Raw genomic sequence first — 50,986 nt, forward strand, 5'->3', positions numbered from 1 at the left:
GGAGATCCTTTTAAAGCTTGAGCATGAACCCCCCCAAAGATGCTATAATTCAGCTTTAATTTTTTGTTTTTTCTTTTATTTTTTATTTTGTTGAGGTTGCTATGGCTTTACCACAATGCCCAAAATGCCAGTCTGAATATACTTATGAAGATGGTGACTTGTTGATCTGCCCAGAATGTGGATATGAGTGGAAAGAAGGGGAAGCAACTGAGGAAACCGTGGTGATCAAGGATGCGCATGGCAATCTGCTGGCTGATGGCGATACAGTTACGGTGATTAAGGATCTTAAAATTAAAGGGTCTTCTTCAGTGGTTAAAGTCGGGACTAAAGTCAAAAATATTCGTCTATTACCCGATGCAACTGATGGACACGATATTGACTGTAAAATTGATGGCATTGGCGCTATGAAGCTCAAATCTGAATATGTGAAAAAAGCCTGATACGTTCTAATACGAAAGAGTGCTTTCGATCTTCGGGTTTGAGGGTTTATGCTTATTTCTCAAACTCGAAGATCAATCTCTTCTGATTGCCATATCATGCCTGGATCTATGCTTTATGCCTCATCTTCATATTGAATATTCAGATAATATTCAGCAGCTCGAAACCCGACCTTTAATGTTGGCAATTCACCAGGCCTTATTTAACGCCGGTTATATTAATGACTCGAATGATTTAAAAAGCCGGGCGATTGCACAGCAGGATTTTGTGATTGGACTGGAGCCGGAGATAGATCAGGCTTATGTGCATGCCAAAGTTTCTCTCCTGACTGGTCGTAGTCTAGCCATCCGACAAGCAATTTCTAAGTTAGTACTTCAGGTCATGCAGCAGCACATTGTCTCGCAGCCTGGGCTAAACATTCAGCTCTGTGTTGAAATTCTGGAAATGGACAAAGAAACTTACACTAAAGCTATTATTTGATTTTTTTAGATTGAAGTGAGGACTAGGAAATAAAGTTTTCTTAGTTCCTCTCTTTATCTTGAATATATAAGAACTAAATAAAAAATTGAGAAGTTTCAAAGCGATTTTGAAATATAAAGAACGATAAATAAAACTAGAGCATGAAAATTTAAATAATCAGTCAAAATTCACCTGATGATTGCAGTTGATCAGAAAATTTTGCCTATGATTAAAAAAATAGTGTAATTTTAGGTATTAGGTCACACTTTTGACCTGATATATGGGGGATGGGTAAAACCAGGACCCATCCACATAATTAAAAATAATGAAAAACAAGAAAGACTGAAAAATGATGAGATGCTTGAAATCTCGGTTTTCAAGTCTGAATAAAACCTTATAGAGAGGTATTCAATGAAAATAATAGGGGAAGAATGTCTGGCTCAGGAAGTCAGGACATTTTTACAAAAATGGGATCAAGCTATTTGTTCACTTGAATTCAGCGAAATTCGTCAACTTTGCCGACCAGATGTCTGTCTGATTGATATTAGCTCCGAGCTGAAAGGGATCGAGGCTTATCAGGCTGCATGGCAACAGTATCGCCCGTATATGCGCAACAATGGTATGCGCGTTGAACGGCAGGAGGTCACCATTCAGGTCAATAATGATATGGCTTTTGTATATGGTTATGTCCGGATTGCCTATGCGGCGATGGAGCGATATTTTCCTTTACAGTGGTGTCGCTTCAGCATGGTCTTGAGCAAGCAGCAAGATCAGTGGCAATTGCATTATCAACATATTTCTGTCCCTGTTCAGGAGAAAACTGAAAAACTGCGTCCTGTGAAATTGGCAGGTTAAGGCGCAAGTTTTAAATTTCATTGAAACAAGATCATCACGTCTATTTGTCCATTCCTGAAAAGAAATCACCATAAAAAAGCCTGAATCGTTCAGGCTTTTTTATTTAGGAGAGATTAGAAACGTTTTGGAATCCGCTGGCCGTTCGGTACCGGAATTTCCGCATTTTTTAATACACCAAATAACCAGGTTTCTGCATGTTGTACAGCTGTTTTTAACTGGTCACCCAAGGCTAGACGTCCGGCAATGAAACTCGCCAGTGAACAGCCTGAGCCGTGATATTCACCTTCCAGACGCGGACAGCGGGTTTCGTTGATTAATTCACCCTGAATATATAGGCGGTTCTGGATATAGTCGGGAGTATCTTCGTGGCCACCTTTAACCAAAATCGCGTGGGCACCCATTTCGAACAGTTTCTGCGTGGCTTGATCTAAATCCTGCTCACCTGTTAGAGCGCGCAACTCGACTGTATTTGGAGTTAAAATCGTGGCTAGCGGAATCAGTTGTTTAAACGCTTTGACCAGTGTGGCTTGATTGCCGAGTGAGCCACCACTATTGGCTACCAGCACTGGATCCAGTACATACTGATAGTCCGGATGCGCAGTTAGAAATTCTGCCAGTGCTTCAATATTTTCAGTCGTTCCCAGCATGCCTGATTTAACACAACGAATCGGCAGATCCTTTACCACAGCATTGGCCTGAGCCAGCAGTAATTCCTTTGAAGTTGCTTCAAAACCAAAGACCTGTTGTGAGTTCTGGATAGTCAGGGCTGTACAGGCTATTGCAGCATGAGCACCACTTTGACCGATGGCTTCAATATCTGCTTGAAGGCCTGCTCCACCTGAAGGATCTAAACCTGAAAAGCAAAGTACGGTAGGTCGCAAAATGATGTCCTTCATTCACTAAAATTGCCTTAGTATAGGCAAATTTATTCAAACTCTCGATATTAATTTCTATCACTTGCAAGAACTGTCTGTCAGGCAAAATTTCGAATGTTTTATCTGATTAAAATACAGGATTAATTACCCTGAAAATGGGCATTCTTGGCTTGTTTTATGGCCTAATAATTGCTTTAGCGTAGAGAAATCTGGCTATACTCACGATATGAATTGATGTCGGCTGCAAACATAGGGGACAAGGTGTGATTCAGAATATTTTAATTGATTTGGATGGTACATTAACTGACCCAAAAGTGGGGATTACGACTTCTGCCCGCTATGGTCTGGAAAAGGTGGGTCATCCGATCAGTGAAGACACGAATATTGACTGGATTATCGGGCCTCCTCTAAAAGCTTCGCTAGCCAAAATTCTGAATGTAGATGCGGATGATACTCTAGCTGAACAGGCACTAATGGCATATCGCGAGCGTTTTGCAGTGACTGGCTTATATGAAAATCACGTCTTTGAAGGCGTAGCTGAAACTCTGGTGGAACTTAAACGCCGTGGTTATCGCCTGTTTCTCGCAACAGCAAAACCAACCATTTATGCCAAACAGATTCTGGAACATTTTAATCTGGCCCAGTATTTTACTGAGATTTATGGCAGTGAGCTGAATGGCGACCGGACTAATAAAGGGGAACTGATTCAGTATATCCTGGAACAACAAGGCATACAGGCTGATCAATGCATTATGGTGGGAGACCGTGAGCATGATATTTTTGGTGCCCGCCATAATGGGATTGAATCGATTGCAGTCAAATACGGCTATGGCTCAGAAATTGAATTACAGCAGGCACAGCCTAAGTATACGATTGAGAACTTTAGTCATTTATTAAACTATTTAAAATAATTTTTTTATTTTCATTAAAAAAGGCTTTGTTGCACAAAGATTTGAAATGCAAAGCGCCCCTAATTGAGCCAAATTTAAGGCGTAACTTGGGTAAGTGGTCGACCTAATTCCGTAAATCTGTTAAGGACTGCTACACGTGCATGGATCTCATTCACTTGGCTATCAAAACTCCTTGCACTGAGTTTATCTCCTAATAATTTGATGCAATGCATCTTAGTTTCAACCAAACTTCGCCGATGATAGCCTGACCATTTTTTCCATAGTGTCCTGCCTAAACGCTTAACTGTTCGAAGTAATTCATTTCGCTCTAGCGAGCTACTCTTTGTATCTTTCCATGGTTTCGCATTTTTTCTAAGTGGAATCACCGCATGCCCTTGCCGATCTGCAATGACCTGACGGCATTGCTTGGTGTCATAAGCTCCATCGGTATAAACAGAGTCAATCTGCTCATCTTGTGGAATCTGATTAAGTAAATCACCAAGCACCTGTGAATCACTGACATTATTGGTTGTAAGCTGAACTGCTCGTATTTGTAGGGTTTTAGCATCTATACCAATATGAAGTTTACGCCATTGGCGACGATATTCAGGTCCATGTTTCTTGCGCTTCCATTCGCCCTCACCTAGAAACTTCATGCCTGTAGAGTCCATGAGTAGATGCAGCCCATCGCTACTTTTTTGGTAGCTGATTACAATATCAATATGCTTTTGTCTTCTACAAAGCGTGGTGTAATCTGGAGCTATCCAATTTAATCCGCAAAGTTTAATCAGACTTTGCACAAAGCCAGTAACCATACGTAAAGACAGACGGAATAAGGATTTAATCATTAAGCAGCATTGGATGGCTGCGTCGGAGTAGGTTTGATTTCGCCCTTGTTTGCCTTTTGATGGAGCATACCATTGCGTAGCAGGATCAAACCAAATGGCAATATTTCCGCGACTCATAAGTGCTCGGTTATATGCGGGCCAATTGGTTGTGCGGTAGATTTTGTGTGTAGGCTTCTTCATTTGAAAATTATATCGCTGAAAAAGCCTTTACAGATAGGTTTGTGCAACAAAGCCATTAAAAAATAAAATGCTTCTATGTTTAGGAGCATTTTTTATATTCATTATTAATAGTAATTTTTAACTTCACCTTTTGAATAGAAATCTGTTTTATTGCGTTAACTTGATTAATTATTTGTATACTTTTGTTCTAATATTTTTCATGCTTGTATAAATATAATAATGTATTTTATGTGATCAATGTCATAGTTTAATGAACTAATTTAATTATAATTCACAAAAACATATTCACTATATTTTAATATGTAGTTATTTAAATATAATTAAAATATTAAAATTCAATATCTTAATTTTATATTAAATTTTTAATTTATTCATTTCACTATGTTTCTAATATTTGGTAACAAGTTAGAAATAACATTTTCCAAATTTTTATTCCTTGATTTTGATGCTATGTATTTCACGTTTAATTAAGCAATAAATAAATTATAAAAAAGGATGGGAATAATATGGCGAATATACAGATATTGTCGGCAGAGAATGGAGAATTAATTCAGGATATTAATACTAATATTGTGAATTTAAGCGAAAAATCAGTGATCAAGGTAAATGCCACGATTGATGAAGTGGCAAAAATTACGCGTCAAGGTAATTCGGCTGTTATCTATTTTAAAAATGGTGAAACCATTACAATCGAAAATTATTTTGATTATGCAGTGAATGATAATCGAATCGTTTTTGAGCATGAAGGCCAATTGTACTGGGCGGAATTTACTGATGAAAATGGGGTAATGCTCGATACGATTCGATATCACCCGCTTACAGGAGATCTGGCTGAGAGTGGAACCGTAGCTGCGGGTGTTTTACCTTGGTTGGGTGGGGGACTGGCTCTAGGAGCTATTGCGGCAGCGGCAGGTGGAGGCTCATCCTCAGGAAGTAGTTCGGATAATCGGGATACGAGTCCGCCGAAGTTAACCGGCGTCATTGTGAATGAAGAAGGCCAGCTTGAACTAAGTTTTGATGAAAATATAAATGGTTCAAATCCACGCGCTGAAGATTTCACAGTGGTTGTGGATGGAGAAGAAATTCCAGTCAACGATATTATTGTACAAGATGACAAGATTATCCTGATTACAGAGCCAGAGATCCGGGACGGACAAGAAGTTACGGTTGAATATCAGGATAGTACACCTGATGATAATCAGGGAATTAAGGATTTAGAAGGGAATGTATTAGAAGATCTGGATTCAGAAGATGTGGGTGGAGTGCAGAATCCGGATATTAGTGGGCCTGTACTTTTAGCTGCCGAAGTTAATGTCAATGGTAATATCGAGCTTAATTTTAATGAAGCGCTGGATGCAGACAATTTACCTCCTTTAGATAGTCTGGTCGTTACAGTAGGTACCGCACCAGATCAAACTACGGTCGATGTGATTAATATTGTTGCTGATGGAAATACCTTAACACTGATTACCAGTCCGGTGATTGCAACAGGTCAGACTGTCAGTGTGGAATATACTGATCCAACTGCTGGGAATGATGAAAATGCGATTCAAGACTTGGCAGGGAACGATGCTGCAAGCTTTAGCACAGTGGATCTACCCAATGGGGTGATCAATGATTCAGAACAACCCGTTGTAGATAAGGCAAGCCCAGTTCTTATTGATGCAGAAGTCAATGCCGATGGTAATATCGAACTTAGCTTCAATGAAGATGTATCGACCTCGAATCCTTTGCCTGCTGATTTCACAGTAGTGGTCGATGGAGCAGAAATTCCGGTAACTGACATTGTCTATGACGGCAATGAAATCATTCTGGTAACCAATCCTGTTATTACCGAAGGTCAGGAAGTGGAAGTCACTTATGCTGATAGTACTCCAGGAGACGGTCAGGGAATCCGTGATGGCAGCGGTAATGTACTAGATGGCTTTGATGCGGTAGGAGTTGGGGGAGTTGAAAATAACTCGGAACAACCAGTAGAAGATACGGAAAGTCCAGTTCTTATTGATGCTGAAGTCAATGCAGACGGTAATATTGAACTTAGCTTCAATGAAGATGTATCGACCTCGAATCCTTTGCCTGCTGATTTCACAGTGGTGGTTGATGGAGCAGAAATTCCGGTAACTGACATTGTCTATGACGGCAATGAAATCATTCTGGTAACCAATCCTGTTATTACTGAAGGTCAGGAAGTGGAAGTCACTTATGCTGATAGTACTCCAGGAGACGGTCAGGGAATCCGTGATGGCAGTGGTAATGTACTAGATGGTTTTGATGCGGTAGCAGTGGGTGGCGTTGACAATAACTCAGAGCAACCAGTAGAAGATACTGTAGCCCCTGTATTAATTGATGCTGAAGTCAATGCTGACGGTAACATCGAACTCAGTTTTAATGAAACTCTAGATGCAGACAATTTACCACCTTTAAATAGTCTAGTCGTTACAATCGGTACAGCTCCAGATCAGACTACAGTCGATGTGATCAATATTGCTGCCGATGGAAATATCCTCACGATGATTACCAATCCAGTGATTACAGCTGGGCAGACCGTTAGTGTCGAATATACTGATCCAACTACTGGAAATGATGACAATGCAATTCAGGACTTGGCAGGGAATGATGCCGCAAGCTTTACTATAGCGGATCTACCAAATGGAGTTGTAAATAATTCAGAACGTTTACTGAATCTTGCCGATGACAATGTGTCCGCAATTTTGGAAGGATCACAAGATGCAACTGTATTGGAAACATATAGTGATAGTAGTGGTATCGACGTGCTCAATGGCACTTCGGAAGTTGCCGTGGTCGATTTTACGATTGAGGGAAATACTTCTAGCGTAGTGATCGCAGTACAGCAAGAAAATCTGGTTAGCTTGGCGAATGCTTTTACTTTCGTGGTACGTAACACAACCACTAGCGAAGAATTTGAAGTCGCTTTAGCAAATACCAGTCAAGGCGGCTTGATTGCTGGTGCATTGGGACTGGAGCTGCTGGGTGGAGTAGCAGATGCTCAAGGATTGAGACTGGATATTAATGACCTGCCTGCTGGAACCTATGAAGTCTCTGTATATGGTGATTCTTCACAATTAGCAGATATCCTGACCACTATAGATCTAGCGAGTTTAGGGGATAATACGGTTAATAATCTGGTGTCAGATACCGTATTAGGTCTACTGGAAGCTACCTTGACTGACCAAAATGCTGATCCTCGTGGAATTCTGGAGCAATTGACACTTCGTGAGTTATTGGATTTAACTACAGGTTCTTCTGTACCAATTATAAATACTTTAACCACAGCAGTTGATTCAGTTTTGTCATTGGCTCTGGATAACATACTAGTTCGCCCAATATTAGGTGATGTATACAATACCTCCGTAGGGAGTTTACTTGCAGGCAATGGAGGCGGGGCATTAGGATTCCTATTAACTACCTTAGGATTGGGTACAGCATTAGATGCGCTTCTAAATGGAATTTTAGAAGGAGTAGATGGTGCAGGCCAGGCATTATTCGATAATCTGGTTGAACCATTAGTTAGCGATATTTTGCTAGATACCGTGCTTGAAGATACAGGCCTGACGACTGGTTTAAATACCTTACTCGGATCATTAAATACATTGCTAAATACTTTAGGGCTGGGTGGTGTTTTACCTGCTGTTGATGGCTTAATAGACCTTCTTGCTCAAGAAGCTTTAAGTAATCCATTAACGCTATTTGGTGGAACCACTGCTGAAGTCTACGAAGTCAATGGAGAAATCTACCGTGCAACAGGCAATATTCAGGAAACTTCAGCCGACGGCACACAAGCGGATAATTGGGCGGGTGGCGTATTAACTGAGATTAATGGGCAGCCAGTAACTTTCGATTTAAGTGATGAAGGAGGTAACTTTACCCTTATCGAAGGGACGTATGGTGAGCTCAAACTCTATGAAAATGGTAATTTCAGTTATGAATACAATAGTTCATTAGGACAGGGCCCATTACTCAGTGAGGTATTTGAATATACGGTAACGCGTAATGCGGGACAGGCCGATCAGGAAAGTGCTTCAGCAAATCTGGTGATCAATATTGATCAGGTAAACCAGATTCTTAACTATGCCGACGATCCAGCAGATAACCTGTTACAGGGTGGTGCAGGTGATGACATCCTGACAGGTGGTGCAGGAGCAGATACAGCGATCTATTATTTACTAAATAATGCTGATGCAACTGGCGGTAATGGTACAGATACCTGGACTGACTTCAATGCAGTTGAAGGTGATACCATCGATGTCTCTGCATTATTAAGTGATCAGGCAGTAGATGCGTCAAATCTGGGGAACTATATCACGCTCGAACAACGTGGAGATGATACAGTCGTGACGATCGATCGTGATGGCTCCGATACCGATACCACCTTTGCGCGCGCTGATTTGCTGATATTGCAGAATGTAGACAGTGCAACTTTACAGCTGGATGACATCATTAAATATAATCCAATCTGATCAGAAGTTTTTAAAATGGATTATTCATAAAGATTTATGATGTTATTGAGCTTCAATTAAAAAATCCCGCTTGATGCGGGATTTTTTAATTTTACATGGGCAACTAAAGTGTTAAAAACCAGATAGAAGCAGCAATGACGACAATTAAGATAACCAGAAAGATTTTTAGATTGGTTTTAGGATACGTGGTGCTTAAGCTCGCTTTCGTAATTTCCTGTCCTGCGGGATCATACAGAATCACCTTTTGTGCACTATTTTCATAACCTAATTCTAGCAGGGCACGCTGTTCAAGAGCTGTCAGACCCTCTTCAGGCATATCCATAACTTGCAGCAGCGTTGTAGAGCCCCAAAGTTTTTGAACAATTGAAGTAGATACCAGCTGTTTTAGGGTGTCTGAGGCAGCATTAAAGTCGGCAATGATGCTGCGTTCATGCGCATAGGGAACGGGAGGGACCATTGTTTGCACAATCGTGCCCTCATTGTCCATCAGTTGCATTTTATCTTTATAAATTTGCACCCATATTGCATTGGGAAGTTTGGATAACTGATCTTGCAGCATGAATTGCCTACGTATTGCTTTGATATTAAATTAAATAATCTATAAACATATCCCGTATCAAGACGGGATATGTAATGTTCCATTACTTGGCAGGAGCACCATATTCATTATTTTCTTTTTTGGTATCATTTGCCCACCAGATGATGAGTAAAATGGCTCCTATCCCTGTCAGTACAAGCAATTGCCACCATCCAGAGCGCCCAATGTCATGCAAGCGACGTGTTCCTACAGCCAGACTTGGGAGCAGAAGCGCTAAATTTAGCAGGCCATTCACCAAAGGTTTGGTGCCTAAAACTGCATCAATGACTTCACTAATAATGCCTAAAATTACACAAAACAGCATAAAGAACCAAAATTCTTTACGGCGTGCACGACCTGAAAAGTTTGCATAATTGGTTAGACATTTTACGAACCAGTCGATACTGCTGTAATTCTCTTCAGCCTGATCCAGATTGGAATATTTATTAATCTGATTGCTAATGCTTTCTCCCAGATGAATCGAGTTTCCCAAAGCCAGATAAATATCTGCTGCCTGACCAGTTGAGTTAACAATAAAATCAACCCGGTCACCGCGTGAAGGAGGGCGTTGTCCACGCCAGTCTGCACCGCTAAAACTGTAGCGGTTGTTATCATCCCCTGTGATAAAACCCGTATTATCTTGAATAGAAAAATCCAGGATGGAACCTTTCATAAGCCCTCTCTATTTATCTTCTGGCTATTATGGATTTGTATAAATATTATTCATATATGACCGATAGTAGCATAGTAAATTTAGTTTGAGATCAAGCTCTTATAAAAATATTTAGGCAATAAGTTTTCACTCTCTAAAGCTAGAAATTCTGATTAATAAGAAGTTGATTTAGCCGATAACGAATAATTTAGTTAAATTTAGATTTTCTTAATTTGTTGAATAATAAGGAATGATTCAAGGGAATAAAAACTGAAGTAAATTTAATAAAGCTAAGAATATACCAAGATTTATAAAAATAATTTAAATCAATAACTTAATTAATTTTGGTATTTTATTCAATATGAATATATTGCGAATTTTTACGTAGAGTTTGAATAAGAAACTAATCCCCAACAGACTTTGCTTAAGTTAATAAATGCTTATATATTGATCTCATAAAACAACTTAAACATTACACTGTTTTTAAGTGAATTCACCTATTTTATAAAGGCAATTTTAATTAATAAAACATTAAAGGGTGCCATGATGAAAGCTATTCCAATGAAGAAAATGATTAACTGTGTTGCGATGAGTGGTGTATTGCTATTCGCTGCTGGTCAAACAATGGCAATGAATCAGCAATCTTCAACTGCTGCTCAAGCAAATTCTAAAGCATCAAATGACAGCCGAATGAATTTAACCGAGAGTCAAGTGATTAAGGTTGTAAGTACGGTCAATAACGGTGAAATCAAACAGGCAAAAACAGCTTTGCCAAAACTTAAAACAGATGACGCACGTAAGTACGCGCAAATGATGATTAGCGAACATACAGCGAATGAGAAAAAAGGCCAGGCTCTGGCAGACCGTTTAAAATTAACTCCTCAAGCAAGCAATCTCAGTACGGCATTGCAAAGCGATAGTGACAAGATTGTTACTGACCTGAGCAAGCCATCTGCAGCCGATAAAGACTATATGATGAGTCAGGTTGAAGTACATCGTAAAGCCTTGAACACTTTGGATACACAATTGATTCCAAATGCGAAAAATGCGGAATTAAAAAGCATGTTGACGCAAACCCGTACCGCAGTAGCGACACATCTGAAAAAAGCTGAACAAATCGTTGAAAAGATGAAATAGATTAAGCATTCATCCAATAAAAAAACCGCCATTTTAGGCGGTTTTTTTGATCATAATACTTTATATATTATGTGATATTTCTTACCAGCTTAACGCGCCACCAGTTTGATAATCTGTTACGCGAGTTTCGAAGAAGTTCTTCTCTTTACGTAGATCCATCATTTCTGACATCCACTGGAATGGGTTGTTCACACCAGTAAACTGTTCAGGCAAGCCTAACTGGCTCAAGCGACGGTTACAGATAAATTTCAGGTATTCTTCCATCATGCCGGCATTCATGCCCAATACACCGCGTGGCATCGTGTCACGTGCATATTCGATTTCAAGCATGGTGCCTTCAAGGATCATCTGAATCACTTCTTGCTGGAATTCAGCAGTCCACAGATGCGGGTTCTCGATCTTGATCTGGTTGATCATGTCGATACCGAAGTTCAGGTGCATAGATTCATCACGCAGGATGTACTGGAATTGCTCAGCAACACCATTCATCTTGTTACGACGACCCATAGACAGAATTTGGGTGAAACCGCAGTAGAAGAAGATACCTTCAAGTACACAGTAGAATGCGATCAGGTTGCGAAGCAAGATCTGGTCGTTTTCTGGTGTACCGGTTTTGAAAGTAGGATCACTTAGAGATTGTGTATATTTCAAGCCCCAAGCCGCTTTACGTGCAACTGATGGGACTTCGCGGTACATGTTGAAGACTTCACCTTCGTCCATACCTAAAGACTCGATACAGTACTGGTAAGCATGCGTATGAATCGCTTCTTCAAATGACTGACGCAGGATGTACTGACGGCATTCAGGGTTGGTGATGTGACGGTAGATCGCCAATACCAGATTGTTTGCTACTAGTGAATCCGCAGTAGAGAAGAAACCAAGTGAACGCATCACGATGGTACGTTCATCTTCAGTCAAGCCATTTTCAGACTTCCATAACGCGATGTCGTGGTTCATGTTGATTTCTTGAGGCATCCAGTGGTTGGCACAACCATCCAGATATTTCTGCCAAGCCCATTCGTATTTGAATGGCACTAACTGGTTCAAGTCAGCACGGCAGTTGATCATACGTTTATCATCAACCTGTACACGCTGTGCACCCATCTCAAGTTCTTCAAGACCAGGTGCAACGTCCAGCTGGTCTAGGGAAGCAGATGCTCTTGCCAGTGAATCGGTTGAATTTGATCCTGCGCTTCGAGGGGTTGCAGCGGGTTGTGCAGCTGCCACATTCGACGATGTGTTGCTTGCATCAGATACCACCTGCGGATTAGCCGTTTTTTTCGGCTCGACGGGCGTAGGCTGCTGTTCAGGTGCAGCCGGTTTTTGCGAATCATCTTCGAAATCGTCCCAACTTAGGATAGACATATCAATTCTCTCTAGTTGCTTTATATCTTTTATTAGACATCCAGCAGTGCTGAGATGTCTTACTATACGCTCAATTTGTGTAAACAAAATTAAGTTTTGTCGATGAATGCTCTGAATTTGTTCAGAGATAAATCCCCACTACTTATTTTGTTTACGCTGTTGCTGGCGAACTTTAAACCAGAAATAAGCAATCGGTGCGTAGAAGGTAACGGCAAAGGAAAGGATCAATGCTACAAGTCCTAACATGTAATTGTGAGTCATATGGGGCATTGAGGTTTCCTTTATTGTTAAATATTAAATCCTCCCCAAACCCCTCCTTCTTGCGCTTTATTTTCAAAGCAGTGCTTGAAAATTAGCTCAGGAGGGGCTTCCATCAACCTATTTGGATTTTTGGAAGTCCCCCTTTGTAAAAGGGGGATTTAGGGAGATTTTGTATTAAGTAACTACCTGAGTAGTTGACTTAAGATTTTCTATATTTTGTTCATTTGCTTGGTTTATCGAAACCAATATTGCAACTGAGCAAGGTAATAAGCACGTGAAGCAAAAAATCTGAATTTCCTTGCGTACAATGCGAACTTTCTTTTTAAATTCTTTAAGCTTTTTCGACATGTTCTATTCCTTTACGGAATCAATCATAACGAATTAGCAAAAGTGAGTTCTTATGCTAACCGCTCATAAGAATCAACCATTGCTAATTCGCAATATAAGAGATAAATCTCGGTTGATTCCTAATCCGGCTAACTTACTGACAAGCCTCACAATCAGGATTGTCAATTGAACATGCTTGTGGCACTGGCGCTGCTTGAGTGAAACCTTCTTCCTCTACAGGTGCTTCAGGTTTTTTCTCTTCAACCACTGGCGCTGCAACTACAGGAGCAGCAACAGTTGCAGGTTTAACTGCATTCAATGCGCCCGTGTTAATGGTTGATTTCTCGGCAGAAGTTGCACCTAAGGCACGTAGATAATAAGTGGTTTTCAGACCGCGTAACCAAGCCATCTTGTAAGTGATGTCCAGTTTCTTACCGTTTGCACCAGCGATGTACAGGTTCAGAGATTGTGCTTGGTCGATCCATTTTTGACGACGAGAAGCAGCATCAACAATCCAGCGTGGCTCAACTTCAAACGCAGTCGCAAAGATCGCTTTTAATTCTTCAGGAATACGAGAAATCTTCTGAACAGAACCTTCGAAATGTTTCAGGTCATTGACCATCACCGCATCCCAAAGACCACGTTCTTTCAACGCACGTACTAGGTACGGGTTGATCACTGTGAATTCACCAGACAGGTTAGATTTCACATACAGGTTCTGGAATGTAGGCTCGATTGACTGAGACACGCCACAAATGTTCGAAATAGTTGCAGTCGGAGCAATCGCCATCACGTTCGAGTTACGCATACCGTCTTTTTGAACTTTGGCACGTAAAGTGTCCCAGTCCAGACGTTGAGTGCGATCCACTTCAAACATGCGTTCTGGACGAGTTTTCGCAACCAAGTCAAGTGAGTCGATTGGCAGAATGCCTTGGTCCCACAGTGAACCTTTGAATGTTTCATAAGTACCACGTTCAACAGCAAGGTCACTTGAAGTTGAAATTGCGTAGTAAGAAATCACTTCCATTGATTCATCAGCAAACTCAACCGCAGCATCAGAACCGTAAGCCATACCCATTTCATATAGTGCATCTTGGAAGCCCATGATACCCATACCGACTGGACGGTGTTTCAGGTTTGAGTTACGTGCTTGAGGAACCGCGTAGTAGTTGATGTCGATGACGTTATCGAGCATACGAACCGCAGTTTTTACTGTACGCGCCAGTTTTTCACGATCCAGCTTGCCGCCTTGGACGTGTTGTACCAGGTTGATCGAACCTAAGTTACATACTGCGATTTCTTCTTTGCTAGTGTTCAGGGTAATTTCTGTACACAGGTTAGAAGAGTGAACTACACCCACGTGTTGTTGTGGTGAACGCAGGTTACATACGTCTTTAAATGTGATCCAAGGGTGACCTGTTTCGAACAGCATAGACAGCATTTTGCGCCACAAATCTTTTGCACGGATTTTCTTGTGCAACATATTTGTTTCTTTGGCAATGCTTTCGTAGTAAGCATAACGCTCAGCGAATTCTGCACCAGTCAAATCGTGAAGATCAGGCGTTTCAGAAGGGGTGAACAGTGTCCATTCAGCATCTTCGAATACACGTTGCATGAACAGGTCAGGAACCCAGTTCGCAGTGTTCATGTCGTGGGTACGGCGACGGTCATCACCAGTGTTCTTACGAAGCTCAAGGAATTCTTCGATGTCCAGGTGCCAGGTTTCCAGATATGCACAGACTGCACCTTTACGTTTACCACCTTGGTTTACTGCAACAGCAGTATCGTTGGCAACTTTAAGGAATGGCACTACACCTTGAGACTTACCGTTTGTACCTTTAATGTAAGAGTTCAGGGCACGAACTGGAGTCCAGTCATTACCTAAACCGCCTGCCCATTTAGACAGCATTGCGTTATCACGCATCGCGCCATAGATGTCAAACAGGTCATCATCAATCGTAGTTAAATAGCAGCTAGACAACTGTGGACGTAACGTACCTGAGTTGAACAGGGTAGGTGTAGACGCCATGTAGTCGAAGCTAGACAATAAGTTATAGAACTCGATTGCACGATCTTCGCGGTTGTCTTCGTTCAGGGCAAGACCCATAGACACACGCATGAAGAATAATTGCGGCAATTCGAAACGCACGCCATCTGAGTGGATGAAGTAACGGTCAAATAATGTTTGCAGACCTAGGTAGGTGAACTGGTTTGAACGTTCCGGTTGAATCGCTGCAGCCAGTTTAGCCAGGTCAAAGTTTAACAATTCAGGTGAAAGAAGTTCTAACTCAATCCCTTTTTTCAGGAAAGTTTCAAGTGCATCACCTTCATTAGTATCAGTGGATAGACCCAAGAACTCTAAACCGGTAGCCACCAGGTCATCACGCAACAGACGTGCAGTCACATAAGTATAGTTAGGTTCTTGCTCAATACGGGTACGAGTCGCCATCATCATTGTGGTAGAGATGTCAGACTCTTTTACGCCGTTATAAAGGTTTTTTACGGTCTCATCGACAATCGCCTGTACGTCGATCCCTTCAAGGCCTTCAGCAGCGCGAGTTACAGTCGCAGTCAATTCGCTTAAGTCGAGCGGCTTTAACTTGCCTTCTGCATCAGTCACTTGCAGTGTAGGGTGATGGTTGGCACCTAACTGTTTGCGCGCTTCAGAACGTTGTTCACGGTAGATGACATAGGCACGTGCAACTTTCTGTTCGCCAGTACGCATCAGCGCAAGTTCAACCTGATCCTGAATTTCTTCGATATGGATCGTACCACCCGATGGTAAACGGCGTTTGAATGTATTCAGAACCATTTCTGTTAATTGTTCGATACGGTCGTGTATACGGCTCGAATCTGCACTTTGCTGACCTTCTACTGCCAAAAATGCTTTTCCAATTGCAACAGAAATTTTTTCTGCATCAAAAGCGGCAACATCACCGGTGCGTTTAATCACCTGAAGTTGACCCGGAGTGGACGTGATTACGCTCATGTTAGCATAGCTCCATTGTCATCTATTTTTATGTTTATGGACCGTTTGAACTGGGCAAAAATCGTGCCACAGTGTTCGAGGAATAAACACAAGACCTAGTGGTTATAAAATTAATTGAACACAAGATACGGGAAAATTTAGGGTAGATCAATATTGACATTTTGCTAAATATTTTTCTGAAGTTTTATCTTAATCTTTTGCAAAAAGATCCCAATTTTTATTGATTCTTGCATAAGCCTTATCCGGCAAGGCATAGCATATCAAAGCTGGCAAAAAGTGCTTATAGATAACATTGTGGATAACTAAAAAGGCCTGAATCAACTAGTCACATTTTGTTCAGATTTAGCTTTGATCGATGCAAATAAGCCGACAAACGGTAGTTAAATGCACATTCGAGTGAAATGTGCACGATAAAATATTACAAAATGCTACTTTGATGTATTGGTTTGGTGAACGCTATCTTGTTTACAATGTAAACGTGTGTATATTGCAAGCATATTAAAAACGTATCTATTGGATTTCAAAAGGATACGTCCGTAGCATACGTCCATCAAATAAAGGGGCAACACATGAGCCAAGAAGAAAAGTTACCTAAAATTCTAATTGTTGAAGATGATGAGCGTCTTGCTCGTTTAACACAAGAATACCTCATCCGTAATGGTCTTGAGGTTGGGGTAGAGCCGGATGGCAACCGTGCTATTCGTCGTATTATTGCCGAGCAACCAGACATGGTGGTTCTAGATGTCATGTTGCCAGGTGCTGATGGTTTGACCATCTGTCGTGAAGTTCGTCCACATTATCATCAACCGATTTTAATGCTGACTGCACGTACTGAAGATATGGATCAGGTCTTAGGTCTGGAAATGGGTGCAGACGACTATGTCGCTAAACCGGTTCAGCCGCGTGTCCTGCTGGCTCGTATTCGTGCTTTATTGCGTCGTACCGACAAGGTGCCTGAGGATGAAGTGGCTCAGCGCATCGAATTTGATGACCTGGTGATCGACAATGGTGGTCGTTCAGTGACCTTAAATGGTGAGCTGGTTGACTTTACCAGTGCAGAATATGACCTGTTGTGGCTGCTGGCTTCAAATGCGGGTCGCATCCTGTCACGTGAAGATATCTTTGAGCGTTTACGCGGCATCGAATATGACGGCCAAGACCGTTCAATTGATGTGCGTATCTCGCGCATTCGTCCAAAAATTGGTGACGATCCTGAAAATCCAAAACGTATTAAAACAGTACGTAGTAAAGGTTATCTATTCGTCAAAGAAACTAACGGTATCTAATCGGTGCCTTTAGCCGCCTGAATAAACAGGATAATTAATAGGTGTTTAAACACAGTATATTTTTGCGGATATACGCAGGCCTGGTCATGCTTGTGGTCCTGGTGGCAGTATTCAGCTATCTACTGGTACAGATCATCAACTACCAGCGTGCGCAGGAGTATCGTGAATCCCTGACTGATGGTATGGCATATATCATCAGTGAGGGGGTTGCGAGACAGCCTAATCTGCAGCAAAAGATGGATTGGGTTTCAGATGCGTCTGATCTGTTGGAATTGCCGATCTACTATGTCGAAGCCAGTAAAGTGGATATTACCCGGGCGGAAGGTCGACGTCTGGCTGACCGTAAGGCAGTCGTGCGTTGGGATGCCAAGACCGGGGTAGCTTATATTGTCATTGGGCTACGCGATGATCCAAGTCATTATCTTTATATTAAGGCGGATAATATTACTGAACGTCAGATGAAGGCTTTACCGGTCTTTATTCTGGATTATCTGGTGTACTACCCAGGTCAGGAAAAAGAATACCTGAAGCGAATTCAGGATTATTTCTCTTATCCAATCTCGATCGAAAATGTCCAAAGCCTGCCATTAGATTCCGAGCAGATCGGACGTTTGCGTTTAGATCACAGCATTATCCTATATCGTGATAGTGCCTCAATTCGCGGTACTACAATTTCGATCATTTCTCCTATTCCTAGCTCGACGTCTGAAGTGCTGGTGATGGGGCCAGTGCCATTATTTAACTGGATGCCATTCCAGTTAGCTGCCGGGATTACCTTGCTCAGTCTGTTTGTCTTGAGTCTGGGGATTTATGGTCTGCTGGTGCCAATGCAGCGTAAACTGCGTGAAGTGAGCTATGCCCTGAACAAGATGAAAACCGGGAACATGTCATTGCGTCTTCCGGTAGAGGGCAGTGATGAGATGGCGACGCTGGCTTCCAGCTATAACAATATGTCGGATCATATTCAGCGTCTGATTGAAGCTCAGCGTGAATTGATGCGTGCCGTATCGCATGAACTGCGTACACCCGTGGCTCGTATCCGTTTTGCTGTAGAAATGATGGCAGATGAAGATGACTATGATTATCGCTTGCAGCAGGTTGAGCAGATCGATAAGGATATTGAGGCCTTAAATACTTTGATTGATGAAATCATGACCTATGCCAAACTGGAACAGGGTATGCCTTCAATTGAATTTGAAGATATTGATCTGTTTGAAGTGTTGGAGCAGGTCGCAGTCGAAACAGATGCTCTAAAAACTGGAAAAGAAGTCGAAGTGCTGCCAATGCCAGTACCTGTAACCGTAGAAGCTGAACGACGTTACCTGCATCGTGTGGTTCAAAACTTGGTAGGTAATGCAGTACGCTACTGTGAGCAGAAAATCCTGATCAGCGGCGGACTAGATGCTAAGGGCATGGCGTATATCTGTGTAGAAGATGATGGTCCGGGGATTCCGGAAGCTGACCGCGCCCGTATCTTTGAAGCTTTTGCCCGACTGGATGATAGTCGTACCCGTGCTTCAGGGGGTTATGGTTTGGGCTTGTCTATTGTCAGCCGGATTGCTTACTGGTTTGGTGGAGAGATTCAGGTCGATCAAAGTCCGACACTGGGTGGTGCACGCTTTATCATGATTTGGCCAGCCAGCCGTTACGGTAAAAAAATCAAGCAAAAATCAATTGAAAAACTGGAAAAAGCTGAAGTTTCAGATCAGTCAGAATAAGAGTTTGGGTGAGAAAAAACGATACATAAGTATCGTTTTTTTATGGCTATTTAAAGGGGATTATTCATGGATGGTAGCATCCGGTTCAATCAGTGGCTTGCCTTCTTTCAGGCTGTTTAAGGCATCAGAATTGAAGTTGATCAGTAGCTTGTTATTTTTAACATCTACCTGATAGCTTTGGATTAGCTTCTGGTCACCAGATAAGGTTTCAAGCTTGTACTCATCGGCAATATTCATAATACCGTCCAGGTTAATGCTGGAAGAGGCATAGTCTGTCTGGAAAAGTTTATGAATATCCCCTAAGTCAAAGATTGCATTGCTGGCATCCTGATGTTTTTGGATATAGCTTTCTACATGTCGCATCAATAATTGAGCAAAGAAAAAATAATCAGGTTTATGGGTAAATCGTAGAGACATGCATGGACTCCTTATTGTTACTTTATAAATGTCATAGTGTGTTTAAAAATAGAAATATCATAATCTGAATCAAACTGTTGGACGTGTTGCAAAAATACACAATTGCTCTTTTAAGGCTTACCGAGAGCGGGTAGAAAAGGGGGCTTCTAATTGAATGACAACATTCATGTTAAACATCTTTTAAAAACACACTGATTTTTTCGAGGCATGATGCAAAGGTGAAATGTTTTTAATTGATTCTTTATAAGTTTCGTTTCATTGGGTGGGTAGCCAGCCACTGTAAAAGGAGTGAGGCTTAATTAAGCATAGCTTTAAAAGTCTATCTGGGTTTAGAAAAAAATAATGGAAATTTAAACTTTAATTTAAAAAAACGATCGGTTGAGATTCTATGAGCTTAAAGCCAGAATAAAATTAGGAATGTCTAAAAAATCATCCAAAAGACTAAGGCTTATAAACTAGCAAGTGAAATCCAAAATCAGGTACAATTGGCGGGATTAATTTTGTGTTTGGTGTATTTGAAGGCCAATACATACATTCTTTGTTAATAAATCGGCCTGCCAGGAGTTATCCCCGCATGAGTGCCATTACTCCATACGAATGGGCAATTATTGCCTTCGTGATCGGCGTTACATTTTTATGCGTCTTTATGCTCACTGTCCCATTACTCCTCGGGGGTAAATCATGGGGCCGTGCCAAGCAGGAGCAGTTTGAGTCAGGCGTAGTCAGCGCAGGTGGAGCTCGTATCCGCTTGTCTGCGAAATTCTATTTAGTTGCAATTTTCTTTGTAGTCTTCGACCTCGAAGCACTTTACCTGTATGCATGGGCATCTTCTGTTCGTGAAGTAGGTTGGATTGGTTTTGCAACTGCAGCTATCTTTATTTTGGTTTTACTTGTTGGTTTGGTTTACGAATTATCGACAGGCGCACTGAACTGGGCACCTTCAGACAGACGTAAAGCAGCAGGATACAAAGCTAAAATTGGTTCGCCAAATATGGATCTTGCAGAAATTACGCGCTTCAACTCTGTTGAAGAATTGGTTATGGATCCAACTGGTCAAATCCCAGCTCAATCATCTGGTCTTGTGAAAAAATCACAAGTTCAACCCTCTGATAAGGAGTAACTCGGGATGAAATATACATTAACCCGTGCGAATCCGAATGCTGATGAATATCCACTTCAAGAGCGTATCGTTGTAGAAGATCCGCTTCTAGAAGAAGAAGTGAATAAAAATGTGTTCATGACTCGCCTAGAGGATGTAATGCACACAGCAGTGAACTGGGGTCGTAAGAACTCAGTTTGGCCATTTAACTTTGGTACATCTTGCTGCTACGTTGAATATGCAACGACTTTGACCGGTGTACATGACTTGTCACGTTTCGGTGCCGAAGTTATCCGTGCTTCACCGCGTCAGGCAGACTTGATGATCGTAGCAGGTACATGCTTCGTGAAAATGGCTCCGGTAATTCAACGTCTGTATGAACAGATGCTTGAACCGAAATGGGTTATTTCAATGGGTGCGTGTGCGAACTCAGGTGGTATGTACGATATCTATTCAGTCGTACAAGGTGTGGATAAGATTATTCCGGTAGATGTGTACGTTCCGGGCTGCCCACCACGTCCTGAAGCATTAATCCAGGCATTAATGCTGTTACAAGACCAAATTCAATTAGAGCGTCGTCCGCTGTCTGCGGTAATCGGTGATGATCTTAAGCCAGTGTATAAGCCAAAGATGATGCCGGAACGTGACCGTAAGAAAGACCAGCGTGTGGCTGTGAAGAACTTACGCTCTATGGATGAAATTAAATAATTTAAACGACCGGTTTTTTGTTGTGCACCCGCTATGGGTGTAGTTGTCGTTTAGGTTGACTGAATTTGTATTAAATAGGAAGCCAAGCCAATGGCTGAAACTGACATTGCTATGCCAGAATCAACAGCAGTTGATTCACGCCCAGCATTTGCCATCATTGAAGAGCTCAAAACCAAGTTTGGTGAGAACTTCTTTGTGCAAACAACTTTCGAGGATTTCCCGACAGTTTGGGTTGAGCGCGCACGTGTACAAGAAGTATTGATGTTCTTGCGTACCGTGCCACGTCCATACGTGATGCTATTCGACTTGTCTGCAGTAGATGAGCGTTTACGTACGCACCGTGACGGTTTGCCTGCGTCAGAATTCACAGTGTTCTATCATTTATTATCTTTAGAGCGTAACTGTGACATTCGTATTAAAGTTGCATTAAGCGACAGCGATCTGAATATTCCGACCGCAACGAATATCTGGCCAAATGCGAACTGGTATGAGCGTGAAGCTTATGACATGTTCGGCATCAATTTCGAAGGGCATCCAATGCTCCGTCGTATCTTGTTGCCAACCTACTGGGAAGGTCATCCGCTACGTAAAGAATATTCTGCACGTGCGACTGAATATACTCCGTATATTCAAGACAAAGCCAAGCAGGACTTTGAACAGGAACATCTACGTTTCGTGCCAGAAGACTGGGGTCTGAAGCGCGGTAATGCAGATGAAGATTTCATGTTCCTGAATTTGGGTCCTAACCACCCGTCTGCGCACGGTGCGTTCCGTGTAATTTTGCAGTTGGATGGTGAAGAAGTGAAAGACTGTGTGCCAGATATCGGCTATCACCACCGTGGTGTGGAAAAGATGGCTGAACGTCAAACTTGGCATTCATTCATTCCGTATACTGACCGTGTGGACTATTTGGGTGGTTGTGCTCAAAACATGCCGTATGTGATGGGTGTGGAACAATTGGCAGGCATTACTGTGCCAGACCGCGCACAATGTATCCGTGTCATGATGTCGGAATTGTTCCGTATCAATAACCACTTGCTATACATCGGTACTGCGATTCAGGATGCCGGCGGTATGACCCCTGTATTCTATATGTTCGCTGACCGTCAGAAAGTGTATGACATCGTGGAAGCGATCACCGGTTACCGTATGCATCCAGCATGGTTCCGGATCGGTGGTACTGCACATGACTTGCCAAACGGTTGGGAAAAACTGGTTCGAGACTTGCTCGACTGGATGCCTAAGCGTTTGAACGAATACTATACTGCAGCACTGAAAAACTCTGTATTTGTGGGTCGTACCCGTAATGTGGCTCAGTACGATGCGAAATCTGCATTGGCATGGGGTGTAACAGGTACTGGTCTGCGTGCGACAGGTATCGACTTTGACGTACGTAAATACCGTCCATATAGCGGTTATGAAAATTACGACTTCGAAGTACCGGTTGAGTACGAAGGCGATGCATATGCTCGTGTGATTGTTCACTTCCGTGAAATCGAACAGTCACTGAAAATCATTAAGCAGTGTCTAGAGAATATGCCATCTGGTGCGTACAAAGCGGACCATCCGCTGGCTGTTCCACCACCAAAAGACAAAACATTACAAGATATTGAAACCTTGATTACGCACTTCTTGAGCGTTTCTTGGGGTCCTGTAATGCCTGCAGGTGAATCATCTGTGATGGCAGAAGTGGTGAAAGGTGCGTCGACTTATTATCTGACTTCAGACAAGTCAACCATGAGTTACCGTACCCGTATTCGTACACCAACTTTCACGCATTTACAGCAAATGCCTTCTGTGATTAACGGCAGTCTTGTATCTGACTTAATCATTTATTTAGCGACAATCGACGTCGTAATGGCTGACGTGGATCGCTAAGGGGTAAACGCATTATGATGATTTTGACTGATAAAAAGCCACGTGTGAATGTTGAAGGGATTTTAACTTCGGAAGAAATCCACGAAATTGAACATCACATTGGGCATTACCCGTACCCACGTGCAGCGTGTCTTGATGCGCTGAAGTGTGTACAACGCCGTAATGGCTGGGTAGACGATGCTCAAATGAATGCCATCGCGCAAATGCTCAGCATGAGCCTTGCCGATTTGGAAGGGGTTGCAACGTTCTATAACCGTATTTACCGTCAGCCAGTGGGTCGTCACGTAATTTTACTGTGTGACTCAATTGCGTGTTTCTTGATGGGTGCGGAGACTTTAGCAGAAGCATTCCAGCGTGAATTGGGTATCCAGTTCGGCCAAACCACAGCGGATGGCCGTTTTACCTTGCTTCCAATTTGCTGCCTAGGTAACTGTGACAAAGGTCCAACCCTCATGATTGATGAAGACACTCACGGTCTCGTGGAAGTGACATCAATTAAACAGTTATTGGAGAAGTATGTATGAATACCGAACCAAAACCAATTTATGGCGACGGTAACCCGGAAACGCATCCACTGACTTGGCGTCTAAGCAAACAAGCAAATGTCCGTCACGTTGATGACTACGAAGCGCTTGAAGGCTATGCAGGCTTTAAAAAAGCCCTGTCTATGACACCGAAAGAAGTGCTGGAAGTTGTAAAGGCTGCAACCGTAAAAGGTCGTGGTGGTGCAGGCTTCCCGGCAGGGATCAAATGGTCGCTGATGGCGCCAAATGACAATTCAGGTCCACGTTACCTGATTTGTAATGCCGATGAGATGGAACCAGGTACCTTCAAAGACCGTCTGTTGATGGAAGATCTTCCGCATCAGCTGATCGAAGGTATGCTGATTGCAGCTTATACCCTTGAAGCAACTCAAGGTTATATCTTCATCCGTGGTGAATACATCGAAGCGGCGAAGTACCTGAACGAAGCACTTGAGCAGGTTCGTGCCAAAGGTTACCTGGGTGACAACATCCTGGATTCTGGCTGGAGCTTCGAGTTACACGTGCATACCGGTGCGGGTCGTTATATCTGTGGTGAAGAAACTGCATTGATTAACTCGCTTGAAGGTCGCCGTGCAAACCCGCGTACCAAACCGCCATTCCCGCAGGTTGCAGGTGCTTGGGGTCGTCCTACGATTGTCAACAACGTAGAGACCTACAACAACTTGCCAGCCATCATGTTGCGTGGTCCAGAATGGTATATCGGTCTGTCTGCAGGCAAATCGAAAGATCCTGGCACAAAAATTTATGGTGCTTCAGGTAAGGTGAAATTCCCGGGTCTATGGGAACTGCCATTCGGTACAACTGCACGTGAAGTGATTGAAGAACATGCCGGTGGTATGCGTGACGGCTTGAAGCTGAAAGCATGGTTACCAGGTGGTGCATCAACTGACTTCCTGGCTGCTGAGCATATCGATCTTCCGATGGATGCGGAAAGCATCATGAAAGCAGGTTCACGTTTAGGTACCTGTCTATTGATGGTGGTTGATGAAACCCAATGTATGGTTTCAGCAACCCGTAACCTCGAAGAATTCTTTGCGCGTGAATCATGTGGCTGGTGTACACCTTGCCGTGATGGCTTACCTTGGGCGGTGAAAGCGCTTAAAGCACTTGAAGATGGTACTGGCAAGAAAGAAGATATCGATCACTTACAAGAACTGACTCGTAAGCTTTGGATTGGTAAGACTTTCTGTGCTCACGCACCAGGTGCTATGGAACCGTTAATGGGCGCACTCAAACATTTCCGTGGCGAATTTGAAGCGAAAGTCGTAAATGCTGCCGCTCAAACCCGCAACGTAGAACAAGCTTAAGGAATTCGACTATGGCTACAATTCATGTCGATGGAAAATCGTATGAAGTCAACGGCTCGGAAAACTTGCTGCAAGCATGTTTGAGTCTTGGCATCGACATCCCATACTTTTGTTGGCATCCATCCTTAGGTTCTGTCGGTTCTTGCCGTCAATGTGCTGTGACTCAATACGCGAATCCAGAAGATACGCGTGGTCGTTTGGTCATGTCATGTATGACACCGGCTGCTGACAATACCTACATCTCGATTGAAGACAAAGAAGCAAAAGATTTCCGTGCTTCTGTTGTTGAATTCTTGATGACCAATCACCCGCACGACTGTCCAGTCTGTGAAGAGGGTGGCCACTGTCACCTGCAAGATATGACTGTGATGACACAACATGACCGTCGTCGTTACCGGTTCACCAAGCGTACGCATTACAACCAAGAACTTGGTTCGTTCATTGCGCACGAGATGAACCGTTGTATCGCATGTTACCGTTGTGTTCGTTATTACAAAGACTATGCGGGCGGTACGGATTTCGGCGTATATGCAAACGCTTCTCGCGTTTATTTCGGTCGTCCGGAATCAGGTACTTTGGAATCTGAATTCTCAGGTAACCTGACTGAAGTTTGTCCGACTGGTGTATTCACCGATAAGACTCACTCAGAACGCTATAACCGTAAATGGGACATGCAGTACGCACCAAGCGTATGTCATGGCTGTTCTTCAGGTTGTAACATCTCTCCAGGTGAGCGTTATGGTGAGCTTCGTCGCGTTGAAAACCGTTTCAACGGTGAAGTTAACCAATACTTCCTGTGCGATAAAGGCCGTTTCGGTACCGGTTATGTAAACCGTAAAGACCGTCCTCGTCAGCCACAGTTCCGTACTGGTACAAATGTAGAAACAGTTTCTGTTGATACCGCACTAGATACCGTAATTGCGAAAATCCAGGGCAAAAAAGTACTGGGGATCGGTTCACCACGTGCATCGCTTGAAGCAAACTTCGCGCTACGTGAATTAGTTGGTCAAGACAACTACTCAACTGGTATGGCTCAAAAAGAGCAAAATCTGGTTGAGCTGGCTGCATCGATCATGCAAACCGAGGGTGTTTATAACCCGAACATGCGTGAAATCGAGAGCTATGATGCGGTACTGATTCTGGGTGAAGACCTGACTCAAACTGCACCACGTATGGCTTTATCTGTTCGCCAAGCTGCGAAAAATAAAGGCAAGGAAATGGCTGCAGAGCGCCGTACCCAAGAATGGCTGGCTGAACCTGTACAACGTATTGCCCAAGATGCGAAATCTCCGATTTACATTCTGGCTGCAACACAAACACGTTTGTCTGACGTTGCAGAAGGCGAAGTAGTCGCTTCTCCGAATGACATCGCACGTTTAGGCTTCGCGATTGCTGCGGGCGTAAAAGGTGAAGTTATCACTGGTCTTGATGACGATGCGAAAGCATTTGCACAAACCATTGCAGATACGTTGAAAGCTGCCAAGAAACCACTGATCATCTCTGGTACAAGTCTACAAGACGCAACCATCATGGAAGCTGCTGCACAAGTAGCACAAAACCTGGGTAATGCGGGCTTGACCTTGACTGTTCCTGAAGTGAACTCAATGGGGCTGGCAATCTTCGGTGGTCAAAGCCTTGAACAAGCATTTGCACAAGACTATGACACTGTCCTAATTGTAGAAAACGATCTATACCGTCGTTTACCAGCAGCTCAGGTTGATGCTGCGCTTGCAGGCAAACAGGTGATCGTATTAGATCACTCTGAAACTGCGACTGTGAAGAAAGCCAACATCGTATTGTCTGCTGCTTCATTTGCTGAAGGTGATGGTACTGTCGTTTCTCAAGAAGGCCGTGCACAACGTTTCTACCAAGTGTATGACCCTAACTACTACAACCCGGAACTGGCAATCAAAGAATCTTGGCGCTGGTTACACGCACTGGAAACAGGCGTACAAGGCAAAGCGATTTCTTGGACGGTACTGGATGATGTGATCGAGTCAGTAGCAAGTAACGTTCCTGCACTTGAAGGTATTCTGGATGTAGCACCAGATGCAGGCTTCCGTGTTCATGGTCTGAAAGTAGCACGTGAACCACGTCGTTACTCAGGTCGTACTTCGATGCGCGCGCCATTATCTGTACATGAGCCGAAACAGCCTACTGATAAAGACTCTGCATTAACATTCTCTATGGAAGGTTATGTCGGTGATGAGACTCCATCTTCACTGGTACCATTTGCTTGGTCTGCAGGCTGGAACTCACCACAAGCTTGGAACAAATACCAGGATGAAGTGGGCGGTCACTTAAAAGGCGGTGATTCAGGCGTTCGTTTATTCGACCGTTTACCAAAACGTCCAGCGCGTAGCTTCGTTGCACCAGCACCTGTGCTTGTAAATGCTGAAAGCTTCCGTCTGGTACCAATGCATCACATCTTTGCATCTGGCGAGTTCACCATCAAAACTCCGGCAATGGAATCACGTATTCCTGACGCAGTATTTGCAGTGGGTGAACAAGATGCTACACGCTTGAACCTGCAAGACGGTCAGAAGATCACTGTGAAAGCAGGCGAGACTTCAATCGTTCTTCCTGTACAAGTGATTGAATACTTACCAACAGGTTATATTGGCTACCCAATTGGTCTTGCACCAACGGTATCTCTTGCAGAGCCTGTTTCAGTCGCGGTAGGAGCGTAATTCATGGAACAAGAATTAATCCGTCAAACGCCGCTGTGGGCTGAAAACTGGCCAATCGCCTATTCAGTACTTCAAGCGATCGTGATCTTACTGGTTGTAGTACTGATCGCTGCGTTGATGTCTTTTATTGAACGTCGTTTACTCGGCTTGTGGCAAGACCGTTACGGTCCGAACCGTGTAGGTCCGGGCGGTATGTTCCAGATTGTTGCCGACATGCTGAAAATCATGTTCAAGGAAGACTGGACACCAAAATTTGCTGATAAATTGACTTTCCGTATGGCTCCAGCAGTTGCGATGGCAACTGCGGTGCTGTCGTTCATGGTTATTCCTGTATCACCTTACTTAGGTGTTGCAGACATGAGTATCGGTCTGTTGTTCTTCATGGCAATGGCAGGTATTGCAGTATATGCAGTACTGTTTGGTGGTTGGTCTTCTAACAACAAATACGCATTGCTTGGTGGTCTACGTTCAGCAGCGCAAACCATTTCTTATGAAGTGTTCCTGGGTATTTCCCTGATGGGTGTAGTGGCAATTGCCGGTTCATTCAACATGCGTGAAATCGTAGAAGCACAGAAAGATGTCTGGTTTATCATTCCTCAGTTCTTAGGCTTCCTGATCTTCGTGGTTGCAGGTGTTGCGGTAACTCACCGTCACCCATTTGACCAACCAGAAGCGGAACAGGAACTGGCGGAAGGTTACCACGTAGAATATGGCGGTATGAAATGGGGGATGTTCTTCGTTGCGGAATACGTAAACGTAGTACTGATCTCTGCATTGATCGTAACCCTGTTCTTCGGTGGCTGGTTAGCACCATTTGGTCTTGATTTCCTTCCACCAGCATTCTGGTTCATTATTAAAACAGCGTTCTTCGTAATGATGTTTGTATTGGCGCGTGGTTCTTTAATGCGTCCACGTTATGACCAGGTGATGAACTTTGGTTGGAAAATTTGCTTGCCATTGGCGTTGGTTAACCTTTTGGTGACTGGTGCTGTGATTCTGTTGAATCAGGCCTAAGACAGCAGGGAGAACAAAATGTTTAAATTTCTAGCTGGATTCGGGTCAATCGTTCGTACGTTGTTCATGGTATTTACCCATGCAACGCGCAAACGTGACACCATTTTATATCCGGAAGTGCCAGCCGAAGAAATCGTGCCACCACGTTTCCGTGGTCGTATCGTGTTAACGCGTGACCCAGATGGCGAAGAGCGTTGTGTGGCATGTAACCTGTGTGCGGTTGCATGTCCGGTAGGCTGTATTTCACTACAAAAAGCAGAACGTGAAGATGGTCGTTGGTATCCGGAATTTTTCCGTATCAACTTCTCTCGCTGTATTTTCTGCGGTATGTGTGAAGAAGCATGTCCTACGACTGCGATTCAAATGACACCAGATTTCGAATTGGGCGAATATGTTCGTCAAGACTTAGTCTACGAAAAAGAGCACTTGCTGATTTCTGGTCCTGGTAAATATCCTGACTATAACTTCTACCGTGTAACCGGTATGGCAGTTGCTGGTAAGGACAAAGGTCAGGCACAGCGTGAAAGTGCACCTGTTGATGTACGGAGTCTATTACCATGATGTGGCCATTTTATTTAATGGCCCTTGTGGCCATCGTCTCTACGGTTCGTGTGGTGACTAACACGAACCCGGTACATGCTTTATTAAGCCTGATCGTTTCACTCCTTGCTGTAGCAGGGCTGTTCCTGATCGTGGGTGCACCATTTGCGGGTGCGCTTGAAGTCATCGTTTATGCTGGCGCGATCATGGTGTTATTCGTGTTCGTGGTAATGATGCTGAACTTGGGCGAACAGACTGTCGCTCAGGAACGCAAATGGTTGACTTCATCAGCGTGGGCATATCCGGCATTGATGAGCTTCCTGATTGGTCTGATCCTGGTTTGGGTACTTAAATCAGATTACGTGCAGCCTTCAATGGTCATGGGCACAGAAATGGTCGGTCCTAAAGCGGTAGGTCAATCACTCTTTACGCAATACTTATTGTTGGTAGAAGTTGCCGCGATGTTATTGCTTGCATCACTTGTTGCAGCATTCCATTTGGGTAAACGTGAACCAGGTGCAGAAGAGGAACAACAATAATGGGCAACATCCCTTTAGAGCATGGTTTGATCGTTGCATCCATTCTTTTTGCACTGGGTTTTTACGGTGTAATGGTGCGACGCAACCTGCTATTCATTTTAATGAGCCTTGAAATCATGATGAATGCTGCTGCTTTAGCATTCGTCCTGGCGGGCAGTGCATGGGCACAGCCTGATGGTCAAATCATGTTTATCCTGATTCTGACCCTTGCTGCGGCAGAGGCATGTATCGGTCTTGCGATCGTCCTTCAGTTCTATCATCGCTTCCATCATCTGGATGTGGATGCTGCTAGTGAGATGCGCGGATGAGTTATTTATATCTAACAATTTTATTCCCGCTCATTGGCTTCGTCCTTTTAGCGGCAGGGCGTCATAAGCTTCCTGAAACAGTTGCAGCCATTATTGGTGTAGGGGCTGTGGGGTTATCGGCATTGTTCGCACTCATTGCGGGTATGGACTTTGTCAACAATGGTTCTACCGCAGTAGTACAACCTCTTTGGATCTGGTTCAATGTTGGTGGTTTTGCACCGGGCATTAGCCTGCACCTGGACGGGTTGTCTCTGTTGATGCTGGGCATGGTGACAGGCGTAGGTTTCCTGATCCACATCTTTGCATCATGGTACATGCGCGGTGAACAAGACTTCGCACGTTTCTTCTCTTACTTCAACCTGTTCGTTGCAAGCATGTTATTGCTGGTACTGGGTGACAACCTAGCGTTGTTATTCCTGGGTTGGGAAGGTGTAGGTCTGTGTTCTTATCTGCTGATTGGTTATTACTACCAAAACCCTGCAAACGGTGTGGCAGCGATCAAGGCATTTACCGTTACCCGTATTGGTGACGTATTCCTGCTGATTGCCATGTTCTTGCTGTTCCAGCAATTCGGTACATTGAATACTCAGTACATCGTAGAAAATGCTGCGACTGTGATGACTCAAAGCTCATCATTGACTATCTGGACTGCGTTAATGCTGTTCCTGGGGGCTGCTGGTAAATCTGCACAGATCCCGTTACAAACATGGTTGGCAGATGCGATGGCAGGTCCGACTCCTGTATCTGCATTGATCCACGCTGCGACAATGGTAACTGCGGGTGTTTACCTGTGCTGCCGTCTGTTCACAGTATTTGAACTTGCGCCCGAAGTAATGATGTTCATCTCGATTACTGGTGCGGTGACATTGCTGGTGGCTGGTTTTGCTGCATTGGTACAAACAGACATCAAACGTATTCTGGCTTACTCAACTATGAGTCAGTTGGGCTACATGTTTATGGCTGTAGGTGCTGAAGCATACCAGGCGGGTCTGTTCCATATGCTGACTCACGCATTCTTCAAGGCATTATTATTCTTGTCTTCTGGTGCAGTGATTCTGGCTTACCACCACGAACAAAATATCTTCAAGATGGGCGGTCTGTTCTACAAGAACAAATTCCTGTTTGCATGTTTCGCCATTGGTGGCGGTGCATTGGCTGCAATTCCATTCATCACTGTGGGCTTCTTCTCAAAAGATGCAATCCTAGGTGCGGTATGGGTACAAGGCCAATCAATCGCAGTTTACAGCACACTTTACTGGGTGGGTGTAATCGGTGCGTTCCTGACTTCGATTTATACATTCCGTCTGATCTGGGTTGTATTCTTCGGTAAAGAAAACACACCTTACCACGCAATCAAAGGTGTAACTTACTGGGGCCCATTGGCAATTCTTGCAGTACTTTCAACTTTCGTGGGTGCGGCATTGAAAGCGCCTGTGGAAAGCATTTTAAATGCGGCTAAACTTCCTGCATTTGAAATTCCGGAAGCACTTGAACATGGCATGCATACTGCAGAATACACAGCAGTAGGTATTGCACTAGTAGGTCTTGCAATTGGCGTGGTGCTGTTTGCTTTTGCTTACAACGCTGTGAAATCTTTTGCGAAAACTTCTCTGGGTGCGGGCCTTGCCAACATCTGCCGTAATGCACTTGGTTTTGACAAGCTGTATGACATCGTTTTTGTGAAGCCTTATTTGTTCTTCGCGAAACTGTTCGGCCGTGATCCGATTGATGGCTTCTGGCTGGTGCTGCCTGCACTGGTTAAAGGTGGTCATAGCTTTACTAGTTCGCGTCAAACAGGTTCACTGCGTGAATATGCATCTAGTATGGGGCTCGGTGTCGTTGTCCTACTGATGATCTTGCTCGTGATTCAGGTAGTGGGGAAATAAAATGGAAGCTCCAAACAATATTATTTTGCCGGCTCTGATCCTCATTCCGTTCATTGCAGGTTTTATTTGCTGGTTGGTCGATAAACTCGACCAACACCTTCCGCGTTATATCGCGCTGATTGGTATGTTAGTGACGCTGGTCTTGACCATCGTCCTTTGGCAGTCGGGTACTTATAACTATGAACTTGGCGGTGCGGCTCCTACGTGGGCAGCCGAGTTCAAATTGCCTTGGATTCAAACCCTGGGCATTAACATTCACCTTGCAGTGGATGGTTTGTCTTTACTGATGGTTGGCTTGACTGCACTCCTTGGTGTGCTGGCAGTAGGCTGTTCATGGGGTGAGATTCAGAAAAACGTGGGTTTCTTCCACCTGAACCTTTTATGGTCTCTGGGTGGTGTAATCGGTGTATTCCTGGCGATTGACCTGTTCCTGTTCTTCTTCTTCTGGGAGATGATGCTGGTGCCGATCTACTTCCTGATCGCACTTTGGGGTCATAAAGGGGCAGAAGGCAAGTCCCGTGTATACGCTGCAACCAAGTTCTTCATTTACACACAGGTAGCTGGTTTAGTCATGCTGATTGGTATCCTTGGTCTGGTGACTGTAGGCTACACCATGACTGGTCAAATCCGTTTCGACTACAACTACCTGATGGGTGTAGCGAACATGCTGGATACACAAGCACCAGCAGTTGCTTATGCATTCATGATCTGTCTATTTATCGGTTTTGCGGTAAAACTTCCAGTTTTCCCATTACACGGCTGGTTACCAGATGCGCATGCGCAAGCACCGACAGCGGGTTCTGTTGACCTTGCAGGTATCTTGATTAAGACAGCTGCTTATGGTCTGATCCGTTTCGTGATTCCATTCTTCCCGGCGGCTTCTGCACAGTTTGCAGACATCGCGATCATTTTCGGTTTAATCGGTATCTTCTACGGTGCTTGGTGTGCTTTCCAGCAAACCGATATGAAACGTTTATTGGCGTATACATCTATTTCACACATGGGCTTCGTTTTACTTGCGATTTATGCAGGTAACATCCTGACTTTCCAAGGTCTGATGATCATGATGCTGGCTCACGGCCTGTCATCTGCAGCGCTGTTCATTATGTGTGGTCAGGTGTACGAACGTGTTCATACACGTGATATGCGTTTAATGGGTGGTATTCGTGGTCAGTTCCCATACCTTGCATTCTTCCTGATGTTCTTCATCGCGGCGCTTGTCGGTATTCCAGGTCTAGGTAACTTCATTGGTGAGTTCCTGATCCTGATGGGTTCATTCGGTAAATTCCCTGCATTCACAATCCTCGCTGCAATCAGCCTGGTATTTGCGGGTCTGTACGGTTTGATTCTGATCCATAAAGCGTTGTTTGGTGTTCCAAACGAAGAGCAAAAACAGCACTATACAAATCCGTTAAAAGATTTAAATGCACGTGAAGTGGTAATTTTGCTGATCTGTGCATTTGGTCTAGCATGGCTTGGTCTATACCCACAAAGCTTCCTTGACGTTTCTAACTCAAGCATGGCGTGGTTAGCGAATAGCTACATTCCTGTGTCTGAAGCAGCTGATGCTGTGCAGCAAGCTGCCGTTTCAGCTGAAAATGTGGAGATCCAATAAGCCATGAACTTCACAATGTCTTTTTCTGAGCTTATGCCTCTAGCGCCTGTGATGATCGTGTCATTGACTGCGATCATTGTGATGTTGCTTACTGCAATTAAGCGTAACCATAACTTAGTTGCGACTACGACAGTCATTGGTTTAAACCTGGCGGCGTTGTACATTCTGTTCGTTCTGTTAGCGGGTCAATTTGCACCTGCTAATGTAATGAACCTGTTCCTCGTAGATCCGTTTACGATGCTGTATCAGTTTGTGATTATTGTGGCTGCACTGGCGTGTAGTACCTTGTCACATGCTTATATTGAAACCTATAAAGATAACCGTGAAGAACTGTATATCCTGATGTTGACCTCCGTTGCCGGTGCGATGCTGATGGTGGCAAGTTCTCACTATGCATCTTTCTTCATTAGCCTTGAGCTCATGTCGATCCCTGTATACGGCTTATTGGCGTATACACATCAGCGTTCTCAATCGCTTGAAGCAGGTGTGAAATATCTGGTGCTTTCAGCAACTGCATCTGCAATGTTGTTGATGGGTATGGCATATGTTTATGCATATACAGGTTCTCTAAACTTTGTCGCTGAACCAGGCAAACTGTTAACTGCATTCAGTCAACCTGCTGTAGTAATTGGTCTGGCACTGATCGTATTCGCTGTGGGTTTTAAACTGTCACTGGCTCCATTCCACAAATGGACACCAGACGTATACGCAGGTGCTCCAGCACCAGTTGCAACTTTCCTTGCAACTGTGTCTAAAGTGGCAATGCTGGGTCTGTTCGTACGTTATGTATTGTCTTCTGGCTTAATCCTGTCAGATAGCTTCGTAACTATCATCAGCGTGATTGCAGTACTTTCCATCATTGTAGGTAACTTGCTTGCAGTGAAACAGGTGAACTTGAAACGTATCTTGGCATACTCTTCAATTGCTCACTTCGGTTATGTACTGGTTGCGATCGTATCTGCACGTAATACTGACTTTTTACAGGTTCAAGGTTTCGCGACTTTTGAAAGTGTAAACGTCTATATCATCACGTATGTATTGACTACGATTGGTGCTTTCGGTGTGGTAACGCTGATGTCTAGTCCGTATAACAATACAGATGAAGCAGGTAGCCTGGCGGAGTACCGCGGTCTGTTCTGGCGCCGTCCAGTATTGACTGCTGTATTAACTGTGATGATGCTGTCTCTAGCAGGTATTCCATTAACAGCGGGCTTCATCGGTAAGTTCCTGGTAGTGAAAACTGCGGTAGCAGGTGAGTCTTGGTTCCTTGCTGCGATGGTCATCTTGGGTTCAGGTATTGGTCTGTACTACTACCTGCGTGTGATGGTTGTCATGTATATGACTCCACCAGAAACACCACGTCTTGATGCTGTAAATCACTGGGGACAAAAAGTCGGCGGTATCATGGTATTGCTTGTCGCATTACTGGTACTGGTGATCGGTGTTTATCCGGATCCAATCATTGCGCTGTCTCGCTATGCGTTCTTCGCAATGTCGCCTGAATTACAACAGTTTATTTTCACTTTGGTTCAAAGTGGTTTTAACTAATTCAGCGCAAGTTTGAAGTTATTACAAAAAAGCCTCCACGATTGGGGGCTTTTTTAGTTAAACAAATCCGGAAAAGTCTTTATAATAGCGGAAATTTATCTTTAACCTTCTAGGTGTTCTCCCGTGGCAATCCATGAAATCCGTCATCCATTAATTCGACATAAACTCGGTTTACTGCGTCGTGCTGACATTAGTACCAAGAACTTCCGTGAGCTAGCTCAGGAAGTGACTATGCTTTTGACTTATGAAGCGACCAAGGATCTTCCTGTCGTTGAGCATGAGATTGACGGCTGGAACGGACCGGTAACTGTAGACCGTATTGCAGGTAAGAAAATTACTGTGGTGCCAATTCTACGTGCGGGCATTGGTATGCTGGATGGTTTCCTGAATCTGATTCCAAGTGCCAAAGTCTCTGTACTGGGTCTGGAACGTGATGAAGAAACCCTACAGGCACGTACTTACTATAAAAAACTGGTTCCAGACGTACAAAACCGTCTTGCCATGATCATTGATCCAATGCTGGCGACTGGTTCTTCTCTGGTAGCTGCGATTGACGTATTGAAAGCTAGCGGCTGTAAAGATATTCGTGTGATGGTATTGGTCGCAGCACCTGAAGGCATTAAACGTGTTGAAGAAGCTCATCCAGATGTGGTGATTTTCACTGCGGCGATTGATCATGGCTTGAATGAAAATGGTTACATCGTTCCGGGTCTGGGAGATGCGGGTGACAAGATTTTTGGTTCAGTTCAAAAAGACTAATATTTTTGAAAATGAACAGAAAAGGGGCTTTTACAGCCTCTTTTTTATATACTGAATACTGACAGATACAGAGTAGGGGACGTTTATGACTTCCGAGCAATACCAAGGAAAAGTAAAACAGTACAATCCAGAAAAAGGATTTGGTTTTATTTCTTCACCTGAAGGTGAGGTATTTTTTCATATCTCGGATTTCCCTGCCGATTCAGGTGAACCGAAGCGCAATGACCGGGTAAAATTCAATGTGGTTCAGAATGGGGATCGCTATAAAGCCATCAAGATTGAGCGTGTAGAAGATAAATCGAAGAAAGCCAAAAAAGCCAAAGCGGTAGCAGTCAATACTTCGATTACATCAGCACTATTGTCGAATTTAAAGCGTTAATTTTTGCTTGGAAAAAGATACAAAAGGAGGCTCTAGAGCCTCTTTTTTATTTGAGTTATAAGTTTATGTAAGTTGTAGGAATCTTGTGTAATCAGAACCTTATAGAGTGTTGTGAAAACAATAAAATACCCACCAAAGTTCAACAATATCCTTTAATCCCTTCCATATAAACTACGCATCTGTTGAATGATCTAGGGATACATATCATGTTTACAGATGGAAGAATTAAAACCTATGATGCTGTACGTGGGACTGGGAGTATTGAACTGGCAAATAATGCGCAGGAGCTTAATTTTCAGTTAGATCAATTACCTTCACCTGAAATAGCACCTCAAGTCGGAGAACGACTTAAATTTAGAATCATTGAAGAGCAAAATGCGATTCAACTGGACAATATGGTACGTCTAGATATCCAGCATCAGGAAGAGTTCCTTTCTGAAGTGGTCGCATTGCCATCTCTAGCTTCTACTACGATAGTTAATCCGGCACGCAATACTATTTTCTTTAGTCCCACACTCTGGTTGATTCTGGTAATAGCGATTGGATTTATGATTTTTGGAGAAATTTAAGTTAGGTTCTCCTTTACTAAGATATTTGTCTCATCATTCAAATAAAAAAGCATCTTACGGTGCTTTTTTATTTTTAGGATTTTCATCAGTCTTTGAATACAATAATTAAAAATATCAAACAATAGAGTGAATTATGTTTTTAGAGGGGAAGATCAAGACCTATAACGAAGAACGAGGTTTTGGTTTTATTGAGATAGCGGGTGAGTCAAAAGATTTATTCTTCCACATTAAAGACTTCCCTAATAAGAACGTGCCACCAAAAGTTGGGGAAAGTTTAAAGTTTCTCAAAGTACAGGATGCAGGCAAGTTTAAAGCAGACAATATTGTGCGTTTGGATCTCAAGACGGAAACCCCTCGACATACGCCTCAGTCAAGAGCATTAGAAAATAAGCCTCGTACTACTCAACGAAAACAATCTCAAGAGAAGAAAAGTAGCTTTAGCACTTATATTGGGCTTCTGGTTATGATTGGCTTAGCGTATGCGGTCTATAACAAATATCAGGATTGGCAAAGCAGCAGAATACAGCCAGTAGAAGTGCAACGTATAGTTGAAGAACCACAAGTACAGCAGAATTTTAGCTGTGATGGACGACAGCATTGTAGTCAAATGGGTTCATATGAAGAAGCTTTATACTTTTTAAGAAATTGTCCGAGTACCAAAATGGATGGTGATAGCGATGGTATTCCATGTGAAAGCCAATTTGGACATCGCTAAATAAAAAAGCGCCCTTAGGCGCTTTTTTATTTTAACAAAATTTTATGCTTCACAGAATTTCATAAAAGCTTTAAGACCGGGGCCTTGATATTTCTGGCGGTGTACCAGCATAAATAAAGGACGGGTGAGTGACCAGAATGGCGTATTCAGAATGACCAGTTGACCTTTTTCCTGTAAAGGTTCAATTGCCAGCTTGGAAATACAGGACATCCCTAAACCACCTGCCACAATCTTCAGAATTGCTTCATTATGACCTAGCGTCAGACGGATATTGGCATCAGGCACATCTTTTAGAATGGCATTATCAAAGACTTCACGAGTCCCTGAACCTTCTTCACGTAAAATCCATTCAACCGATTTAAAATCTTCAGCAGTAAGCGGACGGTTTAGCTGAGCCAGAGGATGATCCGGCGCACAGCATACTGCCAGTTCATCATCGCGCCAATGAATACATTGCAGTTGTGGTAAATGGCAAGAACCTTCAATCAGGGCCAAATCTAGCTGGAACTGATTTACGGCTTCGATCATTTGACGGGTATTGCCGACCTGCAGTTGCAAGTGAGCCTGTGGCTGGATTTTCAGGAAATCCGCCATCAGATCTGGCATCAGATAGTCGGAAATGGTCAGCGTCGCACCGAGACGAAGATCAATGCTTTGCAGTTCACCTTTGGCTGCCTGCTCGAAAGCTTCACAGCGGCCAAGGATTTCAAGAGCTTGCGGGAGAAGAAAACGACCTAAGTCATTGAGCTGTAAACGCTTACCAAGACGGTCGAATAAAGGCGCGCCAAGACCATCTTCTAAATCTGCTAAAGCCATACTCGCCGCACTTTGGGTGAGTTTGACTGCATCACTGGCTTTGGTGACGGTGCCTTCTTGAGCAACTGCTACAAAAACAGCCAACTGGCGTAAAGTCATGCGCATGAATAGAGCCTTAACATTTAAAAAATATTAATAAATTATACTGTCATGCTACCATGAGCATAGTCTTTGATGCCACGTTTGAATCATGTCTATTGAAAAATTTAGCTTAGAAAAGGTTTTATCTGTACACCGTTGGACCAATACGCTGTTTAGTTTCACCATGACCAGACCTGCGCATTTCAAGTTTACGGCAGGACAGTTTGCGCGTATTGGCTTGAAAGTGGGGGATGAACTGGTCGTTCGGGCATATTCAGTCGTGTCATCACCTTTTGATGAGACGCTGGAATTTTTTTCGATTGTGGTTCCGGAAGGGAAATTTACTTCGAATTTACAACATCTTAAAGTAGGTGATGAACTCTACTTAGAGAAAATTCCCTATGGCTATCTGACTCTGGCGCGTTATCAATTGCCATTGCCACAAGATTTATGGCTGCTTGGCACTGGTACAGGTCTGGCACCATTTTTATCTATGCTGCAAGACTTTGAGACCTGGAATAAATATAAACATATTAACCTGGTTTATAGCGTCCGTACGCAAGACGAACTGGCTTATGTCGACCGTATTCAGGAAATTGCCGAGAGCTTTGGCGAAGGTCATACAGGTTTTAAATTTATTCCAATTATTACCCGTGATCCTGAAGCAGCACTTCACCATCGTTTACCGATCTTGATTGAAAATGGGGAACTTGAACGGGCAGCAGGACTCCAGCTTAATCCTGAAACCAGTCATGTGATGCTCTGTGGTAACCCGGAAATGGTCGAAGATACCAAAGAAGCGCTAAAAGCACGTGGTCTGACCATGAACCGCCGTGGTGAAGGAAATATTGCGGTAGAGAATTATTGGTAATTCCTTCAGAGTTCCTCCCTTTCTAAAAGGAAGGTTAGGAGGGATTGAAGTTAGATTATTTGTCAGTTCTTGAATCCTCCCCAACCCCTCCTTTGCAAAGGAGGGGCTTTTACCTCTCCCTTGCGCAGCAGTGCTGCTCATCGCTTAAAAGGAAAGGGAGTTACATTCTTCTTTAAGTTAGAAATGGATTAAAACTGAAAATATTTTCAAGTTAAAAAGAATCCCCACCAAACCCCTCCTTTATTAAAGGGAGGAGTTTTAGGCACAAAAAAAACTTCCATATGGAGGTTTTTACTATTTAGGAATTAATGTACAAACATATCCATAAAGTCACGAATTTCCTGAATGGCAGTATCTGTATCGGTCGTTAACCAGGTTGGCTCAAAGAAACCGGCATAATGCTCGATCCGATCCGCAGGCACAACTAGACGTACCGGGCAATCTTCTTCCAGTAGGCGCCATGGAATAATCGGAACGTCATTATCTAGCCAGGCCGCAACATTCCGTACATCAATGACCATGGCATTAATGCAGTCCGGAAAAGGCATTACCGACATTTCTTCAGTACGGCGGCGGAAATATTCCAGATCCTGCCAGCGTAGCATAAAGCTCGGTTTGCTAAATTCAATGATTCCAATCAGATGCTGATCACGAGTGTAGTGCAAAGCGCATTGATGTGTGATGTCAGTGTCAAGATCAAGCGATACACTCTGTTGACGATACGCCATAAAACTCGGGTGCATGAAAAATAAGGTGGATAATTATAACGTATTTTGCGCAAAGTAGCAGGTATATTGAAAAACGGTATTTTTACAGCATGTTTTAGCCCACTTAATATGTGTTTAAAATTAAATAAAATCAAAGTAGTGTATTGTTTGTTTTATAGACAATTCAATTCCTGATAAATCAGCTAAAAACCACCAGTATCAACTGTCTGGGAAGAGAGTTTCTAACCATAAGAGCATAGTATATTCAGGCCAGAAAATACCTCTTTTTGAAACTAATACCAAGTTCATCAGACTCATACATATAACTTACATCCATTCACTATCTCACCATCTTTTGTCACAGAAGCTGTGATAACTGCTTGTTATGATAAAAATCTACTTATGAATAAGAAAGAGTGAGAATGGTCATGGTTGATGATTTTAATAAAAAACCACCTTTGCATGATCAGGCAGCAATTACGCAGAAGAAGCGCATTCCTGTCTATATCCTGATTTTGGTCGGAATCTTTTTACTGGCAGTCCTGTTCTATATGTTTGCAGATGTGAAGCCAGATGCGCCTGCGACCCAGCCTAATACACCAGTACCAGCGACTGAAGCCCCTGCCAATAATGCTAGTCCGGCGACTACTCCAGGCGGTGAAAGCAATGAAGCAATGGCTACCGCAGATGATGCGATGACAGAAGCAACAGCCACTGTAGGCGAAATGTCACAAGATACAGCAGAAGCTACTGCAACTGATGCTCAACAGGCCACCCAATAACTGGAATTGTTAAAAAAAGCTCTGGTTAATGACTAGGGCTTTTTTGCAATAGGTGGTGATGTTTTTCAAAGTTCTGTATCTCCAGGCAAGCTAAGTACAGGAAGTTCAAGCTTTATAAGCAATCGGAAAGAGCTGAAGATTTCAAAAATAAGCTCGTGAATTCAGATAAATAGCGTAATAACAAAGAGGGCAGAAAACATGAATGATTATATGAGAGGCCCACGTGGTGGCTATGATGCCATGTACTACTGGGATCAGTTTCATCCAATTCTTAGTGCAATTGCCATATTAGTCCTAGGTTGGATTATTGCATTACTCGTCTCGGCAGGTGTTAAAAAAATCTTGCAAAAACTAGGGACCAATACACACTTAAATGCAGCGACAGGACATCGCTCTAATGTCGAGAGTATTATCGCTCGTGTTGTGTTCTGGATTATTCTGATCATTGCAGTCATCGGTGCGCTTAACGTACTGAATCTGACCGCAGTGAGCGGACCGTTCAGTAATATGATCCAGCAGTTCCTGCTCTTTATTCCACAATTGCTGGCGGCTGTTGCTGTAGCCTTTATTGGATGGATTGTGGCGAATCTGGTCAAAGTCGGCTTGCAAAAAATGCTTGACCGTACCCAGCTGGATGAAAAGCTGAGTGCCGAAGTTGGTGTAAGTCCGATTAGCCAAAATATCAGTGAAATTGTTTACTGGCTGATTTTACTGCTGTTCTTGCCAATCGTCTTGTCGATTCTAGGTTTACACGGTTTGTTACTGCCTGTGCAGAACATGCTGACGGATGTCGTAAGTTATCTACCTAATATCTTCATTGCTGCAGTTATTGTATTTGTCGGATACATTCTGGCAAAAATCGTTCGCGGTATAGTTGAAGGTTTGCTCAACAGCTTGAATATTCAACATCAAGCTGAGAAAGTCGGCATTTTCAAAAACTCGAATGTCGCTCAACTGATTGGTTCATTCATCTTCGCAGTCGTAATTATTACGTCATTAATCATTGCATTTGAAGCACTGGGTATTGAAGCAATTTCTCAACCAGCAACTGCAATGCTGTATGAGATCATGAATGCCATTCCAAATATCATTGCAGCTGCACTGATTCTGATCCTGGCTTATGTGGTGTCTAGACTGGTAGCACGTCTGGTGACTGAAGTCGTTGCCGGAACAGGCGTAGATGAGGTTCCAGCTAAACTGGATCTGCAACGCTTCCTAGGCAAAACCAAACTATCAAGTCTGGTGGGTTATCTGATTGTACTGTTCACCATGCTATTTGCAGTTTCCGAAGCTGCGGACCGTTTAGGCTTTGAACAGGTGAGTGGCCTGATCGCGATGTTCATCTACTTCGGTGCAAACATCCTGCTAGGTGCTGTGATCCTGGTGATTGGCTTCTGGCTGGCCAATGTAGTTGCCAATATTGTGCAACGTGGTGAATACAACAGTTCACGCTGGTTAGCGAACCTAGTTCGTGTACTGATCATGGGTCTGGTCATTGCGATGGGTCTACGTGCCATGGGCATTGCTGACTCGATCGTGAATCTGGCCTTCGGTTTAACTCTGGGTGCTGTTGCTGTGGCATTTGCCTTGGCCTTTGGTCTCGGTGGCCGTCAACCAGCAGAACGTGTACTGACTGATTTGATCGATAAAGCTAAACGAGAAGCTAAAGAGCCGAATCCTTTGAAAAATGAAACTAATATCATGACTTCAGGCTTAGGTGCTGATGTCAGTGGTACTACAGGTGCAGGCAGTTCAACTACAGGAGAAAATATTGTGCCGAAGCAAGATCAATCACAAGATGACAATACGCCAATGCGTACCAATTTATCCAATAGTACGCCAGCGACCTTGACTACTGCACCACAGGATGATGAAGCGTCAGGGGTAGACCAGGTAACACCAGATGTCGATCAGGCTGTACCGGATTCGCTTCAAGTTGATCCAACTCATCCACCAGCGAATAATCCATTTGGTTCTACAGGTGAAGAAGAACCGGATGTCGATAGTCATCCAAAAAAAGATGACCCGAATTAACCTGTTCTATTTAAACAAAATCGGCCACGCTTGAGTGGTCGATTTTTTTAATTATGAGGAAATCTGAATGAATGCCAAGAAACCGAATAATCTGTTAGCACCCTTAGTGATAGCAGGCATTACCATTGGCTTTTTCACGGCTGCCTATCGATTTGTCTTTGTGAAAAGCAAACAGGATGAGCAGGCTGAAAAAGAGCTGGATAAGAAAATACCTGATCCAGACGAATTTAACTAAGTCGAAATACTGCCTAGTCACTATACATAGAATTTCTTTTTTTAAAAATATAGAATATTCAAGTGAATACTAAAATAATTTTGGTATTTTTCTTGCATTAAAAATATAAAGAAAAAGGAGATCAATAAGATGTGGAAAACATTGCAGCATAAATTCATGGCACCTATGGCAGATCAAGTACCATTACATCTGCAGGAAGCGGCTCAGAAAATGCAACTGACGATTGACCGTTTAGAAAATACGGCCAATCTCAACCTGTTTAAAACGGATTATCTGGAATAAGCGAAGTATTTTCTCTTCCCAAATCATCTCTATATTAAACATATTCCGATGCGGCATGCGCTGATGACCATGCCCATTGGAAGTTAAAACCTCCCAAATGACCAGTCACATCCAGTATCTCGCCCACAAAATACAAGCCTTTCTGCTTTTTGCTTTCCATGGTTTTAGATGAAACTTCGGTTGTATCCACACCGCCCAAAGTTACCTCGGCTGTCCGGTAACCTTCAGTTCCAGAAGGCTTCAATTCAAAGCCACTTAAACGTTTAGCAATCTGTTCCAACTTGTCATCACTAATATTGCCAATAGAAGTTTCAGCGACTTCAGGCCAGATCAGATTCTGTAATTCTAGTACTACGCTCTTTGGTAAATGTTCGGTCAACAGTGTGCGTAGCAATACTTTAGGCTGAGTCTGTTTTTTAGATTTAAAGAAATCAAACAGGTCGATACTTGGCAGAAAGTCGACCTTAAAACTTTGGCCAACATCCCAGTAATTTGATAGTTGTAGGGAGCTAGGGCCGCTCAGACCACGATGGGTAAACAGTAAAGCTTCAGTAAAACTGTTTAGGTCATTAGACAGCGTGGCTTCGACTGCATTACCGCTCAGACGAGTGGTGACTTCCTTGAAACTATCCGAGAAAGTAAAGGGTACCAGACCGGCACGGGTTGGATAGACATGATGTCCAAACTGCTTGGCAATCTCATAGCCGATGCCTGAACCGCCTAGAGTCGGAATCGACAAGCCACCTGAAGCAACCACAACCGATTCTACTTCAAAATATCCTAAAGAAGTGGCTACCTGAAATCCCTGATCATCCACAGCATTAACGGCTTTCACTTCGCAGTTGGTTTTGATCTCAACCAGACCGGTCTTGTCGCATTCGGACAGCACCATCGCCAGAATTTCTTTGGCACCATTTAAGGTAAATAGCTGTCCATGTTTACGTTCTTCATACTCGATGCCATATTCGCAGACCAAGCCAATAAAATCCCAATTGGTATAGCGGGTCAGTGCTGAAATCACAAAATGCGGATTGTGCGAGATGAAATTTTCAGGTTCGACATAGAGGTTGGTGAAATTACATTTGCCACCACCGGACATCAGGATTTTCTTACCCACCTTATTGGCTTTTTCAACGACTACGACTTTACGACCACGTTGCGCTGCCATATAGGCCGTCATTAAACCTGATGCACCTGCACCTATGACCAAAACATCGTATTGCTGAACAGACATGACACACTCAAGGGAGAAGAAAGGGGAGCATTATAGACAATTTTATTTCAGCTTTCTCTATTCCTGAAGGGGCTGTCCGAATTACAGTGTGTTAGCGAATATTTATCATAAATAATTTGAAGCAGCTGGCGGATTCATGCATAGTTTTGTCATGCTTAAAAAATAATCACAATGAAAGGAATAATTTATGACGGATACGGCAGCATACAAACAATATAATCTGATCAGCTATATTCTTCATCTACTGGGTTTTTTCCTGGGAATAACCCCATTAATCGCCATCATCATGAATTATATCAAACGTAATGAAATGCGGGGCACCTGGCTAGAAAGTCATGTGGACTGGCAGATCAAAACTTTCTGGTTCAGCTTGCTGGGTTATATTCTGGGTGGTTTGCTCACTGTAATTCTGATTGGTTTTGTGATTATTTTTTTGGTCTTTGTCTGGCATGTCTATCGACTGGTCAAAGGGCTGATTGCATTAAACGAAAATAATCCGATAGGCATTTAAGTTTCGATCAGTACTTTAAGGCAATTAAATATTACGACCTTGTAGTCCACCAGTATGCAGGATTAGTAGCTTTGCTTCTGCTGGAAAATAGCCTGTTTCAATCAGGTCAGAAATTCCCTGCAGCATTTTTCCCGTATAAATCTGCTCTAAGGCAATATCATATTCAGCTTCAAAGTGCTGTATAAACTGGATCAGTTCAGGAGTGGTTTTGGCATAGCCACCGCAACAATAATCATCGAGAATGGACCAGTTTCTTTTCGTGGTCAGCTTAGCCACCTCCTCATTCAGGAAGTCGCCTTTTAAGGCAGAAAATCCTAATACCTGTTGCTGAGGATTGCTGGCTTCAATCAAACCTGTGATCGTGCCACCAGTACCTACAGCACAGCAGATCACATCAAACTGTGCATCGCCGTCCTTTAGAATCTCCTGACATCCCCGAATCGCCAATGTATTAGTACCGCCTTCAGGAATGATGTAATGTGCAGGAAACTTTTGTGCTAACGCTTCTAGATAATCAGCGTCCTGTTTACGTCGATATTCTTCACGACTCACAAAATACAATTGCATGCCAAATTGTTGTGCCAACGCTAAAGTGGGGTTTAAGGGCCGATGGGCCAGTTCCTCACCCCGAATAATGCCGACACTCTCAAAGCCAAACTGCTGTGCTGCAAACGCCGTTGCGGCAATATGATTGGAATAAGCGCCCCCAAAAGTCAGCAGCTTTTTAAAGCCAAGTTGTTGTGCTTCCAGAAAATTGTATTTCAGTTTAAAAAACTTGTTGCCTGATATTTGTGGATGCACCAGATCCAGACGGCGTATGGTTACAAACCTGTTTTTCAGCCAGGTGCGCTGGTCTGGAATATGCTGGGCGATTTTTTCAAACATGGTATTTTCATAAGCTAAGAATGAGCAAATTATAGCGAAATAGAATCAGCAGGATGGCAGAATCATGAGCTCCTTAAACTAAGAATAAAATTTCGTAGATTGTCACAATTCATATGCTGAAAATTTAAACAAATTTGCTAATCTGAATCTTATAGGGAACTTAGAGGAGGATAGAATAATGAAAATACTATCCTGTACGATTTTAAGTGTATTGTTCTTAGTAGGCTTATCTGGCTGTGATGATCCGCTGAATAAACCTAAAACTGATACACGAAGCATGATCATTGGCGGAGTTCCGGTGCATGACCATGATTATAAGATGCTTGATTCATCCCTCACCGCTCAAGACCAACTGAAGAAATAGCAGGATTTCGCACAAATATTGCATCATTTGTGTAGAAATATTAAAGCAAAATAAATTATTTTTACTTAAAATAAGCCATTCATTTTAAGTTTGGATGGTCACGTGGAATCATTTTGGATTTTAGGTTCAATTGCCTTTGCCCTCATGTTAGGTGCAATGAGCCCAGGACCAACATCTATTTATGTAGCGAAAAATTCAATTGCGATCTCACGTAAGCATGGCTTATTTACAGCTTTAGGGACTGGTACTGGGGCGGCTATTTTTGGCCTACTTGCAGTCCTAGGTTTACAGGCATTCTTGCTGGCTGTGCCGTCTGCCTATCTGGCGCTTAAAATTTGTGGTGGTTTATATCTGCTCTGGTTGGCTTTTAAAATTATCAAGCATGCCAAAGAACCGATCGATGCAGGCGATGACAGTCAAACTCAGATGTCCTTACGTCGTGCTTATATGACAGGTTTGATTACCCAATTATCTAACCCAAAAATTGCCATTGTATTGGCCAGTATTTTTACTGCGCTTTTGCCAAAAGAAATTCCAACTTACTTTTATTTTGTATTACCGGTTTTATGTTTCTTTATTGATGCAGGCTGGTGCTCGCTGGTGGCCGTTGCACTTTCTGCTGAAAAGCCACGTCGAGTATATTTGAAGTTTAAAGCCGGTTTTGACCGTGCAGCAGGGGCGGTCATGACCGTGCTGGGATTAAAGCTGATCTTTGGGATGAAGTAATTTTCCAATTATCGCAGACCATAAAAAAAGCCCCAATGATTCGGGGCTTTTTTAATTTGGTTCTTAAAAAATATTTTCTTCCGAATTTGCCGAGATCCGGTGAATAGATAAATCCGCACCGGTAAATTCTTCTTCCTGACTCAGACGAATACCGATCAACACTTTCAGCAGACCATAAACCAGGAATCCACCTGCCAGAGCCACTACAATCGCCAGTACGGTACCGAATAATTGTGAAATGATAGAAACACCGCCCATACCTCCTAGCCATTGCTGACCGAATACACCGGCAGCAATTCCACCGAAAGCACCACATACGCCATGCAAAGGCCAGACCCCTAATACATCATCAACTTTGAGTTTATTTTGGGTATAGGTAAAGAGTTTTACAAAAATCACGCCTGCGCTGATTCCGATAAATAACGCACCCAGTGGATGTACCACATCAGAACCTGCACAGATGGCCACCAGTCCGGCTAATGGGCCGTTGTGCAAGAAGCCAGGATCATCTTTACCGGCTACTTTTGCCGCAATAGTTCCACCGACCATCGCCATTAAAGAGTTAATTGCAACCAGTCCGGAAATGGCGTCCAGGCGCTGTGCACTCATCACATTAAAGCCAAACCAGCCAACAATCAAAATCCATGAGCCTAGAGCAAGGAAAGGGATGGATGAAGGTGGATGTGCAGTAATCCGGCCATCATTTTTATATCGACCATTGCGTGCACCCAGTAAAACGACCGCTGCCAGAGCAATCCAGCCCCCCATGCCATGCACGACCACAGAGCCGGCGAAATCGTGGAAGCTGGCACCGAAGGTATCTGCCAGCCAGTCCTGAAAACCAAAGTTACCATTCCAGATCATTCCTTCAAAAAATGGATAAATCAGAGCCACCAGAAATAAAGTCGCTAAAGCCTGCGAACGCATTTTGGCACGTTCTGCAATTCCTCCCGAGATAATCGCAGGAATAGCAGCGGCAAAGGTCAGCAGGAAGAAACAGCGCATCAGGTTATAACCATGATCGGCTGCTAGAGTAGAGGCATCGTGGAAAAAATGCTGACCATAGGCAATATAGTAGCCCACCAAAAAGTAAGCGATGGCGGATAGGGAAAAGTCAGTGAGAATTTTACTTAAGGCATTGACCTGATTCTTATGGCGAACTGTCCCTAGTTCTAAAAACGCAAATCCTGCGTGCATGGCAAGCACTAGAACCGCACCGAGAAGGAGAAATAATAAGTCTATATTTTGCATTGTGCGTTCCAATTTAGTGCATAGAATCACAAAAGAAATCCAGTATATAGAGGCAAACTGATTCGAAAAGAGTTACTAACAAGGGAAATTTTGATAAAGAATTTCTTGAAACTGACAAGACTCGATATAAAGCACAATAGAATTTTGTGCACCAAACTAAGACGTCATAAGAAAAGATAAAATTTAAATTTATATTTTGTTTTTTAGATATTTAGCTTTATCAAGGAAAATGGCGTGTTAAAAATGTGTGCTAAAGATGCACATGAAAAGTGAAAGGATTTTTAAGAAAAAATTTAAAAAATTAAATGAAAGATGATTTTGAATTGCAAAAGCACATCATGATTTTAAATTTTAGAAGTCATATAGGCTATTGATTAGCTATATCTCCAATAAATAAAACCCTAATAAATTAGGGTTTCATCCGGAGCTAAAATCTCTGAAGTATTCAATTAATCTTTAAAATGTACAGGAATCCATTGATAGCTCTTTCCATCTTTAGAGTAAATATGACCGATCCCCGGGAATGGTAAATGTGGCGCTGCAATGGTCTGACCTTGCTTTGCATATTCAGCAAAATGCTTTAAACGGGTTTGCACCGCAGTTTTAGGATCGACATCGAATTCTATGGCTGTTTCAGGTTTGTCGAATTGCAAGGTATGTGAATGGACGATGTCACCGACAAAAACCACTTCTTGACCATCGGCTTTGAGTTTAAAGCTGTAATGCCCTGGGGTATGACCAAAGGATGGCTTAAACTCGACCCCACCAAAAGCTAAAGATTTATCAGAAAAGACTTTCACTTTTTTAGCTTTTTCATAGGGTGCAAGAGCTGCTTTAATTTTCTCTACGGTGCCTAAGAAACCTTCCTGCTGGTCTTTCGGTAGTTTTTTGACGGTATTTGGACTTAGCCAGTAGTCATACTCGGTTTTGGAAATATGTAAGGTGGCATTTGGATAATTTGCTGCGCCGTTATTTGAAATACCACAGACATGGTCAGGGTGTAGATGAGTCAGGAAAATACCACTCACTTGTGTAGGCTGATAACCTGATGCCTTGAGGTTATTATAAATTGACCCTAAGTGTGCACCAAAGCAACTTGCAGCTCCGCTATCCACCATGAGCAGTTGATTGCCGGTATTAATCAGGAAGGCATTGACTGAGGTCTGTATACCTTTGGCTTGATCGGCATGATATTTCTTTAAAATCTCAGTTTTTTCTGCATCACTTAAGCCTTTAAACATCGATGGATTTAAGTAGTTTGTACCATCGAGCAGGGCGGTGATCTGGGTATTACCAATTTGGTGATGGTAGTAGCCGGCGACTTGTTTTTGTGAAGCAATCGTTGCAGGTTCAGCAGCCTGACTCACACTTACACCTAAAACAGAAAATGAAAGTAGAGAGGTGAGGAGGGAGGTCTTTAAAATATTCATGGCAATTCTTATGGTTGTGAAGTTTATGCTATGTATTAGCATGTAAAGCATGAAAATAGAATATAAAAATATTTACCATTTTTTAAAGAGAGAAGAGGAATTGAATATCTGTACTAGGCATTCAGTTTGAATCTGTATATTGATTTTGTAAGGAAAGAGAAGATTTTTTATCTAAAAATATTTTTATAAATAAAATACTTAGATAAATTTCACTTTTATAAAAAAGCCCGTTAACATGGGGTATTGCAAACAGCCTTGGGTATCGCTATGAGTTTTTGGAAAAAGAAAAATAATGCAGCATTTGTATTTTTCATTATTACCTTATATTCATTGCTGGGCTTCGGCATTGGCTATGTCATCTGGGAATTTTTCCTTGATAAATAAGTGCTATCTGATTTAGATCGACCTAAAAAAGCCTCAAGATAGAGGCTTTTTTATCATACTTGGATATAAATTTAAAAACTTTATTGAAAGCTCCATCACCCTTTGGGAGAAGGTTGGGATAAGGGGAATTCTTTGCCTTACTTTTGAAGGATCAAAAGTAACAAAAATCCCTTGTTCGTTAGAGGGCACGTCCATGTGCCCCTAACGAACGAGCGACATCCATGTCGAAAGTCATGTGATTAAAAATTTTTCTTTAATTACATTACTTACTAGCTTTGATTAAAATCTTTCTTATGTATTGTAATAGACCTCTTTCATAAATCATTTTTTGCTCAGTTCCAAGTTGTAGATTCCAGCGATTAAATTGAATCTCAAACCAAGCCTTTTACCTCTATTTCGATAACGCTCAGCAAGGATTTTGAAGGTTTTCAGGCTGCCAAATACATGCTCAATTCCGATTCTTCTTTTATTGATTTCTTGATTATAGATTTTCAATTCAGGATCCAATTTACAGTGTCTTTTGGCTTTTAATGGCAACAGGC

Annotated in this window: 49 protein-coding genes; 34 read left to right on the forward strand and 15 right to left on the reverse strand. The window is 42.9% G+C overall.

What is annotated here, in order from left to right; all coding sequences use genetic code 11:
• Window positions 1-101: 101 nt before the first annotated feature.
• From FTV31_RS05770 to FTV31_RS05780, 3 genes are all read left to right on the forward strand, one after another.
• Complete coding sequence (locus tag FTV31_RS05770; RefSeq protein WP_034705280.1) at window positions 102-440, forward strand: zinc ribbon domain-containing protein YjdM; 339 nt, start codon at window positions 102-104, stop codon at window positions 438-440.
• Window positions 441-555: 115 nt separating this feature from the next.
• Window positions 556-918 carry a 5-carboxymethyl-2-hydroxymuconate Delta-isomerase gene (locus tag FTV31_RS05775; protein ID WP_180013578.1) on the forward strand — a complete coding sequence of 121 codons (363 nt, stop codon included), beginning with the start codon at window positions 556-558 and terminating at the stop codon, window positions 916-918.
• Between the two features lie 390 nt (window positions 919-1,308).
• A complete protein-coding gene (locus FTV31_RS05780; protein WP_180004018.1) occupies window positions 1,309-1,752 on the forward strand; it encodes a nuclear transport factor 2 family protein in 444 nt (147 codons plus the stop codon).
• 113 nt (window positions 1,753-1,865) lie between these two features.
• Here the strand turns inward: FTV31_RS05780 and FTV31_RS05785 are convergent, their stop codons facing one another.
• Entirely contained in the window at window positions 1,866-2,633 is a 768-nt protein-coding gene (locus FTV31_RS05785; RefSeq protein ID WP_180013628.1) for a hydroxymethylpyrimidine/phosphomethylpyrimidine kinase, read from the reverse strand.
• A 257-nt stretch (window positions 2,634-2,890) separates the two neighbouring features.
• On the opposite strand from FTV31_RS05785, the gene FTV31_RS05790 reads away from it, so the two are divergent.
• Complete coding sequence (locus FTV31_RS05790; RefSeq protein ID WP_180013580.1) at window positions 2,891-3,538, forward strand: HAD-IA family hydrolase; 648 nt, start codon at window positions 2,891-2,893, stop codon at window positions 3,536-3,538.
• A 74-nt stretch (window positions 3,539-3,612) separates the two neighbouring features.
• Here the strand turns inward: FTV31_RS05790 and FTV31_RS05795 are convergent, their stop codons facing one another.
• Entirely contained in the window at window positions 3,613-4,545 is a 933-nt protein-coding gene (locus FTV31_RS05795) for an IS5 family transposase (RefSeq protein WP_075696753.1), read from the reverse strand.
• Window positions 4,546-5,051: 506 nt separating this feature from the next.
• Between FTV31_RS05795 and FTV31_RS05800 the strand changes: the two genes are divergently transcribed.
• On the forward strand, window positions 5,052-9,023 hold the full coding sequence (locus FTV31_RS05800; RefSeq protein ID WP_180013582.1) for a SwmB domain-containing protein: 3,972 nt from the start codon (window positions 5,052-5,054) through the stop codon (window positions 9,021-9,023).
• Window positions 9,024-9,126: 103 nt separating this feature from the next.
• Here the strand turns inward: FTV31_RS05800 and FTV31_RS05805 are convergent, their stop codons facing one another.
• Both FTV31_RS05805 and FTV31_RS05810 read right to left on the reverse strand, forming a co-directional pair.
• Window positions 9,127-9,582, reverse strand: a complete 456-nt coding sequence (locus tag FTV31_RS05805) for a hypothetical protein (RefSeq protein WP_034706330.1) — start codon at window positions 9,580-9,582, stop codon at window positions 9,127-9,129.
• An 82-nt stretch (window positions 9,583-9,664) separates the two neighbouring features.
• The gene (locus tag FTV31_RS05810; protein WP_180013584.1) at window positions 9,665-10,273 is read right to left on the reverse strand and encodes a DUF805 domain-containing protein; all 609 of its coding nucleotides are present in this window, start codon (window positions 10,271-10,273) and stop codon (window positions 9,665-9,667) included.
• Between the two features lie 525 nt (window positions 10,274-10,798).
• Between FTV31_RS05810 and FTV31_RS05815 the strand changes: the two genes are divergently transcribed.
• Window positions 10,799-11,389, forward strand: coding sequence for a DUF4142 domain-containing protein (locus FTV31_RS05815; RefSeq protein WP_180013630.1), 591 nt, complete (start codon window positions 10,799-10,801; stop codon window positions 11,387-11,389).
• Between the two features lie 81 nt (window positions 11,390-11,470).
• Here the strand turns inward: FTV31_RS05815 and FTV31_RS05820 are convergent, their stop codons facing one another.
• From FTV31_RS05820 to FTV31_RS05825, 3 genes are all read right to left on the reverse strand, one after another.
• Window positions 11,471-12,754, reverse strand: coding sequence for a ribonucleotide-diphosphate reductase subunit beta (locus FTV31_RS05820; protein ID WP_180013586.1), 1,284 nt, complete (start codon window positions 12,752-12,754; stop codon window positions 11,471-11,473).
• Window positions 12,755-12,892: 138 nt separating this feature from the next.
• On the reverse strand, window positions 12,893-13,024 hold the full coding sequence (locus FTV31_RS17275; RefSeq protein ID WP_005237071.1) for a hypothetical protein: 132 nt from the start codon (window positions 13,022-13,024) through the stop codon (window positions 12,893-12,895).
• Window positions 13,025-13,496: 472 nt separating this feature from the next.
• Window positions 13,497-16,331, reverse strand: a complete 2,835-nt coding sequence (locus FTV31_RS05825) for a ribonucleoside-diphosphate reductase subunit alpha (protein WP_159124296.1) — start codon at window positions 16,329-16,331, stop codon at window positions 13,497-13,499.
• Between the two features lie 569 nt (window positions 16,332-16,900).
• Between FTV31_RS05825 and bfmR the strand changes: the two genes are divergently transcribed.
• Both bfmR and bfmS read left to right on the forward strand, forming a co-directional pair.
• Window positions 16,901-17,617: a response regulator transcription factor BfmR gene (gene bfmR / locus FTV31_RS05830; RefSeq protein WP_004785097.1), complete on the forward strand. Its 717-nt coding sequence runs from the start codon at window positions 16,901-16,903 to the stop codon at window positions 17,615-17,617.
• Window positions 17,618-17,658: 41 nt separating this feature from the next.
• Entirely contained in the window at window positions 17,659-19,335 is a 1,677-nt protein-coding gene (gene bfmS / locus FTV31_RS05835) for a sensor histidine kinase BfmS (protein WP_180013587.1), read from the forward strand.
• 60 nt (window positions 19,336-19,395) lie between these two features.
• On the opposite strand, the gene FTV31_RS05840 is transcribed toward bfmS, so the two are convergent.
• Window positions 19,396-19,752 (reverse strand): hypothetical protein, encoded by a 357-nt coding sequence (locus FTV31_RS05840; RefSeq protein WP_004785094.1) that lies wholly within the window; start codon window positions 19,750-19,752, stop codon window positions 19,396-19,398.
• Between the two features lie 574 nt (window positions 19,753-20,326).
• On the opposite strand from FTV31_RS05840, the gene ndhC reads away from it, so the two are divergent.
• The 17 genes from ndhC (at window position 20,327) to FTV31_RS05925 (ending at window position 37,851) form a co-directional block, all read left to right on the forward strand.
• Window positions 20,327-20,872 (forward strand): NADH-quinone oxidoreductase subunit A, encoded by a 546-nt coding sequence (gene ndhC, locus FTV31_RS05845; RefSeq protein WP_004785092.1) that lies wholly within the window; start codon window positions 20,327-20,329, stop codon window positions 20,870-20,872.
• A 6-nt stretch (window positions 20,873-20,878) separates the two neighbouring features.
• On the forward strand, window positions 20,879-21,559 hold the full coding sequence (locus FTV31_RS05850) for an NADH-quinone oxidoreductase subunit B family protein (RefSeq protein WP_004785090.1): 681 nt from the start codon (window positions 20,879-20,881) through the stop codon (window positions 21,557-21,559).
• Between the two features lie 90 nt (window positions 21,560-21,649).
• Window positions 21,650-23,437, forward strand: coding sequence for an NADH-quinone oxidoreductase subunit C/D (gene nuoC, locus FTV31_RS05855; protein ID WP_034702039.1), 1,788 nt, complete (start codon window positions 21,650-21,652; stop codon window positions 23,435-23,437).
• A gap of 14 nt (window positions 23,438-23,451) precedes the next feature.
• Window positions 23,452-23,961: an NADH-quinone oxidoreductase subunit NuoE gene (nuoE, locus tag FTV31_RS05860; RefSeq protein WP_004785086.1), complete on the forward strand. Its 510-nt coding sequence runs from the start codon at window positions 23,452-23,454 to the stop codon at window positions 23,959-23,961.
• Window positions 23,958-25,289, forward strand: coding sequence for an NADH-quinone oxidoreductase subunit NuoF (gene nuoF, locus FTV31_RS05865; protein ID WP_004785084.1), 1,332 nt, complete (start codon window positions 23,958-23,960; stop codon window positions 25,287-25,289). The genes nuoE and nuoF overlap by 4 nt, the downstream gene beginning before the upstream one ends.
• Before the next feature lie 11 nt (window positions 25,290-25,300).
• Window positions 25,301-27,979 carry an NADH-quinone oxidoreductase subunit NuoG gene (gene nuoG, locus FTV31_RS05870; protein ID WP_180013590.1) on the forward strand — a complete coding sequence of 893 codons (2,679 nt, stop codon included), beginning with the start codon at window positions 25,301-25,303 and terminating at the stop codon, window positions 27,977-27,979.
• A gap of 3 nt (window positions 27,980-27,982) precedes the next feature.
• Window positions 27,983-28,993: an NADH-quinone oxidoreductase subunit NuoH gene (gene nuoH / locus FTV31_RS05875; protein WP_004785081.1), complete on the forward strand. Its 1,011-nt coding sequence runs from the start codon at window positions 27,983-27,985 to the stop codon at window positions 28,991-28,993.
• 18 nt (window positions 28,994-29,011) lie between these two features.
• Entirely contained in the window at window positions 29,012-29,554 is a 543-nt protein-coding gene (nuoI, locus tag FTV31_RS05880) for an NADH-quinone oxidoreductase subunit NuoI (RefSeq protein WP_004785079.1), read from the forward strand.
• Window positions 29,554-30,072, forward strand: coding sequence for an NADH-quinone oxidoreductase subunit J (nuoJ, locus tag FTV31_RS05885; protein WP_171056685.1), 519 nt, complete (start codon window positions 29,554-29,556; stop codon window positions 30,070-30,072). Before nuoI ends, nuoJ begins: the two co-directional genes overlap by 1 nt.
• Window positions 30,072-30,380 carry an NADH-quinone oxidoreductase subunit NuoK gene (gene nuoK, locus FTV31_RS05890; protein ID WP_004280769.1) on the forward strand — a complete coding sequence of 103 codons (309 nt, stop codon included), beginning with the start codon at window positions 30,072-30,074 and terminating at the stop codon, window positions 30,378-30,380. Before nuoJ ends, nuoK begins: the two co-directional genes overlap by 1 nt.
• Entirely contained in the window at window positions 30,377-32,266 is a 1,890-nt protein-coding gene (nuoL, locus tag FTV31_RS05895; RefSeq protein ID WP_180013592.1) for an NADH-quinone oxidoreductase subunit L, read from the forward strand. The genes nuoK and nuoL overlap by 4 nt, the downstream gene beginning before the upstream one ends.
• 1 nt (window position 32,267) lies before the next feature.
• Complete coding sequence (gene nuoM / locus FTV31_RS05900) at window positions 32,268-33,881, forward strand: NADH-quinone oxidoreductase subunit M (protein ID WP_004785072.1); 1,614 nt, start codon at window positions 32,268-32,270, stop codon at window positions 33,879-33,881.
• A 3-nt stretch (window positions 33,882-33,884) separates the two neighbouring features.
• A complete protein-coding gene (nuoN, locus tag FTV31_RS05905) occupies window positions 33,885-35,429 on the forward strand; it encodes an NADH-quinone oxidoreductase subunit NuoN (protein WP_180013594.1) in 1,545 nt (514 codons plus the stop codon).
• Window positions 35,430-35,552: 123 nt separating this feature from the next.
• On the forward strand, window positions 35,553-36,188 hold the full coding sequence (gene upp, locus FTV31_RS05910) for a uracil phosphoribosyltransferase (protein WP_004785068.1): 636 nt from the start codon (window positions 35,553-35,555) through the stop codon (window positions 36,186-36,188).
• 85 nt (window positions 36,189-36,273) lie between these two features.
• Window positions 36,274-36,567 carry a cold shock domain-containing protein gene (locus tag FTV31_RS05915; RefSeq protein ID WP_004785065.1) on the forward strand — a complete coding sequence of 98 codons (294 nt, stop codon included), beginning with the start codon at window positions 36,274-36,276 and terminating at the stop codon, window positions 36,565-36,567.
• A 206-nt stretch (window positions 36,568-36,773) separates the two neighbouring features.
• Window positions 36,774-37,136, forward strand: coding sequence for a hypothetical protein (locus tag FTV31_RS05920; RefSeq protein WP_180013596.1), 363 nt, complete (start codon window positions 36,774-36,776; stop codon window positions 37,134-37,136).
• Window positions 37,137-37,269: 133 nt separating this feature from the next.
• Window positions 37,270-37,851 (forward strand): cold shock domain-containing protein, encoded by a 582-nt coding sequence (locus tag FTV31_RS05925; protein ID WP_180013598.1) that lies wholly within the window; start codon window positions 37,270-37,272, stop codon window positions 37,849-37,851.
• A gap of 42 nt (window positions 37,852-37,893) precedes the next feature.
• Here the strand turns inward: FTV31_RS05925 and gigC are convergent, their stop codons facing one another.
• Window positions 37,894-38,772, reverse strand: coding sequence for a LysR family transcriptional regulator GigC (gene gigC, locus FTV31_RS05930; protein ID WP_159124400.1), 879 nt, complete (start codon window positions 38,770-38,772; stop codon window positions 37,894-37,896).
• 85 nt (window positions 38,773-38,857) lie between these two features.
• Between gigC and FTV31_RS05935 the strand changes: the two genes are divergently transcribed.
• The gene (locus FTV31_RS05935) at window positions 38,858-39,619 is read left to right on the forward strand and encodes a ferredoxin--NADP reductase (protein ID WP_180013600.1); all 762 of its coding nucleotides are present in this window, start codon (window positions 38,858-38,860) and stop codon (window positions 39,617-39,619) included.
• A 305-nt stretch (window positions 39,620-39,924) separates the two neighbouring features.
• Here the strand turns inward: FTV31_RS05935 and FTV31_RS05940 are convergent, their stop codons facing one another.
• Window positions 39,925-40,347, reverse strand: a complete 423-nt coding sequence (locus FTV31_RS05940; RefSeq protein ID WP_180013602.1) for a hypothetical protein — start codon at window positions 40,345-40,347, stop codon at window positions 39,925-39,927.
• Window positions 40,348-40,754: 407 nt separating this feature from the next.
• On the opposite strand from FTV31_RS05940, the gene FTV31_RS05945 reads away from it, so the two are divergent.
• The 4 genes from FTV31_RS05945 to FTV31_RS05960 all read left to right on the forward strand — a co-directional run bounded on the left by FTV31_RS05945 (window position 40,755) and on the right by FTV31_RS05960 (window position 43,659).
• On the forward strand, window positions 40,755-41,108 hold the full coding sequence (locus FTV31_RS05945) for a hypothetical protein (protein ID WP_180013604.1): 354 nt from the start codon (window positions 40,755-40,757) through the stop codon (window positions 41,106-41,108).
• Between the two features lie 198 nt (window positions 41,109-41,306).
• Window positions 41,307-43,142 (forward strand): mechanosensitive ion channel, encoded by a 1,836-nt coding sequence (locus FTV31_RS05950; RefSeq protein ID WP_180013606.1) that lies wholly within the window; start codon window positions 41,307-41,309, stop codon window positions 43,140-43,142.
• 67 nt (window positions 43,143-43,209) lie between these two features.
• On the forward strand, window positions 43,210-43,377 hold the full coding sequence (locus FTV31_RS05955; RefSeq protein WP_179992650.1) for a hypothetical protein: 168 nt from the start codon (window positions 43,210-43,212) through the stop codon (window positions 43,375-43,377).
• A 129-nt stretch (window positions 43,378-43,506) separates the two neighbouring features.
• Complete coding sequence (locus FTV31_RS05960; protein WP_180013608.1) at window positions 43,507-43,659, forward strand: hypothetical protein; 153 nt, start codon at window positions 43,507-43,509, stop codon at window positions 43,657-43,659.
• Window positions 43,660-43,693: 34 nt separating this feature from the next.
• Here FTV31_RS05960 and FTV31_RS05965 read toward each other — a convergent pair whose 3' ends face one another.
• Window positions 43,694-44,893 carry an NAD(P)/FAD-dependent oxidoreductase gene (locus tag FTV31_RS05965; protein WP_180013610.1) on the reverse strand — a complete coding sequence of 400 codons (1,200 nt, stop codon included), beginning with the start codon at window positions 44,891-44,893 and terminating at the stop codon, window positions 43,694-43,696.
• 187 nt (window positions 44,894-45,080) lie between these two features.
• Between FTV31_RS05965 and FTV31_RS05970 the strand changes: the two genes are divergently transcribed.
• Window positions 45,081-45,404 (forward strand): hypothetical protein, encoded by a 324-nt coding sequence (locus tag FTV31_RS05970; RefSeq protein ID WP_180013612.1) that lies wholly within the window; start codon window positions 45,081-45,083, stop codon window positions 45,402-45,404.
• A gap of 24 nt (window positions 45,405-45,428) precedes the next feature.
• Here the strand turns inward: FTV31_RS05970 and FTV31_RS05975 are convergent, their stop codons facing one another.
• A complete protein-coding gene (locus FTV31_RS05975; protein WP_180013614.1) occupies window positions 45,429-46,289 on the reverse strand; it encodes a 1-aminocyclopropane-1-carboxylate deaminase/D-cysteine desulfhydrase in 861 nt (286 codons plus the stop codon).
• A 178-nt stretch (window positions 46,290-46,467) separates the two neighbouring features.
• Here FTV31_RS05975 and FTV31_RS05980 point away from each other — a divergent pair, with 178 nt between their 5' ends.
• Together FTV31_RS05980 and FTV31_RS05985 are read left to right on the forward strand one after the other, a co-directional pair.
• The gene (locus tag FTV31_RS05980; RefSeq protein ID WP_004785035.1) at window positions 46,468-46,653 is read left to right on the forward strand and encodes an NF038215 family lipoprotein; all 186 of its coding nucleotides are present in this window, start codon (window positions 46,468-46,470) and stop codon (window positions 46,651-46,653) included.
• Between the two features lie 102 nt (window positions 46,654-46,755).
• The gene (locus FTV31_RS05985; RefSeq protein WP_004785033.1) at window positions 46,756-47,379 is read left to right on the forward strand and encodes a LysE family translocator; all 624 of its coding nucleotides are present in this window, start codon (window positions 46,756-46,758) and stop codon (window positions 47,377-47,379) included.
• 63 nt (window positions 47,380-47,442) lie between these two features.
• Here FTV31_RS05985 and FTV31_RS05990 read toward each other — a convergent pair whose 3' ends face one another.
• Entirely contained in the window at window positions 47,443-48,630 is a 1,188-nt protein-coding gene (locus FTV31_RS05990) for an ammonium transporter (RefSeq protein WP_180013616.1), read from the reverse strand.
• A 449-nt stretch (window positions 48,631-49,079) separates the two neighbouring features.
• A complete protein-coding gene (locus FTV31_RS05995; protein WP_180013618.1) occupies window positions 49,080-50,060 on the reverse strand; it encodes an MBL fold metallo-hydrolase in 981 nt (326 codons plus the stop codon).
• 267 nt (window positions 50,061-50,327) lie between these two features.
• Between FTV31_RS05995 and FTV31_RS17560 the strand changes: the two genes are divergently transcribed.
• Entirely contained in the window at window positions 50,328-50,444 is a 117-nt protein-coding gene (locus tag FTV31_RS17560) for a hypothetical protein (RefSeq protein ID WP_373683639.1), read from the forward strand.
• A 321-nt stretch (window positions 50,445-50,765) separates the two neighbouring features.
• On the opposite strand, the gene FTV31_RS06000 is transcribed toward FTV31_RS17560, so the two are convergent.
• On the reverse strand, window positions 50,766-50,986 hold a 221-nt coding region (locus FTV31_RS06000; RefSeq protein WP_180013620.1), incomplete at its 5' end, for a transposase family protein.

The sequence above is a fragment of the Acinetobacter sp. YH16031 genome (assembly GCF_013417335.1).
In the GTDB taxonomy this organism is placed as follows: domain Bacteria; phylum Pseudomonadota; class Gammaproteobacteria; order Pseudomonadales; family Moraxellaceae; genus Acinetobacter.

Excerpts from the sequence above, each read along its gene's own strand:
- FTV31_RS05850 (WP_004785090.1), top strand. The coding sequence starts at position 20,879 with ATGAAATATACATTAACCCGTGCGAATCCGAATGCTGATGAATATCCA.
- nuoN (WP_180013594.1), top strand. The coding sequence starts at position 33,885 with ATGAACTTCACAATGTCTTTTTCTGAGCTTATGCCTCTAGCGCCTGTG.
- FTV31_RS05825 (WP_159124296.1), bottom strand. The coding sequence starts at position 16,331 with ATGAGCGTAATCACGTCCACTCCGGGTCAACTTCAGGTGATTAAACGC.
- FTV31_RS17560 (WP_373683639.1), top strand. The coding sequence starts at position 50,328 with ATGAGTTTTTGGAAAAAGAAAAATAATGCAGCATTTGTATTTTTCATT.
- FTV31_RS05965 (WP_180013610.1), bottom strand. The coding sequence starts at position 44,893 with ATGTCTGTTCAGCAATACGATGTTTTGGTCATAGGTGCAGGTGCATCA.
- FTV31_RS05770 (WP_034705280.1), top strand. The coding sequence starts at position 102 with ATGGCTTTACCACAATGCCCAAAATGCCAGTCTGAATATACTTATGAA.
- FTV31_RS05995 (WP_180013618.1), bottom strand. The coding sequence starts at position 50,060 with ATGAATATTTTAAAGACCTCCCTCCTCACCTCTCTACTTTCATTTTCT.
- FTV31_RS05970 (WP_180013612.1), top strand. The coding sequence starts at position 45,081 with ATGACGGATACGGCAGCATACAAACAATATAATCTGATCAGCTATATT.
- nuoM (WP_004785072.1), top strand. The coding sequence starts at position 32,268 with ATGGAAGCTCCAAACAATATTATTTTGCCGGCTCTGATCCTCATTCCG.
- FTV31_RS05935 (WP_180013600.1), top strand. The coding sequence starts at position 38,858 with ATGTCTATTGAAAAATTTAGCTTAGAAAAGGTTTTATCTGTACACCGT.
- nuoG (WP_180013590.1), top strand. The coding sequence starts at position 25,301 with ATGGCTACAATTCATGTCGATGGAAAATCGTATGAAGTCAACGGCTCG.
- nuoK (WP_004280769.1), top strand. The coding sequence starts at position 30,072 with ATGGGCAACATCCCTTTAGAGCATGGTTTGATCGTTGCATCCATTCTT.
- nuoC (WP_034702039.1), top strand. The coding sequence starts at position 21,650 with ATGGCTGAAACTGACATTGCTATGCCAGAATCAACAGCAGTTGATTCA.
- FTV31_RS05840 (WP_004785094.1), bottom strand. The coding sequence starts at position 19,752 with ATGTCTCTACGATTTACCCATAAACCTGATTATTTTTTCTTTGCTCAA.
- FTV31_RS05810 (WP_180013584.1), bottom strand. The coding sequence starts at position 10,273 with ATGAAAGGTTCCATCCTGGATTTTTCTATTCAAGATAATACGGGTTTT.
- FTV31_RS05975 (WP_180013614.1), bottom strand. The coding sequence starts at position 46,289 with ATGTTTGAAAAAATCGCCCAGCATATTCCAGACCAGCGCACCTGGCTG.
- nuoI (WP_004785079.1), top strand. The coding sequence starts at position 29,012 with ATGTTTAAATTTCTAGCTGGATTCGGGTCAATCGTTCGTACGTTGTTC.
- nuoJ (WP_171056685.1), top strand. The coding sequence starts at position 29,554 with ATGTGGCCATTTTATTTAATGGCCCTTGTGGCCATCGTCTCTACGGTT.
- FTV31_RS05815 (WP_180013630.1), top strand. The coding sequence starts at position 10,799 with ATGAAAGCTATTCCAATGAAGAAAATGATTAACTGTGTTGCGATGAGT.
- FTV31_RS05955 (WP_179992650.1), top strand. The coding sequence starts at position 43,210 with ATGAATGCCAAGAAACCGAATAATCTGTTAGCACCCTTAGTGATAGCA.
- FTV31_RS17275 (WP_005237071.1), bottom strand. The coding sequence starts at position 13,024 with ATGCCCCATATGACTCACAATTACATGTTAGGACTTGTAGCATTGATC.
- bfmR (WP_004785097.1), top strand. The coding sequence starts at position 16,901 with ATGAGCCAAGAAGAAAAGTTACCTAAAATTCTAATTGTTGAAGATGAT.
- FTV31_RS05945 (WP_180013604.1), top strand. The coding sequence starts at position 40,755 with ATGGTTGATGATTTTAATAAAAAACCACCTTTGCATGATCAGGCAGCA.
- FTV31_RS05805 (WP_034706330.1), bottom strand. The coding sequence starts at position 9,582 with ATGCTGCAAGATCAGTTATCCAAACTTCCCAATGCAATATGGGTGCAA.
- nuoL (WP_180013592.1), top strand. The coding sequence starts at position 30,377 with ATGAGTTATTTATATCTAACAATTTTATTCCCGCTCATTGGCTTCGTC.
- FTV31_RS05960 (WP_180013608.1), top strand. The coding sequence starts at position 43,507 with ATGTGGAAAACATTGCAGCATAAATTCATGGCACCTATGGCAGATCAA.
- ndhC (WP_004785092.1), top strand. The coding sequence starts at position 20,327 with ATGAGTGCCATTACTCCATACGAATGGGCAATTATTGCCTTCGTGATC.
- FTV31_RS05940 (WP_180013602.1), bottom strand. The coding sequence starts at position 40,347 with ATGGCGTATCGTCAACAGAGTGTATCGCTTGATCTTGACACTGACATC.
- gigC (WP_159124400.1), bottom strand. The coding sequence starts at position 38,772 with ATGCGCATGACTTTACGCCAGTTGGCTGTTTTTGTAGCAGTTGCTCAA.
- nuoH (WP_004785081.1), top strand. The coding sequence starts at position 27,983 with ATGGAACAAGAATTAATCCGTCAAACGCCGCTGTGGGCTGAAAACTGG.
- FTV31_RS05795 (WP_075696753.1), bottom strand. The coding sequence starts at position 4,545 with ATGAAGAAGCCTACACACAAAATCTACCGCACAACCAATTGGCCCGCA.
- FTV31_RS05915 (WP_004785065.1), top strand. The coding sequence starts at position 36,274 with ATGACTTCCGAGCAATACCAAGGAAAAGTAAAACAGTACAATCCAGAA.
- FTV31_RS05920 (WP_180013596.1), top strand. The coding sequence starts at position 36,774 with ATGTTTACAGATGGAAGAATTAAAACCTATGATGCTGTACGTGGGACT.
- FTV31_RS05980 (WP_004785035.1), top strand. The coding sequence starts at position 46,468 with ATGAAAATACTATCCTGTACGATTTTAAGTGTATTGTTCTTAGTAGGC.
- FTV31_RS05775 (WP_180013578.1), top strand. The coding sequence starts at position 556 with ATGCCTCATCTTCATATTGAATATTCAGATAATATTCAGCAGCTCGAA.
- nuoF (WP_004785084.1), top strand. The coding sequence starts at position 23,958 with ATGAATACCGAACCAAAACCAATTTATGGCGACGGTAACCCGGAAACG.
- FTV31_RS05820 (WP_180013586.1), bottom strand. The coding sequence starts at position 12,754 with ATGTCTATCCTAAGTTGGGACGATTTCGAAGATGATTCGCAAAAACCG.
- FTV31_RS05780 (WP_180004018.1), top strand. The coding sequence starts at position 1,309 with ATGAAAATAATAGGGGAAGAATGTCTGGCTCAGGAAGTCAGGACATTT.
- FTV31_RS05990 (WP_180013616.1), bottom strand. The coding sequence starts at position 48,630 with ATGCAAAATATAGACTTATTATTTCTCCTTCTCGGTGCGGTTCTAGTG.
- nuoE (WP_004785086.1), top strand. The coding sequence starts at position 23,452 with ATGATGATTTTGACTGATAAAAAGCCACGTGTGAATGTTGAAGGGATT.
- FTV31_RS05925 (WP_180013598.1), top strand. The coding sequence starts at position 37,270 with ATGTTTTTAGAGGGGAAGATCAAGACCTATAACGAAGAACGAGGTTTT.
- FTV31_RS05800 (WP_180013582.1), top strand. The coding sequence starts at position 5,052 with ATGGCGAATATACAGATATTGTCGGCAGAGAATGGAGAATTAATTCAG.
- FTV31_RS05950 (WP_180013606.1), top strand. The coding sequence starts at position 41,307 with ATGAATGATTATATGAGAGGCCCACGTGGTGGCTATGATGCCATGTAC.